This window comes from Gemmatimonadota bacterium (genome assembly GCA_026705765.1).
In the GTDB taxonomy this organism is placed as follows: Bacteria; Latescibacterota; UBA2968; order UBA2968; family UBA2968; genus VXRD01.
Map to the genome: position 1 here is coordinate 1 of JAPPAB010000033.1, position 41456 is coordinate 41456.

Annotated in this window: 36 protein-coding genes and 1 riboswitch; of the genes, 5 read left to right on the forward strand and 31 right to left on the reverse strand. The window is 50.1% G+C overall.

Features of this window, described 5'->3' with window-relative positions; translation table 11 throughout:
• The 3 genes from OXH16_04215 to OXH16_04225 form a co-directional block, all read right to left on the reverse strand.
• A partial coding sequence (locus OXH16_04215; GenBank protein ID MCY3680576.1) for a type VI secretion system ATPase TssH occupies positions 1 to 510 on the reverse strand: 510 nt, incomplete at its 3' end.
• A gap of 115 nt (positions 511 to 625) precedes the next feature.
• A complete protein-coding gene (locus OXH16_04220) occupies positions 626 to 1063 on the reverse strand; it encodes an Hsp20/alpha crystallin family protein (protein ID MCY3680577.1) in 438 nt (145 codons plus the stop codon).
• Between the two features lie 497 nt (positions 1064 to 1560).
• Entirely contained in the window at positions 1561 to 1818 is a 258-nt protein-coding gene (locus tag OXH16_04225) for a hypothetical protein (GenBank protein MCY3680578.1), read from the reverse strand.
• A 105-nt stretch (positions 1819 to 1923) separates the two neighbouring features.
• On the opposite strand from OXH16_04225, the gene OXH16_04230 reads away from it, so the two are divergent.
• Positions 1924 to 4458, forward strand: a complete 2535-nt coding sequence (locus OXH16_04230; GenBank protein MCY3680579.1) for a DUF4955 domain-containing protein — start codon at positions 1924 to 1926, stop codon at positions 4456 to 4458.
• Here the strand turns inward: OXH16_04230 and glaH are convergent.
• Both glaH and OXH16_04240 read right to left on the reverse strand, forming a co-directional pair.
• Positions 4455 to 5351: a glutarate dioxygenase GlaH gene (gene glaH, locus OXH16_04235; GenBank protein ID MCY3680580.1), complete on the reverse strand. Its 897-nt coding sequence runs from the start codon at positions 5349 to 5351 to the stop codon at positions 4455 to 4457. The genes OXH16_04230 and glaH overlap by 4 nt on opposite strands.
• A 10-nt stretch (positions 5352 to 5361) precedes the next feature.
• Complete coding sequence (locus tag OXH16_04240; GenBank protein MCY3680581.1) at positions 5362 to 6768, reverse strand: sulfatase; 1407 nt, start codon at positions 6766 to 6768, stop codon at positions 5362 to 5364.
• 142 nt (positions 6769 to 6910) lie between these two features.
• Positions 6911 to 7088: riboswitch (Lysine riboswitch) on the forward strand.
• A gap of 87 nt (positions 7089 to 7175) precedes the next feature.
• On the opposite strand from OXH16_04240, the gene asd reads away from it, so the two are divergent.
• Positions 7176 to 8252, forward strand: coding sequence for an aspartate-semialdehyde dehydrogenase (gene asd, locus OXH16_04245; GenBank protein ID MCY3680582.1), 1077 nt, complete (start codon positions 7176 to 7178; stop codon positions 8250 to 8252).
• A 2-nt stretch (positions 8253 to 8254) separates the two neighbouring features.
• Here asd and OXH16_04250 read toward each other — a convergent pair whose 3' ends face one another.
• Positions 8255 to 9223: an NAD(P)-binding domain-containing protein gene (locus tag OXH16_04250; GenBank protein ID MCY3680583.1), complete on the reverse strand. Its 969-nt coding sequence runs from the start codon at positions 9221 to 9223 to the stop codon at positions 8255 to 8257.
• A 99-nt stretch (positions 9224 to 9322) separates the two neighbouring features.
• On the opposite strand from OXH16_04250, the gene OXH16_04255 reads away from it, so the two are divergent.
• Positions 9323 to 10795, forward strand: a complete 1473-nt coding sequence (locus OXH16_04255; GenBank protein ID MCY3680584.1) for an NADH:flavin oxidoreductase — start codon at positions 9323 to 9325, stop codon at positions 10793 to 10795.
• Positions 10796 to 10810: 15 nt separating this feature from the next.
• On the opposite strand, the gene mreC is transcribed toward OXH16_04255, so the two are convergent.
• Together mreC and OXH16_04265 are read right to left on the reverse strand one after the other, a co-directional pair.
• Positions 10811 to 11605 carry a rod shape-determining protein MreC gene (gene mreC / locus OXH16_04260; protein ID MCY3680585.1) on the reverse strand — a complete coding sequence of 265 codons (795 nt, stop codon included), beginning with the start codon at positions 11603 to 11605 and terminating at the stop codon, positions 10811 to 10813.
• 2 nt (positions 11606 to 11607) lie between these two features.
• Positions 11608 to 12627 carry a rod shape-determining protein gene (locus tag OXH16_04265; protein ID MCY3680586.1) on the reverse strand — a complete coding sequence of 340 codons (1020 nt, stop codon included), beginning with the start codon at positions 12625 to 12627 and terminating at the stop codon, positions 11608 to 11610.
• A 289-nt stretch (positions 12628 to 12916) separates the two neighbouring features.
• On the opposite strand from OXH16_04265, the gene galU reads away from it, so the two are divergent.
• Positions 12917 to 13804, forward strand: coding sequence for a UTP--glucose-1-phosphate uridylyltransferase GalU (gene galU / locus OXH16_04270; protein MCY3680587.1), 888 nt, complete (start codon positions 12917 to 12919; stop codon positions 13802 to 13804).
• Here the strand turns inward: galU and OXH16_04275 are convergent.
• The 13 genes from OXH16_04275 to OXH16_04335 form a co-directional block, all read right to left on the reverse strand.
• Positions 13799 to 14278: a DUF402 domain-containing protein gene (locus OXH16_04275; protein MCY3680588.1), complete on the reverse strand. Its 480-nt coding sequence runs from the start codon at positions 14276 to 14278 to the stop codon at positions 13799 to 13801. The two genes, galU and OXH16_04275, sit on opposite strands and share 6 nt — an antisense overlap.
• 10 nt (positions 14279 to 14288) lie before the next feature.
• Positions 14289 to 14444 carry a hypothetical protein gene (locus tag OXH16_04280; GenBank protein ID MCY3680589.1) on the reverse strand — a complete coding sequence of 52 codons (156 nt, stop codon included), beginning with the start codon at positions 14442 to 14444 and terminating at the stop codon, positions 14289 to 14291.
• Positions 14445 to 14458: 14 nt separating this feature from the next.
• The gene (locus OXH16_04285) at positions 14459 to 15505 is read right to left on the reverse strand and encodes a Gfo/Idh/MocA family oxidoreductase (GenBank protein MCY3680590.1); all 1047 of its coding nucleotides are present in this window, start codon (positions 15503 to 15505) and stop codon (positions 14459 to 14461) included.
• A gap of 68 nt (positions 15506 to 15573) precedes the next feature.
• Positions 15574 to 16380 carry a T9SS type A sorting domain-containing protein gene (locus tag OXH16_04290; protein ID MCY3680591.1) on the reverse strand — a complete coding sequence of 269 codons (807 nt, stop codon included), beginning with the start codon at positions 16378 to 16380 and terminating at the stop codon, positions 15574 to 15576.
• 84 nt (positions 16381 to 16464) lie between these two features.
• Positions 16465 to 17961: a uroporphyrinogen-III C-methyltransferase gene (gene cobA / locus OXH16_04295; GenBank protein ID MCY3680592.1), complete on the reverse strand. Its 1497-nt coding sequence runs from the start codon at positions 17959 to 17961 to the stop codon at positions 16465 to 16467.
• A gap of 9 nt (positions 17962 to 17970) precedes the next feature.
• Positions 17971 to 20055: an alginate lyase family protein gene (locus OXH16_04300; protein ID MCY3680593.1), complete on the reverse strand. Its 2085-nt coding sequence runs from the start codon at positions 20053 to 20055 to the stop codon at positions 17971 to 17973.
• Positions 20052 to 20984 carry a hydroxymethylbilane synthase gene (hemC, locus tag OXH16_04305; protein ID MCY3680594.1) on the reverse strand — a complete coding sequence of 311 codons (933 nt, stop codon included), beginning with the start codon at positions 20982 to 20984 and terminating at the stop codon, positions 20052 to 20054. The genes OXH16_04300 and hemC overlap by 4 nt, the downstream gene beginning before the upstream one ends.
• A complete protein-coding gene (gene hemA / locus OXH16_04310; protein MCY3680595.1) occupies positions 20981 to 22273 on the reverse strand; it encodes a glutamyl-tRNA reductase in 1293 nt (430 codons plus the stop codon). The genes hemC and hemA overlap by 4 nt, the downstream gene beginning before the upstream one ends.
• Entirely contained in the window at positions 22258 to 22887 is a 630-nt protein-coding gene (locus OXH16_04315) for a bifunctional precorrin-2 dehydrogenase/sirohydrochlorin ferrochelatase (protein ID MCY3680596.1), read from the reverse strand. The genes hemA and OXH16_04315 overlap by 16 nt, the downstream gene beginning before the upstream one ends.
• 3 nt (positions 22888 to 22890) lie before the next feature.
• Positions 22891 to 23715 carry a cytochrome c biogenesis protein CcsA gene (gene ccsA, locus OXH16_04320; protein ID MCY3680597.1) on the reverse strand — a complete coding sequence of 275 codons (825 nt, stop codon included), beginning with the start codon at positions 23713 to 23715 and terminating at the stop codon, positions 22891 to 22893.
• 75 nt (positions 23716 to 23790) lie between these two features.
• Positions 23791 to 24969 carry an anhydro-N-acetylmuramic acid kinase gene (locus OXH16_04325; GenBank protein MCY3680598.1) on the reverse strand — a complete coding sequence of 393 codons (1179 nt, stop codon included), beginning with the start codon at positions 24967 to 24969 and terminating at the stop codon, positions 23791 to 23793.
• Position 24970: 1 nt separating this feature from the next.
• Positions 24971 to 26053: a glycosyltransferase family 2 protein gene (locus OXH16_04330; GenBank protein MCY3680599.1), complete on the reverse strand. Its 1083-nt coding sequence runs from the start codon at positions 26051 to 26053 to the stop codon at positions 24971 to 24973.
• On the reverse strand, positions 26053 to 27129 hold the full coding sequence (locus OXH16_04335) for an Ldh family oxidoreductase (protein MCY3680600.1): 1077 nt from the start codon (positions 27127 to 27129) through the stop codon (positions 26053 to 26055). The genes OXH16_04330 and OXH16_04335 overlap by 1 nt, the downstream gene beginning before the upstream one ends.
• 153 nt (positions 27130 to 27282) lie before the next feature.
• Here OXH16_04335 and OXH16_04340 point away from each other — a divergent pair, with 153 nt between their 5' ends.
• Positions 27283 to 28662: a dihydrolipoyl dehydrogenase gene (locus tag OXH16_04340; GenBank protein ID MCY3680601.1), complete on the forward strand. Its 1380-nt coding sequence runs from the start codon at positions 27283 to 27285 to the stop codon at positions 28660 to 28662.
• Here OXH16_04340 and OXH16_04345 read toward each other — a convergent pair.
• The 10 genes from OXH16_04345 to OXH16_04390 all read right to left on the reverse strand — a co-directional run.
• The gene (locus OXH16_04345; protein ID MCY3680602.1) at positions 28647 to 29987 is read right to left on the reverse strand and encodes an MFS transporter; all 1341 of its coding nucleotides are present in this window, start codon (positions 29985 to 29987) and stop codon (positions 28647 to 28649) included. The two genes, OXH16_04340 and OXH16_04345, sit on opposite strands and share 16 nt — an antisense overlap.
• Positions 29988 to 29998: 11 nt before the next feature.
• Complete coding sequence (locus tag OXH16_04350; protein ID MCY3680603.1) at positions 29999 to 31150, reverse strand: mandelate racemase/muconate lactonizing enzyme family protein; 1152 nt, start codon at positions 31148 to 31150, stop codon at positions 29999 to 30001.
• Between the two features lies 1 nt (position 31151).
• Positions 31152 to 32270, reverse strand: a complete 1119-nt coding sequence (locus OXH16_04355; GenBank protein MCY3680604.1) for a Gfo/Idh/MocA family oxidoreductase — start codon at positions 32268 to 32270, stop codon at positions 31152 to 31154.
• 30 nt (positions 32271 to 32300) lie between these two features.
• The gene (locus OXH16_04360) at positions 32301 to 34703 is read right to left on the reverse strand and encodes a fused MFS/spermidine synthase (GenBank protein MCY3680605.1); all 2403 of its coding nucleotides are present in this window, start codon (positions 34701 to 34703) and stop codon (positions 32301 to 32303) included.
• 8 nt (positions 34704 to 34711) lie between these two features.
• On the reverse strand, positions 34712 to 35866 hold the full coding sequence (locus OXH16_04365; protein MCY3680606.1) for a Gfo/Idh/MocA family oxidoreductase: 1155 nt from the start codon (positions 35864 to 35866) through the stop codon (positions 34712 to 34714).
• Positions 35863 to 36903, reverse strand: a complete 1041-nt coding sequence (locus tag OXH16_04370) for an aminopeptidase (GenBank protein ID MCY3680607.1) — start codon at positions 36901 to 36903, stop codon at positions 35863 to 35865. Before OXH16_04370 ends, OXH16_04365 begins: the two co-directional genes overlap by 4 nt.
• 9 nt (positions 36904 to 36912) lie before the next feature.
• On the reverse strand, positions 36913 to 37467 hold the full coding sequence (locus tag OXH16_04375; protein MCY3680608.1) for an SIS domain-containing protein: 555 nt from the start codon (positions 37465 to 37467) through the stop codon (positions 36913 to 36915).
• An 11-nt stretch (positions 37468 to 37478) separates the two neighbouring features.
• A complete protein-coding gene (locus tag OXH16_04380; protein ID MCY3680609.1) occupies positions 37479 to 38336 on the reverse strand; it encodes a sugar phosphate isomerase/epimerase in 858 nt (285 codons plus the stop codon).
• Between the two features lie 47 nt (positions 38337 to 38383).
• Positions 38384 to 39589, reverse strand: coding sequence for a DUF4338 domain-containing protein (locus OXH16_04385; GenBank protein MCY3680610.1), 1206 nt, complete (start codon positions 39587 to 39589; stop codon positions 38384 to 38386).
• Between the two features lie 5 nt (positions 39590 to 39594).
• On the reverse strand, positions 39595 to 41456 hold a 1862-nt coding region (locus OXH16_04390), incomplete at its 5' end, for a DUF87 domain-containing protein (protein MCY3680611.1).

Genomic DNA, 41456 nt, shown 5'->3' on the forward strand with positions numbered 1-41456 from the left:
ACCGTATTTTTCAAGCGCCTCATAAGCCACCTCCGGGTTGGCACTCGTCACACTTTGATTGCCGCGAACTTGCGTCAAAACAGACAAAAAATTATCCCGCGTCACATTAAACTGCTTCAAAATGCGTCCCCCCGGGGTTTTATCGCCTTCACTTATCAGTGCCAACAGCAGATGCTCCACTGAGACATATTCATCCTTCAGCCTTTCAGCTTCGCCCTGAGCAGATAGAAACAGTTTCTGAAAACGCTGTGTCACATAAATTTTGTCCTGTTCAACACCTGGTCCCGAAACTTTTGGCTGTTGCGTCAGTTCCTTTTCAATTTCCGATTTCAAGACATCGCTATCTACTTGCATACGCGTAAGCATACGGGGAAATAGGCCGCCATCCTGCGCGAGCAAAGCAACGAGCAGGTGTTCGCCATCCACCTCCTGATGTCCATATCGCAGTGCTATAGCTTGTGCTTGTTGCACAGCCTCCTGCGATTTCTGTGTCAATTTGTTCATATCCATTTTGTCGGTCCTTTATCAGTTATCAGTTTCCCCACCCTGTCTAAAGACAAAAGGCGAGAAACGAGAAGTCTATCTACTCTCGCGCCTCGCCTCTTAACTCCATACATCTCACTTCTTACGACACAGCGACTTCAATCTGCCGCGGTTTTACTGCTTCGGACTTGGGCAACGTCAAAGTCAAAATCCCATCCTTGTAATTCGCAGCAATTTTGTCGGCTTGTACTTCTGTACCGAGCTTGAAGGCGCGCTTAAATTTCCCGTAGGAACGTTCACGGCGGAAGAACTGCTTATCCTTCTGCTCGTCTTCGTGCTTCCGCTCGCCTTCAATTGTGAGCACATTGTCTTCGAGCGTCACCTTGATATCATCCTTGTTCAGCCCGGGCAATTCGGCGTGAACGGTAAATTCATGATCCGATTCCACTACATCCACGCGGGGATGCCAGCCCGTGCCGTGCCAGGTGTCCAGGTCGCCCCAGAACTTGCTCACCAGGTTGTCGATTTCGCGATTCAGCGCGAAAGACTCTCGGGGTTGCTGCCAGCGAATAAGTGCCATCACAATACCTCCTGTTTTGGTTGGTGATTGTTGCTTGCTTGTCTCGCCCTATTTCAGTTGCAATCCCCGTGCCATAATTTTCTATTTTTTAAAAAATTTGAATAACATATTGTAAATAAATGTTTTAAAATTTATTATTTCAATTTTTCTCAGCGTCCTGCGCGTCTCTAAACCTGATAATATGGCACAGACAGAGCACCATTTTTGGCATACCATGTCAAACTGCCAGTGCTCAATTGTCAGTCCAAAGTATTATTTAAACAAAGAAAAAGCCCCTGAACCGAGCGGCACAAGGGCAAAGGTGACGAAAAAGGCGCGACCGATCATTTACCGAACAGAGTGACCACCAGCCCGACAACCGTACAGGCCGCAATAATCAATATAACCAGCAATTGCCGAAGAGATGAAAAGCCACTATCCATCTTATTCGACAAGTCCCTAATCGTTTGTGTCAATTCGCTGCGTGTGTTATCTACTTCGCTCAAGAGACATTCCCGTCATTGACCAAACACATTGACAATCAGACCGACAACCGCGCATGCAGCAATGATCACAGCGACAAAACAAGACCATTGCCACTTTTGGGCATTGCCAAAATCTTGTCGCAATCTGTCAATAGCGTGTCTCAAATCTGAAATCGCTTGTGTCAACTCGCTACGTGTGTTATCTACTTCTGTTTCAACACGTTGTTGCCGGTGAGAAAATTGGTCAAACTGACCCTTTAATTCCGCTTGTGTCTCTTCAACGGTTGCCATTGTAGTATCCTTATCTCACGAGATGAAATCACCGATTTTAATATTATAGCGAGTTGTGGTCATCTTGTCCAGCCCTTGTTTTTTTGCACTTCACAGGAGAACGCCATGCGATCAATCATCGCCTTCACAATTATATTTCTGTGGACCTGTGATTGTTTTGCCAATGACCCGGTACAAACGCTGACCTATTGTGACAATCTTTCTGGATGGTCCAGTGGTTTACAATTATCTAAAGACGCGCCAGAGGGGCGCTTTGCCATCGCTGCTTCTCTGCCTGCAGGACGGACGGGATTTTTTACCTACAATTTTTTTAGCACAGGGCAGGACATCTCCCAGAAACACAGCTTGAGCTTCTGGTGGAAAGTAGAGGGCAATGGACTGAGGGATCTCAAAATCAAAGTTCGCAACTATCCTCTGGTCGGCGGCATGGAAGCCGTATATACAATCTGGGAAGGACAAACACCGCCTCAGGGGTGGCAACTTGCCGTTATAGAACTGGCAAAACCCCAATACGATAACTGGGGCAGAGAACCCGATTACAATCAGCGATACATCATATTCAGAACCGAAACCAGTCAAAATTCAAATGTGCGCCTGCTCATCGATCATATTGCAACCGTCGATCAGACCTTTTCATGGCAAGTTGACGCGCCAGTATATGAAAAAGGCTCCATTGACCATCTCGATTTTGATGGCAACGGAGCCGTTGGTTTTACTGATTTTCTACTCTTCGCCCAAAAATTCGGTGCAACCCAGACCGATGCGGGATATGATTCCCTCTACGACCTCGATTCTGACGGACAAATCGGTTTTGGGGATTTTCTCACTTTTACCGCTGGATTTGGATCTGACGGTACGCAGTGGTACATACCCCTCACATTTGAAAACCACACCACACAACCCCTGAGCATCACGGTGGGAACCGAAACGCAGACCTTGTTAACCCAGACCATTCAGGCGGGAATAACCAGGATTCGCGTGACAATTCCTCGGGATATTCTCGCCTCACGCGACCCCACCAGTACACATCCCATCCCAATTTGGGCGCAAGTTGCTGATTTTATTCAGACGCGGAGCAACTGGATATCTTATGTCCCCCAGATTGGTCCCGCACGCACCTGGACACAGTTTGTAGCGGCCAAAGAGAATGGTACAGAACCCATTTTGCCCGACTTTTCCTACGCGGGCTATCACTACTTTGACAAACCCATTCCCGATATCCAGGGCGACGTATTCGACGTCACAGCTTATGGCGCTATCCCCAACGATGGCTTCTCCGATCAGGCAGCCATCGTACGCACAATTGCCGCAGCCGAGCAAAACAACGGCGGCATCGTCTTCTTTCCACCCGGCGAATTTCTCGTCAATACCAACACCGACAACAACCAGTCCATCTACATCCGCAACAGCAATATCGTCCTCAGAGGAAGCGGTAGCCGGAGCGGAGGCACAATCATCCGCCAGGTGAACTACATGCCACCACTCAATCCCGAACAACTGTGGACATCGCCCTATATGTTCATTTTCCAACCTCACAACACCAGCGATAGATCCCTGACCTCCATTACGGAAAGTGCCGCCCGAGAAACCTATTATATCACAGTAGCAGACGCTTCCAGACTCTTTCCCGGTCAATGGATTACGCTCTATATGAACAGCACCGCAGCCATCTCGGAATTTCTTGCGCCCTACTCGGCAGAATCCATCTGGACGACCATGCTGACCAATGGTATCCAGGTGCGCGAAAAGCACAGTATAGCCGAAATACAGGGCAATCGCATTCGCCTCAATGAACCCCTGCACGCCGATGTCAACCACACGCATAACTGGACCGTGCGCGAATATCAGCACCTCGAGGAAATCGGCGTTGAAGACATCAGCTTTCACGGCACCTGGCTGGATGATTTTGTCCACCACAAAGACGCCATTCACGATGGCGGCTGGAGCCTGCTCCGGCTCACCCGATGCGTCAATTCCTGGATACGGCGCACATCCTTCATCAATTGCAATCGCGCCCTTCGCGTAAATTTGAGTTCTGCCGTATCTGTGTACCACGTCACACAGGCGGGAAATCTGGGCCATTCATCTATTGCCAGCGATGGCGGTTACGGCGTATGGGTCGGGTTGTCAGAAGACCTCGCAGGCCACTGGCATGGACCGGGCACGAACAGTCGCTCTGCCGGAACTGTGTACTGGCGTTATGACATGCGTCCAGATCAACGCATTGACGCCCATGGCGCCCAACCTTATGCCAGCCTGCTCGACCGCGTCAATGGCGGCATCCTGTATGGCAGCGGCGCGTCCCTCGCCAATTACCCCAATCACCTCAAGCACTATGTCCTCTGGAATTTCAAACATCGAGGCATTCTGAGATACTACGATTTTTGGCGACCGGGCAACGCTCGTGACCGATTTGTGCAGCCCATCATCGTCGGATTGCACGGCGATCCCGCCACGTTTAATGAAAACACCCTCCAGGTCATCGAATCCAATGGCAGCCCAGTTGAGCCAGAATCGCTCTTCGAAGCCCAGCTCGAATCGCGCCTCCAAACCCTTCCCCCATGGCTCAACGATCTTCGCACAGAATGGGAAACGTTTCGAAATACGCCACTTCCAAATTTCCCTGCACCGAATTTTTAAGCATTTTCTTTCCTGAAATATCCCCTCTGCCGCATCAGCAAACGATAGAGATTTGGATGCTTCTCAAACGCCTCGCGTCCGTGTAGCCAGAAATGGTTGTTGAGCACCACGATATGATCGGGCGGTAAGGGTACCGAAACCACCCCCTGCGACGCTTCCATAGAATCGGAAAGATCGCGCAGATATCGACCCTGCTCAATGGTCTCGGGATAAACAAACTGATCGATAAAACACACACACGCTTTGCCGTCTTGCTCGTAGAAAGTCGTTTTTTCAACCCTAACGGGATAATTCTTACTCGGCGGCGACTGATAGATTAGGGGCAAAGAAGCCAGTGGATGGCTGGCAAATTGCTCTAATGCCTCCCAATCATCCAGATGCAACAGCCGCGACTCTCCGCCCACCGCATCGTGCTCCGCCATCTTCATCATCAAAATCCAGTCCGTGCGCTCGCGAACATACGTACCATCGGTATGGAGCGTGAACAGACGATATGCCTGACGCAAATACGAATCGCTACTATCCGTATCCTTCACCTCAAAACAGGCGTAGTAATTCCCTGTCATATCATCGAAGTTGGGAATTCCGATCACATGTGAAACAGCCGTCCCAAAAGCAACGCGCTGATCCATCGTCTCAAACCCACCTTCAGCCGCAACGGTAAACCCTCCCGTTGCGCGGTCTCTAACGATCGCATTGATCTGCTCGAAAAAATCGCCACCAACGATATTTTGAAGACAATCGGCGGCGATCAATCTCAAATACGGCACATAAGTCAATCGCTGTTCCGAAAGATCTGTCACTTCGCGCACAAATCTCGCTGTGGCATCGGCATCAATTGTGATGTGGTGCAGCCGGTGATGGTCGGGATGTTGTTCAACTGTATAGTTCAAATCCAACCCCTTATGTACCCAGATTATACTTATTCATAAACGTCCGCATTGCCCGTGCCGGATGTCTTTGTTTGTACGCGCTAAACACATCGGGAAAATCTCCAATCACAGCATGCGCCCGTTCCAATGACTGCGCGACGACCTCGCGGGGCGGATCGCTCAGGGGATTTTTCTCATCGGCATCCACAATCAAATCGTAAACCGTCGCCTGTGGCGACCTCGTTCCCACATCCATGTGTACGCTGTAGCGATCATCCCGCACATTAAAGTTCGTTGCCCATCCCGTTGTGATATAATCCCGAGCTGGTTCACACGCCCCCGTTGCACTTGCCCATGCATCTGCCCCGTCCATCTCTTCATAGTCAACGCCCAGCATATTGAGAATCGTCGGCGTAATATCCTGATTCTGTGCCCAGATATCCGTTTGCTGTCCGCGCGGTCCATCTGGATGGCGGACAACCCAATTGATCTGCGTATTAAATGGAAACAGTGCGTTACCGCCCTTGCCAAATCGTCCCCTATCCATCAATTGTGTACCGTGATCGGATATGAACATCACCACCGTATCATCCCTCAGATTCAATCGGTCAATCGTTTCCAGCAAATGTCCAATCCAGCGATCTACAAATGTGACATAGCCCATATACAATGCTTTTGTGCGCTCAATTTCCGCATCGGTCGCATCGCCAATGGACAGGACACTGTGATGGATATAATCCTTCACCGAAGGATCTGAAAAATAAGCATCGGCATACTGCCTTGGCGGATCCCATAACTCGTGTGGACTAAAACTATCAATCCACAGGAAAAATGGCTTGTTACCCCTATTGTCCTCCACCCATTGCGATGCCTCGCGGAACACTTGAGCAGCGAGATAGTTCTCTTCGCCCTCCTGCCGATCCAGCATATTGAGCAAATACTGGACCATCACCGCATGTTTCCTGGGATCTGCATCCCCATCCCGTACATGCGCTGCCAGATCGATACGCGACAGCGGCCCTGTGCGATATCCATCTTGTTCTTGCCCACGGATAAACCGCCACGACAAAAACCCCCGCGTGAAATTCTGCGTCGGCTTAAACATGTGATAGGTATCCGCGACCAGGCCCGTAACAAAACCCGCATCGTGCAGGCGTTCCGCGAGCGTATCCTGATCTGGTGGAATAGGATGCCAGCCAGATCCTGCTGGTTGAAGCCCTTCATTTGGTGTATCGAACCGCCAGGGAAAAGAAGGAATACCCGTAAACACACACCGCCGAAATGGAATTGTCGGCAGCCCTTCTGCAAAACAGCGATCAAAAGTCAAGCCATCAGAAGCCAACTGATCCAAATGAGGGGTTCTCACATGGCTCAACTTTTTGCCCGCTCCAACAATATCTGCTCGAAACGTATCGCAGCAAATCACGACCATATTCATAAAATTCTCCTTTTGTGATTCCTGTATTGATCTGACCTATCCTATCCCATTATGATAATCTGCGAGTGCCAGCCTGTCAATATCAGCGGCATATTTCATTTTCAGGTTGACAAAAAATAAAGAATATGTGAAGTTTCTCCCCACCAAGAGTAGAGGCGCGTCCCGTCATCAGTAATCTGGCACCAGAAAGCGGATCTACAGGCCAGATGAAAGGGTCGGGATGCCGAAGCCAATGTTCCACCGCAGGGCATTTGGCTGGGGCAGCAGATAACATCTGCTGAACTGTCATGGGAAATAATCTCGTGGGGCGCTCTCTTGTAGGCTGTTCCTGCTATAATGCAGTCGGCATGCTTCTACTCTGGCAACCGACTGTTTTTTTATTTTTAGATCCGCAGAAAGGAAAATCGATGTCCAAACTCAAAGTCGGAGTTCTCGGCGCAACCGGCATGGTCGGACAGCGCTTTGTCACATTGCTCGCCGATCATCCCTGGTATGAAGTCACCGCCGTTGCCGCCAGTCCGCGCTCTGCAGGGAAAATCTATCGAGAAGCTGTGAAAGGCCGATGGACGCAATGCGATATTGCCATTCCCGCGACAGTATCCGACCTCGTCGTGCAAGATGTGCGCGAAATTGACGCAATCGCATCACAGGTCGATTTCATCTGCTGCGCGCTCGACATGGAAAAAGAAGAGATTTACAAACTCGAAGAAGCTTATGCAAAAGCCGAAACGCCGGTGATATCCAATAATTCGGCGCACCGCTGGACCCCCGACGTGCCCATTCTTATGCCAGAAATCAATCCAGAGCACGCCGAAATCATTCCGGAACAGCGCAAACGCCTGGGTGCCCAACGCGGTTTTATTGCCGTAAAGCCCAATTGCTCCATTCAGCCTTATGTGCCGGCTTTTCACGCATTGTCAGAATTTGGGCCTTCCAGCGCCTCTATATGCACTTATCAGGCCATTTCCGGTGCGGGTAAAACCTTTGAAACATGGCCAGAAATGATAGACAATATCATCCCCTATATCGGCGGGGAAGAAGACAAAAGCGAAAACGAGCCCCACAAAATCTGGGGCAAAATCGTCAAAGATGAAATTGTGCCCAGCCGCAGCCCGATCATTTCAGCCCAATGCGTTCGGGTTCCCGTCACAGATGGACACATGGCAGCCGTATCTGTATCCTTTGACAAAAAACCCACGGCAGAGGACATCCTCTCCCGCTGGCAAGACTTCGAAGGAGACCGCAGAGCTATAGGACTGCCCTCCTCGCCCAAAACATTTCTCGCGTACATCGAAGGCGATGACCGCCCGCAGACGCGCTTAGACCGCGATGCGGAAAATGGCATGGGCATTACACTCGGTCGCCTCCGCGAAGACAATCTCTTCGATTACAAATTTATCGCCCTCAGTCACAATACGGTACGCGGTGCAGCAGGCGGCGCTGTCCTGATGGCCGAGCTCTTGACCCAAGAGGGGTATATATAGAACTACGTCACCGCATTTTGTGTCTGTCCCTCCAAAAATGCGATCACATTTTCCACTGCGCCGCTATTGAGCAGATCGACACCTTCTGGCGTCATATCTGCACAATGCGGCGTAAGCACCACCTGTTCACACGCGAAGAGGGGATAATCTGGTGGTGTCGGTTCTTCCTCATACACATCGATACCTGCGCCGCCGATATGCCCACTGTTTAGCGCATCGGTCAGTGCATCCGTATCAACTACCGCACCGCGCGCGCCATTTAGCAATAGCGCACCTGCTTTCATCTTTTCCAACTCGGCTTCGCCGATCATCCCCCTGGTATCATCTGTCAACGCCACATGCAAACTGACTACGTCAGAAATCTCGAGCAGTGTATCTAACGCCACAAAACGCACGCCGAGTTTTTCCGCCCGTTCAGATGACGGATGAAATGTCCACGCAATCACCTCCATCCCAATCGCCTGAGCGAGTCGCGCCATCTCAGCACCGATATTGCCCGCGCCAATAATCCCCAGGGTCTTGCCTTGAAGCATTACATTATCCCGCCGGGGCCAGCCGCCTTTTTTCATCTCTGTGGTTAAATATGCAGCGCGTTTTGCAACGGCGAACATCAGCCCAAACATATGCTCTGCCACAACCGGTGCTGTTCTTCCAGGCTGATTGCATATCACAATCCCACGTTTTTTTGCAGCCTCCAAATCAAACATATCTGTGCCAATAGAACACGTCGTAACCATTTTCAACTTTGGCAATTGACTGAACTCTTGCTCGCCCCACGTCACAGCACCGCGTGTGTTCATAATCACATCGGCGTCCCTTACGCGTTCGACCTTTTCCTTTACTGACTCGGGTCGCGTATCGTAAAGCGTCACATCGCCATAGCTTGCCAATCGTTCGAGATGAGGTGATCCAGCAATCTGTACCGGCTCATCGCCTGGCACCACAATCTGCACATAATTCTCTACTGCCATAGTTACTCCTTTCAGAAACATTGCTTCCCAAAACATCCTTTGGTATATTCATAGCTTTCTAAGGCATATAATGCAAACCATTTCGCCCAAGGAGTGCCAATGCCTCTGGCAAAATACCAGCGCATCGGACATCACAAAACCGTCGAATCATTCAAAGCACATGTCAACGACCTCGGAATCGACCTGCCTTGCGATGACGAAATTCTCAAAGCACCAGAATCTCCGCTTGCCCAAATAAGCGATTGTCAGGGCTTTCGCATTGGCAATCGCTTTTGCATCCACCCCATGGAGGGCTGGGATGGCGGAATTGATGGCAATCCCTCGGAATATACCCTCCGGAGATGGCACAACTTTGGCCTTAGTGGTGCAAAATTAATATGGGGCGGCGAAGCCGTTGCAGTGCGCCATGAAGGACGCGCAAACCCCAATCAACTCTTTGCAGCCGAACATACCAAAGTTGGCCTGGGCAAACTCCGCGAAGAACTCCTATCGGCACACCGAGAACACATCGGCAGCACCGATGACTTGCTCATCGGCCTTCAACTGACCCACTCGGGGCGTTTTTGCAGACCCAATGATAAAATCAAACTCGAACCCCGCATTGTGTATCGCCATCCGATTCTCGACCGCAAATTTGGCATTGACTCGGACGATCCCGTGCTATCCGATAGCGAAATCAAAAGCCTGATTGACGACTATTGCAGTGCCTCACGTATGGCGTATGACCTCGGATATCAGTTTGTCGATGTCAAACACTGCCACGGTTATATCGGTCACGAATTTTTGAGTGCTTTTACCCGACCGGGACCTTATGGCGGCTCATTTGAAAACCGAACCCGATTCCTTCGCGAAATCGTCGCGGGCATTCGCAGCGCTTGTCCTGGCCTCAAAATAGGTGTGCGCCTCAGCGCATTCGACTTTGTGCCTTTTTATCCCGACCCCGAACAATCCGAAGGCAAAAAACTCGGACCCGGTATTCCCGAGGATTTTTCCGAATGCCTACCCTATAAATACGGCTTTGGCATTGATGCAAACAATCCCATCGCCGCAAATATTGCCGAAACCTGTCGTTTCCTCGAATTGCTGCGCGAACTCGATATTGTGCTTGTCAATCTCTCAGCAGGCAGTCCTTACTACAACCCCCACATTCAGCGGCCTGCTTATTTCCCTCCCTCTGATGGCTATCAACCCCCCGAAGACCCCCTCGTGGGCGTTGCCCGTCAAGTTGGCATTACCGCGCAAATCAAAAAACAATTTTCCGATTTGCTCATCGTCGGTACCGCCTATTCCTACCTCCAGGAATTTCTACCCCACGTTGCTCAGGCACTTGTGCGCGATGACAAGGTAGATTTTATCGGTCTGGGGCGTATGGTACTGTCTTATCCCGATTTGCCCGTAGATGTACTTCAAAAAGGCGAAGCGTCCAGACGCAAACTCTGTCGCACCTTTAGCGACTGCACTACAGCCCCCCGAAATGGCATGATATCGGGCTGCTTTCCACTGGATACCTACTACAAAAAATCCCCCGAAGGCACTGCCCTCAGGGAACTTAAAAAATCGATTCAATTATGAACTTTAATCATTAATCTACAAAGAGGTCTTTAACACAAAGACCTCTTCCAAATTGTGGAAATTTACGCCCGGTGTCAGAATAACCTCTCTAAACAAACCCTGTGCTTCATCCCCTACTTTGACGACCTGCCCCACGTAAAGTCCTTTTGGAAAGAGTTTGCCCAAACCGGATGATACGATCAAATCCCCAACTTTAACATCCCCTCGCATCGACACATTTTTTAAATAGAATGTGCCATCTTCAAAAGACACAATGCCATTTACGCGGCTGTGTCGCTGCACCACAGCACTGACCCGACAGTTGTGATCTATAAGCAATTGCACGATAGCAGTATAACCGTGTACTTCTACGATACGCCCTACCAGTCCATCCGCAGTCACAACAGGCATACGAACCTGTACGCCTTCATCTGTACCGGCATCAATCAATATCGTATTTGCACTTCGCGCGGGATTGCGTGCAATCACCCGTGCAGCGACATAAGATTTTTCAGCCGCCTGCTCCGACTTGAAATCCAATAAGGCATGGAGGCGTGTATTTTCAAGCTGGGCTTCTCTGAGTTTGAGCAATTCGAGAGAAAGACGCAAATTCTGATCGCGCAAAGCATCATTTTCGTGTCGCAGCGATGAAATTCCCATTGGCCAGGCAAAGATACGGTGCCCAATAGACATGAACCCAAAAACAACACGGTGTGTAAATCGCGCCTGTATTGAGGAATCGAACAACATCAATATCAACGACGTCAAAATCGCAACGCCCAGCACAACGCCCTTACGGCGAACACGCAAAAAAGCACGAATTCGTTGCATCGCTATTCCAAAACGTTTCTGTATCCCTGGATATTTTCAAGTACTTTTCCCGTACCTCGCACCACACAGGTTAATGGATCATCGGCTACCATAACGGGTAAGCCTGTCTCATTGACCAATCGCCGATCCAGCCCGCGCAACAGTGCCCCTCCCCCTGTCAAAATGATGCCATTATCGAGAATATCGGCGGCCAATTCGGGCGGTGTCTGCTCGAGAGTTCGGCGTACAGCATTAACAATCTCATTTACCGAACCGGCCAGCGCCTCTCTGATTTCTTTCGAATGGACAGTAATAACCCGGGGAATCGCCTGTACCATCTCCAGGCCTCGGCACGTATGTTGCAGTTCCTCATCGAGCCCCACAGCAGTGCCAATCGCGCACTTGATTTGTTCTGCACTGCGGTTTCCCACCAGCAGATTGTGTTTGCGTTTGAGAAATTGCACTATGACTTCTGTCAATTCATCGCCCGCTGTTTTAATCGATCTAGATGTCACAATACCAGATAGTGCAATCACAGCAATCTCTGTTGTTCCGCCGCCAATATCAACGACCATAGACCCCACCGCATCCGCTATGGGCAACCCAACGCCAATCGCAGCCGCCATGGGTTCTTTGATCAAATAAACTTCACGGGCACCCGCGCGATCAGCAGCTTCGCTTACAGCACGCATTTCGACAGGCGTAACACCAGAAGGCACACAAATCACAACGCGCGGTCTGACCAGCAGTTTGTTTGTTTTTACTTTGGAAATAAAAAAGCGCAACATTTCCTCAGTCACATCAAAATCGGCGATAACACCATCGCGAAGCGGGCGCACCACCTCTATATCTGGTTTTTCGCGCCCAAGCATTTCTTTCGCCTGAGCACCAATGGCCAGCGGCTTGCGCGTATGACGTTCAAGGGCTACAATTGAAGGTTCATTGATCACAATGCCCTGCCCTTTGACATAAATCAGTGTATTGGCAGTTCCCAGATCAATACCAATATCATTAGAAAACAAGTTCGAAAACCAAAAGGCCATAGCTGAAGTATCTCCCACCGGAACCGATAAAACGAACAACAATCCGGCAAAATTGGTTAAAAAAATTAAAAAAACGTTGAATGGCAGTGAGAAAACAACTTCTGAATTGGGGAAGAATTAACAGAAGTGGCAAAAGGAGGAGAGAAGATGCAGAATAATAACGCTTTAAAAAAATAAAGTCAAGTAACGAGAGAAGATATATTGTGGGAAAATATTCTTGACATTTCTTTCTGGCAATCTGAAATTTGTCATCCAGATCGTTTGACAAATCCCGGCATTGGAGGTCCTGTTGAAAATTCGGAAAGCCGTAATACCCGCAGCGGGGCACGGCAGTCGCATGCTGCCCGCCACCAAGGCCCTGCCCAAAGAGATGATGCCCATTGTTGACAAGCCGGCGATTCAATACATCATTGAGGAACTCGTCAACTCGGGTATTGAAGACATCCTGATCATCACGGGCCGGGGAAAACGCGCAATTGAAGATCATTTTGATCGCAATATCGAAATCGCCCATGCATTGCATGAACGCGCAGATGGGAAAATGCTCGAAACCCTCGATCGAATCGAACAACTGGCCGACATCCATTACGTGCGACAAAAAGACCAGTTAGGCACAGGACACGCCGTTCTCAAAGCCCGCAAACATATTGGCAACGAACCCTTTGCCGTTCTCTACGGCGACGACCTCGTCGTTTCAGAGCGCCCTTGCATTGGGCAAATGATAGATCACTATAACAAGTACAACAGCTCAATCCTCGCAGTCAAAGAAGTGCCACAAGAACGCATCAGCAGTTATGGCGTTATTAAAGGCACGCGCATAAACGATGTCTATCTCGTTGAGGGACTCATTGAAAAACCCGATCCGGCAAAAGCACCATCAAATCTCGCAACCCTTGGGCGCTATATCTTTGGACCCGAAATCTTTGACTTCCTCGAACAGATCGAACCAGCCGAAAATGGAGAATATCAACTCACCGACGCCATCGAATTGATGAGCCAATCCCGGGCGGTGTACGCATGTGCCATCGAAGGAGAGTGGCATACGGTGGGTGATCTTCTGTCATATCTCAAGACCTCTGTTGCCTTTTCCCTCACCCATCCAGCCATTGCCAAAGATTTTCGCAAATACCTCAGAGAACTCATCCCACTACTCGAAGAAGAAAAGAAATCATTATAGGTCGCTCAAAAGCGCGTCCATCTCGCGTACCAGTGCGGGCCAGTGTGCCACAATCCGTTTCTCTTCTGCCGCTATAGCCTTCAGGTCAGCTTCACACAGTTTGCCTTCCCTGTAACACACATCCACGTCCTCTCGGTCTAAGATCTCGACAACGCCATCTGAACTTATCCATATATCCAAAAGCAGATCCAGATAACTGACCCTGCGTTCTTCCACCCGTACATCTCGACAAATATGAAATAAATGCCCCTTCAGATCACCTGAAGGAGCACACATTCGCCATAGAACATGGGCGACGTCCGTTTGGTAAAAAGCCAACGTTTGAGAACCAGCAGGCAAGAGAGTGCCAGCGACTTTCCAGGCCTGGTTTGACACATAGGACAAGACGACCCAATCTGAGCCACGCCCGACCAAATCGCACATGTATGTTTCATCGGGTTTGTCGAGATGGCGTTTTAATTCGCAAAACAACACGATGGCGGTCCTAAACAATGAAATAGCAGATCAGAATCGTCATACTCGTGATCAGCCAGCAGATCCACTGCAATGACCAGCCGCGCTTTTCGCCCAGGCCAGAAGAAACACATTGCCCGAGATAACAACCCGTAAAAATGACAAATAATACAATGCCCCACACCATAAAAATATCCTTCTCTATATCAGCTTGACAACCTCTTCTCGTTCTGCCGAGAGCCTGATTGCATCAATCACGCGAATAGCCTTCAGGCACTCCTCCGGTTTGACCAGCAATTCTTCACCATGTACAAGTGCCGCGCCCACATTGTCGTAATACGTGCGATAGCTGCCAAACAGGGGCGACACGGGGTGTTCTACAGTTTGTCCGCGATCATTGATAACGCGCAACTGATAACGCGCAGGGTCTTCTGGAACGAGTACGCCAAAAACCCCCGACTTCATCGCCGCTTCTTGAGGATCTATGCCATATTTTCTAAAACTACCAAGCGAGCCGCGCACATGATAGCGCGGCTTGGCATACATCCACGCGGTTCCCAATTCGATAAAATAGCGCACCCCGTTTGCAAATCGCAGATGAATCAGAGATAGAGCCTCAACATCGGCCTTGTCTTTGGGATAGCGATATTGCAAATCGGCAAAAACGGTTTCTACTGTTGAACCGTAAAGCCTGAGAGCCTGATCCACCAGATGCGCTCCCCAATCGAGAACGCGGCCGCCGCCGTATTTTTTCCACGCACGCCACCCAACATGCGGGCCACCATAAGTTGTGATATTGGACTCAATAGTATAAATATCACCCAATATCCCTTCTGCAAGTATGTGTTGCAACGTCAAAAAATCGCCATCCCAGCGCCGATTCTGATACACACTTAAAAGCACCTGATTGCGCTCGGACGCTTCAATCATAGCCAGTGCTTCAGACTCATTCAAACACATAATTTTATCTGTTACGAGATGCTTGCCCGCGTCCATTGCCCGAATAGCCATCGGCGCATGCGTATCGTGCGGTGTCGCCAGCACAACCAGATCAATATTATCATCGGTCAATAGCGCGTCAAAAGAGTCATACGTCACGATCTGTGGAAAATCGGCCTCTGCGTCCTGGCGTTTTTCTAATGAACGCGAACAAACCGCGTAGAGTTCGAGATCGGGTGCCATCTGAATCAATTGTGCGTGAAAGACTTTTCCACCCAAACCATAGCCCACCAGTCCAACGCGAATCATGACATTCCCTCCACAAAAAGAAAAGCCGCCTCAAAAGAAGCGGCCTCGAAAAGAATTCGAATGCGCCATTACTTCAGCAACATCATGCGCTGAACTTGAGAAAAATCGCCCACACTCATGCGATAAATATAAATACCACTGGCGACTTGCTTGCCAAATTCATCTGTGCCATCCCAAACGACCGAGTGAAAACCCGCATCCAGTGTTTCTTGAACTAAGGTGCGAACTTCTTGTCCGAGCAGATTGTAGATCACCAGTTGGACATCACCGGCTTCCGGCAACCGATATTCAATAGTCGTGGAGGGGTTAAAAGGATTTGGTACATTTTGTTCGAGGGCATAATCCTGGGGCATGGGCTCAAGGGCACCAATTTCAATATTGGTAATCGCATCAATACCGCCAGCTAAATCGACCATTACCCCGTCGAGAATCTGAAAATCAGAGGCAAGTGGTGTGTGTGTGGTATTGAACGTAAACTCGACCAGAGTGCCATCGCCACTGACAGCTTGACCATCGACCTTCATCGCGCCAACAGCCACTTGCCCTGGCGTCTTGTTAGACGCGAGAAACAGCGCGGGTTGCCCGCTGTTCGCATCGAGCAAATTTTGATCAACCTGGCGCGCTTCGACAAATTCATACTTGGATTGATCGTACTGCAGCACAAAGCCATACCCCTTCAATTTCTGCGCGTAATTGATAGAGACCTGCAGCTTCAAAACGCCATCCTCAGCAACAATATTTTGCGTGCGTTGCAGCACCAGGCCTGCCAGACTATTCTCGCCGCCTGTAAATTCTATCCCCTGTGTCAGGGGTCCAGCAATGGCAGAGCCGACCAGTCCTAGCCCTAAACATGTCGCAATAATCAAACGTTTCATGACGCTTCCTCCTGTTGTATGAAAGTGTTTGCACTTCATCTATATAAATCTACTACTTACCAGCATGTATGTCAACCGCATTTTTTATTTAAAATATGTTACAATTGCTTTTACAAGACCAGAAATAGATACCGATGTTTCATCGAGTTCGACAACCACATCAAATCCCTGTGAAGCTGCTGTTTGGGCTGTGATGGGACCGATACACGCCGCTGGCAAGTATTCCCAGTTTTGCTGTGTCTTTTTCAATAGACTCACCAGATTTACAACCGTAGAAGAGCTCGTAAAAGCGATCAGATCAATCGCCTCTTTTTCTAACAATTGCAAAAATTTTTCGGGTAAGCATTTGGGCATAACCGTTTTGTAAACAACAACTTCACGAACTTCCCCGCCGCGTTCCAAGAGCTTATTAGCGAGCACATCCCGAGATTCTTCAGGACGAGGCAGCAAAAAACGCTGTCCCGAAAGATCTGCACCAAAAGCCGCGAGCAAGCCTTCTGACGTGCGATTCACCGCTTCGAGATCTACATTGAGACGCCACTCGCGCACCCGTGCCGATGTCGCCGCGCCAATAGTCGCAATTTTTACCTCACCCAATGCGCGTATATCGCGGCCTTGCTTAAACAGACGCTCAAAAAAGCGATCGGTTCCGTTTGTACTCGTCAGAACAAGCCAATCATAAGAATGAATATCTGCAATGGCATCATCGACATCACACCAATTATCGGGTTCCGAAAATGCAATCGTCGGCACTTCCAGCACTTGCGCCCCCAACGCCCGCAGCATCTGTACCAATTCACTCGCCTGCGTGCGCGCCCGCGTCATAGCAATCGTTTTGCCGAACAAGGGCTTAGCCTCAAACCAATCCAGATCCATCGCCGCGACCTTCCCAACGACAATGACCGCGGGATTGGTCATTTCGACCACGTCCATCTCCCCCAACGTCGTCCTCACAGTCCGTTGCAATGGCAAAGATCCCCACTGTATGGCTGCAACGGGTGTTTCAGGCGGGCGTCCCCCCGCGATGAGGCGTCGGGCAATTTCACTGCGTTTTTGCGTGCCCATCAAAATCAGGAGCGTGCCACCGACTTTTGCCAATCCCTCCCAATCAATTTCTCCTTCTCCTTCAAGCGAAGCCGTTGTTCCCGTTACAATCGTCACATGTGGGGATATACCGCGATGCGTCACGGGAATACCTGCATAAGCGGGTGCTGCTATTGCACTGGTAATACCCGGCACAATCTCAAACGGAATCTCATTGTCTCTCAGAACTTCAGCTTCCTCGCCACCGCGCCCAAAAACAATGGGATCGCCTCCCTTTAATCGGACCACCATCAACCCTTTTTGGGCAAAATCGACCATCATCTGGTTAATCTCATCTTGCTGCACGCGCTGAAAACCCGGGCGCTTTTCCACATTGATACACTCGCATTCCCGCCGCACTTCCTTCAAAAATTCGGGATTCGCCAACCCATCATACAAAATCACATCGGCTTCCCGAACAAGGCGCAGGCCCTTCACAGTTATCAGTTCCGGATCGCCCGGCCCGGCACCTATGAGATATACATATCCAGTTTGCATGAATAGCTCTCAGCTCAGAACAATGCGCTCTGTTTCCCCCCACGCCGTAACGGTAGCCTCAATTCTACCGTCAACGACCTCGCCTTGAACCGCTCCGTCTTGACATTCCCCTGAGATCATCAACACCAGAAACCGCGCCTGCGCCCCGGCATCAATCTCCTGCACGAACCGGACGTGGCAGACCTGCGCTTTTTGTGCCGACATATCCGGTTGATAGGTCAATGGAACCATGCTCGGTCCCCAACCGATCTCCACATCGCAAATCGCGTCCGACCACGCGGGTGCCAGCTTGATACCTGGATCACCAACGCTTACTATCGTCCGATTTTCTACCTCACGCAACTCGTCTGGACAACGCAGCGTCCAGCGAAGCGTGTGCGCAACCTCACTTTCCGCGGCATCCAGCAGATCGTAAATCAGAAAATAGTTTCTCTTTTTTAACAGAACCGTACGTTCGTGCCGTACCCCCTTCGAACGCAGATATCCTTCGTGGGAGATGCGTACATACGTCTCCGCTTCTTCCTCTCGCCAATCGAGCAACCGCCCCCATATTCTTCGTTTTTCACCCGGGCGCCAGAGATCCTGATCATCTTCGTCAATCCAGACCGTATTTTGCCCCCGCGTGCTGTAATACCAGGTGCGATAATCCGGGTCGCTATATGCAAATGGAGACCCCGGAGACAGGGCCGCCGGACGACCCTTCACCCAGGCTGAAAACGAAGCCTGCGCCCCGTAAGCATGCCCGCCTTCAGGATGCCCGAAATCCAGGACTAGGACGTTCGCCTCGCGGTCCCATCCGTCGCGAAGCACGGCGATGCCCGAATCGGGAAACAGTCGCGAAACCGGTGCAGGTGATCCTTGCAACTCACCTGCCGGATTCGGAATGCACAGATCGTTCAATATTGTGTTACCCCACCCCACTCCCCCCTTCTGTACCGGCACAAATTGGGGATGATACCCGCGGTCGATATGCCACTGAAGCACCGGATCTTTGAAGAAAGTATTTCCAGAAGCCAAAAATGCGGGCCAATCCTGTGCATACACCGCCGAATTAATAGCTGGCGTAAAACCATCCGGTGTCAGAATCTCAGCCAGAAACCTGTGCATCGCCAAAAACCGCGTACGAAAAGGCTCGGTATCGTAGAAGTTGGGTAGCCCACGACGGGCCAGAATCATCTGTAGGGTTGCAAATGACCGGATGACCGTCTTGTGATATTGCGTGCATATTTCCTTCTGAAACCCATCGGGATAGACCTGGTTCAAAAGCAACACTTCCTGAATCTGTCGCCCCGTCTCCAGCCAATCCTCAGCAGCCTCCCATTCCGGGAGCAACGCTCCGACGCCGCCCATTCCTCCGCTACCCGAAGCAATGAAATTTAGCTGTTGCTGCCACGCCACTGCGGTCTGTGAAGCCACTTGTCCATGTAGATGCTGCGCCAGACGCCAGATCAGGATAGATGCTGCCCGGCAATCTGCCACCGTCCAATCCGGATGGGCGCGTAGCGCATATAGCGCTTCTCCCAAAGCCTTCAGCTTCAACCCGACGGACAACGTATTCCAAACCGCATAAATTCCACCCGGCCTCACTCCGCGCTTCAACACCAGTGCCTCGTCGCGAATATCATCGATCTGGTCGAGATAGCTCTGCACGCAATCCGCAACCACCCGCACATATTTCCCCTCGCCGGTCAACATCGCCGCCCGTATCGGCCATCTGACGAAAAACATATAATGCAACCCACCCCAGTTCATCGTCCGACCTGGATTCGCGCTCCAATCCAGCCCGACCCCCGGCACATAAGGCACCGTGGATTCTCCATACACCATTTTTCCATCAATCAGCCGATCCGACTCCTCAATCCAGACCCGTGACAATCCCGGCCAGTGCGTTCGCATGGCGTCACCGAATCGTTCCGAATCGAAATGCCACGTCGGTTGGGCTCTACCTGCCAAATAGGTATGCCAGGCGCGCCAGGCAACTGCCTCGCTCTTTGGATCCGACACATCATCCGGTAACACCAGCCGCGAAACACCGCGTTTCACCTGTCTCCAAAATGCCCCTGCCTCGTAAACAGGCGGTTCAAATTCGCTCACCGCACGCTCCCATCGTGATCCAGGATATTCCTCGCCCCCTGCCCGAGCAACCCCTTCGCAACGCGCTCGCCCAACTGCTCGGCAGATGATGCCTGTCCTTCTGCCCTCTCTGACATCACCTGACGCCCATCGGGGGTGGCAACAACGCCCTTTAGCCACAGAACGTCAATAGAAGCCTTGTCAAAGGCCGCGTATCCTCCAATTGGAACGCTACAGTCTCCCCCCAATGCCGCCAGCATCGCGCGCTCTGCCGTAACAGCTTGTTGCGTTTCAGCGCAATTCAAAACGCCGACGAGATCTGTAATCCGCTCATCCCCTTCTCGTATTTCTATCCCCAGCGCGGCCTGCCCGGGCGCGGGCAAACAGATATTCGGGTCGATAAAATCCGCAATGCGATCTCCCAATCCCAATCGCATCAAACCCGCTGCGGCTAAAATAATACCATCCAAATTTTCCGTTTCGAGCTTTTTGACGCGCGTATCCACATTTCCTCGAATCGCCACAAAATTCAAATCCGGCCGCACGTGTTTCAACTGTGCTTGTCGCCGCAAACTGCTCGTGGCAACCGTCGCCCCTTCCGGCAAATCCCAAAACACCCGATTATTCTTGCTGACCAACACATCTCGCACATCTTCGCGAGCACTTATCGCACCCAAAACCAATCCCTCTGGCAACCTGGTCGGCAAATCTTTCAAACTGTGAACCGCCAGATCAATACTGCCCGACAGTAGCGCTTGCTCAATCTCCTTTGTCCACACCTCTTTGCCACCAATCTGAGACAGAGACATTTCTGAGAGTCGGTCTCCCTCCGTTTTGATCACCTCAATCTCGACGCTGAGATCGGGGTATGCGATCGCCAGCTTTCTCTTTGCCCAATTGGCCTGCCACAAGGCCAGCGCACTTCCCCGACTGCCAATAACCACCTTCATGACCCGTGCACCTTTTCACTTTCTATGTCTTCAACCACCAGATCAAACAAATAGGAAAGCGCCGCCACATAAGCCCCGCCATCTTCTTCCTCGCCAGCCTCTCTAAGGCGCGTCACCGGTTTGTGCAGCACCTTATTCATAAACCGGCGCATCAAATTGGTAACTTGAGCGCGTTGCTCATCTGAAAATTCACTGAGCCTGGCCTGCGCGAGTTCCGAATCCATAAAAGATTGAAAATGCCCACGCAGCGCCACTATTGCGGGAACAACCGATAGGGAATTTATCCACGCAGAAAAATTCTCCACCTCTTCTTCTATAATTGCACTGACTTTATCCGCCTCAATTTTCCGCTTCTCCAAATTCGCGCCAACAACAGACTCCAGGTCGTCCAGATCGTATAAAAATACATTGTAAAGATCACCAACTGCCGGATCGATATCGCGCGGCATGGCAATATCGATCAAAAACATCGAGCGATTATTGCGCTTTTGCATCGCCGCTGCCACATGGTGGCATTCCAGAACATAAGTTTCCGCACTCGTGGAACTGATAACAACATCTGCCCCGTGCAAATTTCCTATCCCATCGTCCCAGGAAATGGCGCGACCACCCACGCGCACTGCCAAATTTTGCGCCCTTGCTAACGTGCGACTCGTCACCAGCAAAGACTTCACGCCATTGTCAGCGAGGTGCCGCGCCGTCAATTCACTCATCTCGCCAGCGCCGAGCACCAGAGCTGTATGCCCTTCGAGATTACCGAAAATTTTCTTTGCGAGTTCCACCGCTGCAAAACTGACGGAAACTGCACCCGTTGCAATCTCCGTTTCAGTGCGCGCCCGCTTTGAAACCTCAGTCGCAGCGCGAAATAATCGATTCAGCACGGCTTTGCTCGTTCCCATAGATAGTGCAGCAGCCCCGGCCTCTTTCACCTGACCGGCAATTTGTGGCTCGCCCATGACCATAGAATCCAACCCACAGGCGACCCTGAAAAGATGACGCACGGCTTCTGCATCGCGATAGACAACCGTGTGCTGTCCCAGGGCGTCGGCATCCAATCCGCTTTGCTTGCTCCACCCGGAGATCACAGCCGTGCGAGCAGCGTGAATATCCGTCGTAATGCAATAGACTTCCGACCGATTACACGTCGATAAAACCGCGCATTCGACGATCTCAGATACACTGGAAAAGTATTGGAGAACCGCATCCAGAGCCTGGGGCAAGACCGCTACTCCATCTCGAATTTCAACAGGTGCCGTGCGGTAACTCAGCCCAATTACAACGAGAGACATACGTCAATCCGCTCCTCAATTTCAGCCCACTTGCCACTGCGTGCAAGGGCAAGTGTATCATCTGTCACCAACTGTTGCCAGAACGCTTCCCGACGCTCTGGCGCATTGGGAAATCGCGCATAAACTCTGCGCCTTAATTCCGCCATCAAATCCAGTAATCCCGCGTGTCCGTCATCCAAAAATGCCTCAATTTCTCGGCGCAACAACGCAGTGTAAGCAGGACTTTTGCCGCCGGAGGAAATCGCCACCTGTAAGTCACCGCGCCGCACAACTGCAGGCACAATAAAATCGCTATCTGTATGTCGATCTGCACCGCAAAACAAAATCCCCCGACATTTCGCTGCCGCCTGCACCGCCCGATTGACATCTACCTGATCAGTCGCGGCAATCACGAGCGCGCTACCGTCCAAATCACCAGGCTCAAATGACCGCTGATAGAGATGGATCACACCTCCATCGGCCAATTTCAAAATGCCCTCAGTCGCTGTTATACCCACAACGCGAATTCGCGCCTTCGCCTCACAAAGCCCACGCACTCTGCGTTCGGCAACGCGACCCGCCCCAACCACAACACACAATTCATCTTCCAATTTCAAAAACACGGGATAGCACATGATTCAAGGTCCTAAATTGTGGGGACCAGAAAACAGAACGCCCATAACGGGAAATGCCAGAATCACGAGGACAAAACCCAGGATAGACAGAAAAGCCGCTCGTTTGCCCTGCCAACCGCCCCACCACCGTGCGGCGAGATTGCCCGCATAAATAACCCAGGCAATCAGAACGGGCAAAAACACCGGCTCGCGCCATACAGAAAACTGCGAAAGATGTTGAAATGCCCACACCGAACTGGCAATAGTTCCGCCCGTCAAAAAGACAAACCCAAAAGTGGCAGCGCGGTTAGTGATCTGATTCAATACCTCAAGTGAAGGCAGGCGGGAATAAAAAAAACCAAAATGCTTGGCCTGAATTTCGCTCAAAAGCATCAGATACATCACACCTCCAACACAGGAAATCGCAAAAGCCGTGTACGCAAGGCCATAAGCCAGCACATGTAGTTCAAACCATCCGCCGCTATATCCCGTGACCTGAATATCCTCAGTACCCAACAATTTTGTAAGCGTCAAAATGTGCAAAACCACGACAATAGGCACAATCAGCACACCCAAAGACCGATCTCGCGTACTCACTTCCAGGTAAATATAGACAACCACAACTAACCACGCACACAGCGATGGCAAGACCTGACTGGTCAAAGGTACCTCGCCAGCAGAAATTGTGATAACGACCAAAAGCACAGTGTGCACACACCATGCGCCCCATATCCCCCAGGTGCTCAGAACACGCCAGTACGTTTTGGGTTGGTGAAAGTCCAATGCATAACCCAGCGCACTGGCGATGTACGCCCCTCCTGTCACAATGAGTAAGATGTCAAAAATCATAGCTTTTTCCTCGGTCATCCAAACCGACATCATAAAAAGAAATATACGCAACGGTGTACCACTGCGCCAGTATCATCAATGCAATGATGTTCCCAACAACTTGAGATTAAATGGTTGAACCACCCTCTCACCTGGCGTAATAGAGCCTAATACCACCTGTTTATCTGCACCAGTTACACTCGGCACATTGCCAGATTGTCCATTCATAGTCTGACAGGCCAGAATCGCAAATGCAATAGCTTCTTTAGCCTCGGATGCCATTCCTATATCATCCAATCGCTTGAATTCTATATTTCCCAGTGCCCGATCTAAAAGATCCATCATAACCGGATTTTTGATCCCTCCCCCACTTGCTATCACCTCGTGGATTTCACATCTGGGCAAAACAAATCGTTTTAGCCCATGCACAATGCTTTCCACCGTGAACTGTACTGCCGTACGCACGAGATCCTCCCGTTTTCCCTCCCAATCGAGAATTTTCTGAACTATATCGGCTCCAAAATCCTCTCGCCCCGTTGATTTGGGCGGCTCCAGATCCAAAAAAGGATGCGCCATAAGCACATCCAAAAGATCTTCACACACCTCGCCTTTGCCCGCAAGGGCGCCATCCCTATCGAAACTCTGTTTACCGCGCGTTATCGCCTGCACAACCCCATCAATGGCCATATTGCCAGGGCCTGTATCAAATGCAAAAATATCTGACACGCCACAGTTTGCAGGCAATATATTGACATTGGCAATACCGCCGATATTGAGCATCGCACGTCCCGCGTACTCAGACCGAAACAACAGATAATCCACCAGCGGGACAAGCGGTGCTCCCTGTCCTCCCACAGCCATATCCCGCGATCGAAAATCCGATACCGTCGTGATTCCCGTGCGCTCTGCAATCACCGAAGGACTGCCAATTTGCAGCGTTGATCTCACCCTCTTGCCAGCAACCACTGCGAGTGTGGGCAAATGGTGAATCGTCTGCCCGTGCGATCCAATCACATCGACTTGTCCCGCGCTGACATTAGCTTCCTTGCACACGCGCAGAGCCGCCTCTGCAAACCATTCCCCAAGCGCGGCATCCAGGCGGCAGATTGCATCGACCCGTCCATTTTCGCAAAGTGACAAAATCTCCCTTCTGACATCCTGGGGAAAAGGAACCTCGACATACCCGAGCAGACACAGATCAGATTCGCCGATCTCCACAAGCGCGGCATCCACTCCATCGGCAGAAGTTCCAGACATGAGACCGATTGCTTTCACCTCACGCTCCTATTTCGCGAACGGTTTTGACACCGCGAATAAAATAGTGATAAACGACTGATCCCTTGAAAAGACGCCGTTCAATCTCATCATCTCCCACGCTTCTGAACCGCTGGGCTTCGCGCCGTCGCCGCAAGATATTGAACGGATGCAGCAACACCCATAAAAGGCCAGCTATTGCCGCAACGGGATGTTTCCAATGACCCTTTAGCAACAACCCCAAATTTGCCAGTTCCATAGCGATGCGAATCGGGAATTTATACAACAGCCGCGAAAGGGAAAAATTTTTTAACAACATCACGAGTTGATTGCGGTGATTCAAATACGCTTTTCTATAACTCTCTGCACCCAGCGTAAATCCACCGTAGTGATATACGAGAGAATCGGGCACATAGACGATGCGATACCCCGCAAGGTGAAACCGCCAGGACAAATCGATCTCTTCCATATGCATTACAAAACCCTCATCGATCAATCCCGTTTTATCGAGACAATCCATACGCAAAAACATAGCCCCCCCAATAGCCCAAAAAATATCGCGGGGGTGATTGTATTGCCCCATATCTTCTTCGACGAATTCAAATATCCTGCCCTGACAAAACGTAAATCCCCACTTATCCATCAGCCCGCCAGCAGCCCCGCCATAATCAAACATTTTCCGATTCTGCAATGACCGCACCCTGGACTGACACGCCCCAATTACGGAATCGGATTTCAGGGCATCAATCAGCGGCGGCAACCACCCTTCGCCCACCTCCACATCCGAATTCAACAACATCGCATACGTCCCCTTTGCAACCTCCAAACCCCGGTTGCACCCGGCACCCATCCCCTTGCTCGGCTTCCCATTTCCCCCACCCGTTTTCACAATGCGAATATCCGGAAACTTTTCCAATGCCCTGTCCAGGCTGCCATCGGGATAAGGCTGATCGTCTGCTACAATAACTTCAAAAGGAATATCCAATGTCCGCGCATAGACAAATGCCAGGCATTCGGAAAGAATATCCCCCAAATAATGGGGGATGATAATTGAGACTAATGGTTTATTATTCTCTACCATCTGAAAATCTCGGACTTCCCCCATCAAAACACCACCTCTACACCCAATTCTTCAGCCGCTTTTTCCAAACCTTCCACATGGGTTTTATGCATCGGAATCCCCGTCTTTTCCCACGCTGCCTTTTTAAGCCACTCAATCTCACCTGGCACGTAAATGCGATCCACACCTTCCTTTGGACGAGAAGTCCGAATCGCCTGAATCATTCGATCAACTTCCAGTTTAAAATCAGACACATCGCAAAATGTCTCAATCTTGATCGCCTGAAAAAAGTGACTGGCCCGTCGCTGTCCCTGATATTCATCTTCCCGATTTACCGTTGCCAGGCAAAAAGGCAGAATACCGCTCAAAACATCCATCACCACATTTAGCCCCGATCCTTTTGCACCACCAGGAGCTACCAGCGCGTGCGCGCGACCGGGATCATCAGTCACCTGTCCATCCTCATCTAACACCCACTCGCCATCTAATTTTCGTCCGTACAAACGCATAGTGCCCACCCGACCCCAGGCGGACCGCCCCGTCGCCATATCCAGAACAATGGGATATTCCCGATTCGCCGGAATCGCATAAGCCAGCGCGTGATTGCCCAACAACCTGTCTATCCCGCCATAAGGCGCCACGCCCCGACTACTACTCGACACGCAAAAACCGATCATATCCCAGTCCAATGCCATCGTCGCATAACAGGCCGCTGCGCCGTAGTGACGGCTGTTTATAACTGTTGTCGCAGCAATCCCCAGTTTATCTGCTTTTGCAATTGCCAGTTGCATCGCCCGATAAGATGCCAGATGTCCCAAACACCCATCGCCATCTACCGTTGCCGACGCGGGTCCTTCGCGGACAACGCGAATTTCGGGTTTTGGATTTGTGTGACCCGTTTGAATGCGCTTTAAGTAACCCGGCACAGCACGCGTACCGTGTGAATGAACGCCGCGCACATCTGTCTCAACTTGCAAATCGGCCATCAACCGCGCATCTGCCCTCGGCACGCCAACCGCTTCATAAAGCCGTTGCGTCGTCTCTCTCAAATCGCGAACCTGAATCAACCGCTCCTGTTCGCCCGCCTCTGTCGGCGCAATACCATTCACGAGATCATGCATAAAAACCTCCAAATTCCTTGCTCAAATCATAGAGACATTTTAAGTTGTCAGCACATCCAAACACTCTCCGAGGTAAGACAGAAAAGGTGAAATAGGGGAGAGATTGGGTCGTCTTAATTTTACGTCTCACCTTTTATCTGTAAGGAAAACACCATGGATTACGATGTCATCGTCATAGGCGGCGGAAGTGCGGGATACGCCGCTGCGCGCACGGCACAAGAACTCGGTGCAAAAGTTGCCATCATCGACAAAGGGCCTCTCGGTGGTCTGTGCATCTTGCGCGGCTGTATGCCCACCAAAACCATTCTGCGCTCATCCGACGTCATGTCCTTAATGCGCCGCGCCAGAGAATTTGGCCTGCGCGCTTCTAATTTGCACGCAAATCTCGACGAAATCAACGACCGTAAACGCGCACTCGTCAATGAATTTGCAGACTATCGCATCGAACAGCTGCGCAATCCGCGATTTACGCTCATCAACGGCGCGGCGCAGTTTGTCAATCGCAACACCATCACAGTGGAAAAACAAAATATAACCGCGCGAAGTTTCATCATAAGCACGGGATCAACCGTTGCCGATATCGCCATTCCCGGCCTGGAAGAAGTCGGTTATATCACCAGTGATGAAGCACTTGAACTGCGGGAACTGCCAGAATCGATGATCGTCCTGGGCGGCGGACCTGTCGCAACGGAATTTGCGCAATTCTTCTGTCGTCTGGGAACGCACACCACACTTATACAGCGCAGCCATCACATTTTTAGCACCACAGACGAAGACCTCGCCCGTCCGGTGGAAGCCCGCTTCAGAGAAGAAGGCATGAAAGTCTTTACCGATACCCAATTGCAAAAATTTACAACCAAAAACAACGCCAAAGTCGCCCATTTTCACCACAGTGGCAAACTCCGTCGCGTTTCAGCAGACATAATTCTCCATGCCCTGGGACGTGTGCCCGCCATCCAATCACTCGCACTTGAAAGTGCCGGCGTAATCGTCGAGCGCGGACGTATTCTCGTGGATCATCACATGCGTACCAACGCGCCCAATATTTATGCAGCGGGCGATTGCACGGGACTATACGAAATCGTACACATCGCCGTTCAGCAAGGGGAGATAGCCGGTCACAACGCGGTTGAAGGAACCCAACAGCAACGCATTGACTACAGGCTCAAAGCCGAAGTGGTCTTCACCGATCCGCAATTTGCGTCTGTAGGCCTCACCGAAAAAGAATGCCGCGAGCAAAACATCCCTTATCGCGTTGCGTCCTACCCCTTTGACGACCACGGCAAATCCATGGTTCTGGGAGAACTTCATGGATTTGTCAAAATTCTCTGCCATCCCGAAACAGGCGAAATCATCGGCGGACATATCGTTGGTCCAGAAGCTGGCGAACTTTTTCACGAACTCATCGCCATCATGCACTTTCGCGGCACAGTACACGATCTCATGAGCATCCCGCATTACCACCCCACACTTGCAGAAATCCTCACCTATCCGGCAGAAGACCTCGTTGAAGAAATTCATTCCTCACTGTGAATAACCGGTTTTAACTGATAGGCGAGTATTGCGGCAAATGGGATAAATAGCAGGGAAATGCGAAACAAATTCTGATAGGAAATCCACGCGACCAGCAACCCGGCCAGCATGGGCAACAAGCCTTGCGGAAACATAAACATATTCATAAAGCTGGTGTAGGTCGGCCGTCGGTCAGCAGGCGCAATATCGAGGACATACGTCATGCGCCCCGAATACATGCCGCTTTGTGCCGCGCCGGAAAAAATGAACGTAAATGCATACACAACAACCCTCAAATTCACCTCTGTGCCCCAGAACCAGAAGGTCCGATCAGGCACATACACGATACATATCGGAATCAGAATAGATAGCGCGAGCAAGCAGGTACCGTACAAAAACAACGCCTGATTCCCCTTGTAACGCCCAACCCATGCCCACGCCACATTTGAAAAAACCGAGCTAAACTGCATAGCGATCACATAAAACCCAATATAAACCGCCCCTATGCCCAGACCGGAAATTGCATAAGGCACGTAAAACGGCCCGCCCATCATGCTAAAACCCCACAAAAATTGCACCATACACAAACGCCTGAAATTCACATCATCTTTCATCAGGCTCAGGCCACTGATCAAATAATTTTTCAGAGAAAGCTGTGCGCGCGTGCGCTTTTCAATGGGTTCGCGGATTATGCCAAATGTCAGCACAGCCAGCGCGGTGCCAAAACCAGAGAGCATAAATAATACCGCGTAATTATTCGGAAAAGAGAGACCGCTTTGCGCACTCAAAATATAGGAAATGAGAAATCCCGCAACCATGGACATCACACCGCCTGAAAATCGGCGCAGAGCAAAAACTTTTGCCCGATGCGACGCGGGAATCGCCTTGCCCATCAAATCCATCCACGGCACATTCATCACGCCCATCAGCGACGTTCCCAAAGCGTAAAATATCATAAATAAAAACAAAAAAAATGCGGGATTTTGCCCGCCAAAAAAAATGGTCATCACACCCACCAGAATCCACATCGCACTTCGAGCCATACCCGCCCAGATCAGCAAAGGCATCTTTCGGGGTTTGGGTTCGATAATTCGAGAAATAAAGACCTGAGGCCAGGCCCATCCCATTCTCATAAGCGCGCCAGCCATCCCGACCAGAATACTGGACGTGGTCAGCGTTTGCACAAATGCTGGCATCACCAGATCGGCGCTGATAAACGTGTAGGCCATCATCACCATACCACCATTGATCACCAGCAACCAGCTATTTCGGCGCGTCTCCCTTTGCGAGCGCCTCGCCGCCACCACATCGCGTAGCGGCGGTCCCCCATGCTGTGCCATTTCCATGATTGGTAGTCCTATAAGCAATCTGCACCGTCAATAATAGACTGAATATCCACAATCCCACATCCTGGTCCTTTGGGAATGCTCATCTTTCCATCTCGAATCTCGAGTGCGGGATCAAACCACTCGCGGTATTTTTCAATTCCCCTTTTGTATTCCTGATATCGACCTATATCCGGTGTACATGCGGCAAAGTGAAGCATATAAATAAACCCAAATCCACCAGAAATATGTACGGTCGTCGGCATCCTGGCCAGAGCGGCCATTCGCGCAACACGCGTCGAGCGAATAAGCCCTCCGTAATAATGCAGATCGGGCTGCACAATATCCACACCGCGATTGGCAATCATCCATCGAAACCTTCGGTCGCTGAATTCCTGCTCGCCTCCAGAAACGGGAATATCCAGTGTATCGGCAACGATCTTTGTATCCTCAAGGTGATCAAACGGACATGGTTCTTCAAAATAAACAGCTCCAATATCTTCGAGCATGCGTCCCACTTCAATCGCCTGCGGCGGATCGTAAGAACTATTGGAATCCGCGTGAATATCAATTGCATCACCGAGTACCTTGCGAGATAACGCGATCAAATTTGGTGTTCGCCCGGGCATGGCATCTGCGTTTTTGCTCATGCGCCCACCAATTCTAAACTTCACGGCTGGCGCACCCGTCTCGTCTATCAGATTCTGTAAATAAACCACCTCTTCTTCCGGTGTGCTATCCCTGCGTCCGCTCGCAACATAAAAGGGAACCCACTCGCGCACAACGCCGCCCAGAAGCTCGGGAATCGACTTTTGTGCAACCCGACCGAGCAAGTCCAACAGCGCCATCTCGACCCACGCCACACAACACCAGAAAGCCAACCCCTGCAATTTGTAATTGCTGCTGTGGCGGTACACGCCCCACAGATGGTCTTCGAGATCGCGGGCGTCTTTGCCAATAAAATAGGGAATTACCAATTTGTTGAGAATAGGATACACATGTTGCGCCCGCCCATTCGTAAATGCCAGACCCTCCGCACCATCTCTCGAACGCACATGCACATAATACTCTCGCTCATCTTTGAGCAACCGAATGGATTCGATCACAACCGATTCATCCAGCCCATCTAAGACCAGAACGGGTTTTTCAGCCGCCTCATCCAATGCCGCAATACTCGGTACCATTTTAAGTCCCCTGCCGCGAATTTTGAATTTTCTCTTGCAATTTTTCAAAATACAGATCTCGATCAACGGGAATATCGACCCAATCGTTCAGCCATGAAGACAAAAGCATCGCATTCGACAATTCAACCCCGTGAATGCCCTCAGCCCCGGGCGCGAGCAATGGGCTCCCATTCAATATGGCATCACACCAGTTGTTAATGATGCCGCGGTGCGCCCCGCCATCTTCGCCGAGAGGAATATCGAGTTTTTCCGCCCTGGGTTTTCCAAAACCGCCCGTATATCCCCGAGAAAATTCGCTCAGAGAAACATTTGAACGCCACCACACAATTTTATTGTTTTCCATAATCACCTTGCCGCGATCCGTCGCTATCTCCAGGCGATTACTCCCGGGAAACTCTCCGGTTGTGGTAATAAACACGCCCGTCGCACCGCTGTCGTATTCCACATATGCAGTGACATCGTCATCCACTTCAATATCGTGATATTTGCCATAGCTGATAAAAGCGCGTACGCGCGAAGGCATCCCGCAGATCCACTGCCACAGATCCAAATTATGAGGGCACTGATTCATCAACACACCGCCCCCCTCGCCCGACCAGGTCGCGCGCCATTCGCCCTTATCGTAATAACTTTGAGCGCGAAACCAGTTCGTGACGATATAATTCGTGCGCTGAATATCTCCCAACTCGCCAGAAGCCACCAATTCTCGCAATTTTTGATGGTGTGGGCGGGTTCGCTGATTGAACATCAAAGCAAACACTTTGCCACTTTTTTCAGCAGCCTCATTCATCTCATAAACTTGTCTGGTATATACGCCTGCTGGTTTCTCTATCAGAACGTGTAAATCGTTTTCAAATCCCTTTATCGCAAATGTCGGATGATCGTAATGCGGCGTCGCCACAATAATCGCATCAACAGCTCCCGAAGTGATCAACTCATCGCCATTGTCAAATGTCCGCACGTTTTCCCCAAGGTTTTCACGCGCCCACTGAATCCTATCCGGATCGACATCGCAGACCGCAGTCAACTCTCCATGCGGAATATCCCCCTCCGCAAAATACTTCGCGTGGCCTCCCCCTCTACCTCCAATGCCAATAATACCAACTCTCACCTTTTTCATACTATCAACGCCTCCTCTCTTTACCTGTCATCATCGCCCCTCGTGCTGCCGATTAAGTTGCGCCTTCAATGCGATTTCTGCCGCTTCTGTTGCAACAAAAAAATTTGCGGGATAACGCGCGTATTCCAAAAGTGACGTATAAATCGCATCTGCCTCATAGTTATTTAAACCCAATCCCGCCAAATACTGGAGCCGCATATTGCGATCCAGATTGATCTGCGCATCTGCGAGCCATTCGCCCAGATCACGCGCCCGCCCGGCATACGTCGAAAGCAACGCGATAGCTGATCCCAAAGACACATCATTCAGCGAATACCACACCTCCGTGTAATCCTCGCGGTCCAAACGCGCCTGCAAAGCATCGACATCGACGGATAGAGGTCCCTCTTGTCCCAACAGCACAACATCATACCCTTCGCCATCATCTTGATTGCCCCAAATTGTCCCGTGAGGAAACACCTCAAAAAAAGTCGCTATCTCGCTCTTAACCGCATCTAACCGCGACTCGTAAAGTGGAACCCATTGCGTCACAACACCTCCGGGATTCAAACGCTCTTTGCACAATTCAAAATACTCTTTCGAATACAGCGCGCCAGCACCCTTAACCCAGGGGTGAATCGGGTCTGAAGTAATAATATCGAATTTCTCATCTGTTGCCAGAAGATAATGTCGCGCATCGTCGATAATGATCTCCACGCGGGGATCTTTTAGCACATCGTAGTTCTCTGGGCCAAAATACACCTCAGCCGCAGGTGGAATCAGCGGCTCGATCTCGCAGATCACAATGCGTTCAACACCTGGATATAAAACATAAATTCCGGCCGTCACCCCCGCACCACACCCAACCACGAGCACAGAACGCGGCTCTCTGTGCATTAATGCCGAAAGATGCCCCAACAGGCGCTGCAAACGCATATCTTGCGGCTCGCTGGAAGCAACGATTTTTCCACTAACGTGAAAATTCCGCACGCCGTTATCCAACTCAGACACCGCAACCGATGCATTCATCCCCTCATCCGCGTAAATATATGTCGCATCCTCCCCCCAATCGAGAATCGCACGACCATAAGCGATCAGTGCTGGCGGCGGCCCCGGCATACTCCACACCAGCAAAACAACCCCCACCGCAACGCCTACCCACCGATCTGATCTGACCGTTCTATCCCCATCTCTCACCTGCCATAGCTCGCGTCCAAATATCAAAACAGCCCCAAATGCAGAAAGGATGAGCAACACCTGTTGCGCCATCTGCGTCCCCAAAAGCCCGATCAAAACCACACTAAAACCGAGCGCCCCTACAATCGCACCTGCCGTATTGGCCGCATACACACTACCGGCCAGCGCGCCGGGATCGCGCCCCTGTAAACGCGCAGCAGCAAGCGCCAGCGGAAAACTCATGCCCCACAGCATAGTCGCGGGGAAAATAGCCACAAAACAACGCAGCAAATCCAATTGAAATTGCACCGCATAAGTCCCACCCGATGTCCAGTAAGGAAGCAAATGAGAAAGCGCATAAGCCGCCCAAGCAATTGCGCCAACAAGAAGAAGTTGGCACCACCCAAGTGCGATTTTGGGATTTATTTTTGTGCGTGCAAAATATGCCCCCAGACTACTCCCTGCACCCAGTCCGATTAGAAAAACTCCCAGAATAATTGAAAAAGCGTAAACAGTCGCTCCCATCATCAGCGATAGCAACCGCGTCCAAATTACCTGAGCACCCAGCGCACACGCGCCGGAAATTGCAATCGTCACATAAACTCGCCAGGCCTCTATCATCCACAAACTGCGCGTGATTGTCTTTCTCATTGACGCATCGTACTCAGCCCATTGTGCCAACCCATACCCGACAAGTGCCACGGCCAAATTGAGCGCGACCGCCACATAAGTCGCCGTAACCACATCATACAGGCGCAGCAGATAAAACCCCGCAAACAAACATCCGCAAACAGCACCGGCAATATTGCCTCCATAAAAAAAACCGAGCCACGAAATACCGCGAGGCGTTGACTCTGTCCACCGCGCTATCGCAGGCAATGTCGCCCCCATCAACACCGTGGGAAAAAAAAGACAGATTGCACAGACAATCCCCCGCAGGAAGTGTCCCCACAATCCATAAGTTGCCACACCGATATAAACCTCGCCGATCAGAGGCAGTACGAAGAGCAAAATCAGGCCCATGGCACCAATACCCAACTCCAAAAGCGCATAGACCTTTAACGGGTGGTAGCGCGTTGAAATAATGCGCGAGAGCATCACACTGCCAACGCACATCCCGCCCATAAACGTCCCCAGCAATATGCCGAGAGAAATTGCCGAAGATCCGATGATCAGTTGCAGCATCTGAAACCAGACAATTTCATAAATGAGCGCGGCGCACCCACTTCCCACAAAGAGGATAACCAGAAAAGGCAAAAATTTTTGATTTGCGTTCATAGTATCGCTCATTGCCTTTCGTCTGCAAGCTGACGCATCGCCGCAGAATGGCTCACACCTTCAGCCCGCAGTCGCCTGTAAGCCGCTTCATCCATCCCTTCGGGATTGAGAAATGCGCGAATATCGTATCGTCCGGACACTTCAACGGGTAGCTTCCCCTCTTCGATCATCAATTGCAGCGGATAGCCCATTTCCTCAAGTGGCAGATGTACTACCCGATGTTGCCGCGCAGATTCAAACAGCGCCATCATAATCTCGACGGTCGCACGCGCCTTGCGCCCCGAAGCGCGGTGTTCCTCCCCCCCTTCTAACCACGCGATCAACTCGCGCACAGAAGCGGCGTTGGTCTCGCCGCCAATTGCGCGATGCCCCTCATCATCTACAATTTCCACATCCTGCCATCCATCGGTCGTTGCATTGAACAGGCGAACCGAGCTTTCGGTCACCTCCATCAAGCCCTCTGAACCGCGAATCTGAAAAGCCCCCGCATTTTCTCCCGGGCGGTTCAAATCCGCCTGGATCAAAGCCTGAGCCCCATTGGCAAACGCGACCAGCCCCATACACGCATCTTCAATCGGCGTATCGCGCTCAAAGCGATCAGTCTGCCGCTCGACAGCACCCATCACCCATTCGCCCTCTGGATCGTCCAATACAAACCGAATGCCGTCGATAGTATGCGTCGCCCAGTTAATCAACCCCTGCGCGACCTGTCCATGCACCATTATAGCATCGCCAATGACCTTCTCGCGCATCAAATCCCGCGCTTTTTCCCAACCGGGTGTAAAACGCCGCTGATGGCTGACCACCAGCCTTGTCCCATTTTTTTCACACGCATCCAGCATGCGATCTGCCTCGCCAAGGCCAATCGCCATAGGCTTTTCGCAAATAACACCCGGCACACCGCCATTCGCCGCGCCGATCGTACAATCCGGATGGAGAAGATGCCAGGTGCAAACGCTGACGATATCGAGGTCTTCTTTAGCTACCATATCCTCCAACGAAGCATAGGCATTGGGAATGCCAAACTCCTCGCAAAATTGCTCTCGTGCAACCGGATGGGGATCGGCGACAGCCACCATCTCTGCATTGGCCACGCGCAAATACCCATCGGCGTGACTGCGCGCAATTGAACCGCATCCAATAATACCGACTCTGTAAGTCATAGCGAATCCTTATCCTGATTTTTACGCAACCATTCCTCCAGCCACAATCCCGGATCCTCTGTGCTCGCACACTGGCGCAAAACCCCAACCGTAGCTTTCAAATTACTATCACACATCAGATACACGCGCGCAAAAACATCCGTGCGCTCCCGGTAAACCCGGTAAAGCGCCATCCGCGCATTGTTGAGTTCCCACGAAGGAAAGCGGGCATATAGCTCAGTCTTAAGGGGGAGCGTGTGAAATTCTGTGCGTGCGAAATCGAAAATCTGCTGGCGGAGCGTTATTTTCTGGGGAGAATCGGACTGGTAAAGTGAATCGAGACGGGAGGCAATATCGCGCATAAATTTGCGAAAAACAACACCATCTGCACGCTCGTCAAGCACCCGACGCACTACTTCGGAATCTGTGCCGTATTTGCGCTGCAACCACATCAATGCCCCGGTTTCACCGACAAAACTCGCCAGACTCTCATTAAAGGTAACATCCCCCTCAATCCACACCGTTGCATGCGTCAACTCGTGAATGATGAGATCGACCAGATTGCCTTCGGAATAGCGCAACATAGAGCTCAATACCGGATCGGAAAACCACCCCAGCGTGCTATATGCGCCCACTGGTCGCAAATATGTATCATACCCCTCAGCCACATATCGATCGCGCGCTTCTTCGGCTTTTGCACGATCAAAATATCCCCGGTAGGGAACAGTGCCCACAACAGGGTAAGACCACTCGAGCGGTTCGAGGCGATCTTTGGGGCAAACAACGAGATTCCACGACACCGGCCCGCGCCCGATATCGACATACGTAGTGTAATTTTCCGAGGTATTTAGACCAATTTCGCGTTGGGCAAACGCGCGAATAGTCTGCACGAGTTCCAATTTTGCGCGCTGATCGGGCGAAAGCTTTCCCGCCTCCAGCACTTTTTCAATGGATTCTGCTCGCCACAGAAGCGCGACCTGCCCTTTGAGCAACTGATAGAGATACCCGATCTCGGATCCGAACGCGAGAATGAGCAGAAACCCAAATAGTCGAACCATGCATAATGCTCACTGTTCCATGAAATAATAACAAATCATGTGTTGCAAAATAAGATGCATATCTTCGATGCGCCCCATATGGTCAGAGGGAATCACCACACAATGTTGAACGAGTTCCCTGAGCTTACCCCCTTCAAATCCCGTAAACCCAATAGTAACACAGCCCACATCGTTGGCATACCGCACCGCCCGCAACACATTTTCTGAATTTCCACTCCCACTTATTGCCAGCAAAACATCGTCGGGCTCTGCAAAATTTTTCAATTGCTCGACATACACATCTTCGTAACACAAATCATTGCTCAACGCCGTCATCCATTCCACATTATCCGTCAGCGGAATCGTCTTAAAACGCGTTTCGCGCCCAATTGAAGCCCCCTTGCCCATATCGTTCACAAAATGCGACGCCGTACTCGCGCTACCTCCATTCCCGATGGCATAAATTCTCTTGCGCGTATCTCTCGCTTTGCCAAATTCAGCTATAATACGGGCTATCGCCCCAGCATCCAGCGACTTGAGCAAAGCCAAATTTTGCGCGATATAATTCTCGACAAAAGCCTCCATCGCAATCCTCCTCAGGATAACTGAGCGGCTTGCCAACTCTCATCCAGCGCGTCGTGTGTTGTTTGCACGGCATCTTGTGCCGCCATTTCCCGCACCGACTGGCTAAAAGGCTCGGACGACACCGGGCCGTCATAGCCAATTTTTTGCAGCGCGCTCAAAAAGCCAACCAGGTCAATTACGCCAGTCTCACCCGGCAATGCTCGCTTATTGTCAATCTGATCGCTCACATCAACGCCATCGGGCGCGTCATTGACGTGAACATGCACCACATCGTCGGCAGTCAACCCCATCAGGTCTGATAGAGTCCCCAAACCCGTGTACCAGTGCCAGCAATCGAGAAGCAGACCCACATTGCCCGTGCCAATCGCATGGCCAAGCGCGAGCATGCCATCCATCGAGTGAATAAACCCATAAGATTTATCAACCCGCAGAGTGCGCGGCCCAATAAATTCCAGCCCCAGGCTACATCCATGCTCACCCAAAATTTCGGCAATCGGCTTAAAGCGATCAATATGCCACCTCAAATTGTCGCCAAATTTGCGGTCTTCAGAAGCAGAAGGTATCCATTGAGCAACCCGCATAGCACCCACGGCAGCACCGGCGGCGGCAAACTCTGCCAATTTAGATAAGCCGGCTTTATACTCGGCTTCATCCCCTCGCCAATTCACGGACAAACCCCACGCGCCGATCCTCAAACCAGCATCGGCAAACAGCCCCTTCACATGTTCTGCACCGTGCGCATTAACCAGAGACGTAATCTCCTGAATATTGGGATCAACCCCCTGAAACCCAGCGCGTTTTGCATAGCCGATCAACTCATCAACGCTACCTCTTACGCCAATAGCACCCGCATTGAGACTTTTAAACATTGACTGCTCCTTTCATTCATAACCCCGTAATGTCTGGGCTAATGCTCTTAAGTTATGTCAAAATACTTTGGGTCAAAATCTAAGACCCTCTTCTTGATTAAGGGGTTCTTTTTTCGGTTGTTCAACCATCGTACTCTCCAGTACTCAGAGATTTTAGTCTTTGGCCGGTGATAATATTGGGGCCTTTTTGTTCTACCATTAAGGACCTCAATACTATTTTTAGCCAATGAAACAAAGTATATCTTTCTTTTAAAAGAATGTTTAAGCAAAAAGTCAGAATTGAATCCGAGTAAATCACCAACTACTCTAATAAGACGCATCCTCCAAGACGGACCGTCACCGAACTTATAGCCTACACTAATTCCTTTTTCATCAAGATACTTTCTCATCAGGTTAATTGTATTTTCTGTCAGATGCAGCGTACCATATCCGCGTGTTTCTCCAATAGGCTGATACAGCAATTGGTTGTCATATTTTAGGCGGTTATATTGAGAACTTCTCCCGTATAGACTGGTTGTAAATAAGCAGACTAAATTACTTGATTTTCTTTTAGAAATAAGAGTAACTCGATCTTTGTATTTATCTCTGTAAATCTTACGTACTTCGTCAGAGGCAAGAATATAAGAAACCAATTTGCCACCCAAGAGATGGTTGTATGGTGGAAGAGCACCAATCACATAGGCATCCATCGCATAAATGAGATTATCTGTTCGGGTTTTTTTATCCCAGCCTATATAATCATCTCGCTCTGGAATATGAATTATAGGGCTCCCTAAGGCCGCTATACCAATTACAGGTCTGTTAGGAAGTGCTGCATCTCGTATAATTAGCTTGATCCGCCTGCCAACATATTCACTGTATGGTGATGACCAATAATATCGAAAGAATCGAAAAAGATTGTGTTGGCTTCTTTTTTTACATACTTCAATAACAGGTCGAATTTTAGACTGTAACACTGAAGCACCATCTGCTAAGTTATCGCGAGCATAATCGATATGTGCATCGATCCAAGTTCTATTATTGCGAATGATTTCGGATCGCTTCACGCCCATGCTCTGCCGTATTATATTTTTATCATAATACTCAGGCGGAGTAACTTCTACTTTGCCGTCACTGAATTCAACCTTCCAATCAAGTCTTAGCAGGTCATGCATTATTGACAGCTTAACTCTTTCTTCAATTGGCTTATTGTCAAAGTTAAAATCAAGTGTTTCTGTCTGACTCAGGTCAGTGTGTATCTGTAGAGTCTCCATTGTGTCTATCCCAGTTTGTCTTTCCAGACTGGAGTTGGGACACCATAGTAGTCCCGAGTTGTTTGTTCGTGCCTTCCTTGCCTTATCTCAACAGGATGTCCGAATAGCTTTTCAAGTACTGGTTTATATAGCTGATCCTCTGATCGCGTCTCGTCTCTAAATCGTTCTTCTTTTTTTATATTTTGAAAAAAATAAAAAAGTTGACCGCGGTAAATACCTGTCCATTTTTCATCTCTCTTTAAACTTAAACGTTGCTGTCCAGTCATTATTGCAAAGAGGGCTTGAGCTAAAGCTTTATCACGCGCGTCTGACTTTTCCTTAATTTTAGTAGCGGCGCTTTCCTCGAAGGGTTCAAAGTTGGCATTCACATTTTTGCCATACTTCTCTTCAAAGTTCCTGATTCTTACGGGCAATACAAAGGGTTGCTTCGGAGCACTCCACATGTAGCAATTGCCCGGGATAGGTTCACCAATGATATGAGCAAGAACATCATGCGAAAAATGGGAATTGTATCGCCCCAAGGTGGAAGCATCACCTTCCGATAATAGATGGAAGCTAAACCAATTATCGGACTGACTCATTATTTCTGGAGCCATTGAGCCAGGTTGCTGGGTTATCAGAATCGCTCCCAGATCATATTTTCTTCCCTCTTTCACCCATTCAACAAACGGACTTGTTTCTGCAAGGGACCTGCCGAGTACGCTTTGTGCTTCTTCAATTATTACATTAACAGGAATTGGTGAGCTACCCCCTGTAAAATTTTCTTGATTGTAATTGAATATCTTACGCATCAATAAACCAGCGATATTGTATCCGGCAGTTGAACTGAGCAAGCTAATATCAATTATCACTATACGGCCCTCTTGTAATGCTGACAAAGTTCCCTCAATTAGCTGACTGTTGGGATCATGGAGGTGGGTCACCACATTATGCATATTGCTTCGTGCCGCTCCAATTTCAGCAGTTGCATTTCTAATATCAGATTCCGTGTTGTACCCTAATAGCTTACCTATTTCTTTTTCTTCAGTTCCCAAACCATCTTTGTGTATCAAATCAACCATGTCTCTCCAATTGGCACCTAAGCTTTTTAACTTCAAAATATTTTGCTGTTCTTGTCGGTCAGCAGAAATTGCTATTCCAATCACATCTCTCGCTGGCAAATCCCGTATATCCAATTTTACCGCGCCAGCTTTAAAACATTCATAATATGAATTTTCCTGAGAACGACTTGTAAATACGACTATCTGTTCGCGAATATCAGGTACATCACAAAGTCCAGGTCGCTCCTTATGGTCCGGCCAAAAGTACTCACCATCAGCATCAAATATCAATGTTCCTACTTTGTCTCCTTTATCGGTCACTGCATTTAATCCATCATTTTTGTAAAGTTCTGAAATCAAGTATTTTATCAAATTTGATTTCCCATAACCTGCTCTTGCAAATACGACCGATCTTTTTGACACCAAGTTATTGATATTGAAATTTACCTTGAGACGGGGTGCTATCTGGCGAAACATATCGTCCGGTTCGCTTATTCCTCCAGAATAAATGAATTCTCCTAAAACATAATCCCCTAAATCAGTATCACCATCGCTTAGTGAACAAAGCTCTTCGAGAACCTCATCACTAGGTAGAGAAACTTGTGCACCCAGATGAGGTAGGCGCCTTTGAGAAGGGACAAATATAATTTTTTCTTTATCTTTGTCATCTCTTGCTATCTTAACTGCCCCAAGCAATTTTATTTCTACGCGGTACTTTAGCTTATCCTTTTTAAGATCTTCAGGAACATCCTGATCCCTTCTCTGCATTGTATTCATGTGGTCCTCACCTTCGCTGGTTGCCAGAAGCCCAGACGGCACAAATTTGG

Excerpts from the sequence above, each read along its gene's own strand:
- OXH16_04220 (MCY3680577.1), bottom strand. The coding sequence starts at position 1,063 with ATGGCACTTATTCGCTGGCAGCAACCCCGAGAGTCTTTCGCGCTGAAT.
- OXH16_04225 (MCY3680578.1), bottom strand. The coding sequence starts at position 1,818 with ATGGCAACCGTTGAAGAGACACAAGCGGAATTAAAGGGTCAGTTTGAC.
- OXH16_04230 (MCY3680579.1), top strand. The coding sequence starts at position 1,924 with ATGCGATCAATCATCGCCTTCACAATTATATTTCTGTGGACCTGTGAT.
- OXH16_04240 (MCY3680581.1), bottom strand. The coding sequence starts at position 6,768 with ATGAATATGGTCGTGATTTGCTGCGATACGTTTCGAGCAGATATTGTT.
- asd (MCY3680582.1), top strand. The coding sequence starts at position 7,176 with ATGTCCAAACTCAAAGTCGGAGTTCTCGGCGCAACCGGCATGGTCGGA.
- OXH16_04250 (MCY3680583.1), bottom strand. The coding sequence starts at position 9,223 with ATGGCAGTAGAGAATTATGTGCAGATTGTGGTGCCAGGCGATGAGCCG.
- OXH16_04255 (MCY3680584.1), top strand. The coding sequence starts at position 9,323 with ATGCCTCTGGCAAAATACCAGCGCATCGGACATCACAAAACCGTCGAA.
- mreC (MCY3680585.1), bottom strand. The coding sequence starts at position 11,605 with ATGCAACGAATTCGTGCTTTTTTGCGTGTTCGCCGTAAGGGCGTTGTG.
- OXH16_04265 (MCY3680586.1), bottom strand. The coding sequence starts at position 12,627 with ATGGCCTTTTGGTTTTCGAACTTGTTTTCTAATGATATTGGTATTGAT.
- OXH16_04280 (MCY3680589.1), bottom strand. The coding sequence starts at position 14,444 with ATGGTGTGGGGCATTGTATTATTTGTCATTTTTACGGGTTGTTATCTC.
- OXH16_04285 (MCY3680590.1), bottom strand. The coding sequence starts at position 15,505 with ATGATTCGCGTTGGACTGGTGGGCTATGGTTTGGGTGGAAAAGTCTTT.
- OXH16_04290 (MCY3680591.1), bottom strand. The coding sequence starts at position 16,380 with ATGAAACGTTTGATTATTGCGACATGTTTAGGGCTAGGACTGGTCGGC.
- cobA (MCY3680592.1), bottom strand. The coding sequence starts at position 17,961 with ATGCAAACTGGATATGTATATCTCATAGGTGCCGGGCCGGGCGATCCG.
- hemC (MCY3680594.1), bottom strand. The coding sequence starts at position 20,984 with ATGAAGGTGGTTATTGGCAGTCGGGGAAGTGCGCTGGCCTTGTGGCAG.
- hemA (MCY3680595.1), bottom strand. The coding sequence starts at position 22,273 with ATGTCTCTCGTTGTAATTGGGCTGAGTTACCGCACGGCACCTGTTGAA.
- OXH16_04315 (MCY3680596.1), bottom strand. The coding sequence starts at position 22,887 with ATGTGCTATCCCGTGTTTTTGAAATTGGAAGATGAATTGTGTGTTGTG.
- ccsA (MCY3680597.1), bottom strand. The coding sequence starts at position 23,715 with ATGATTTTTGACATCTTACTCATTGTGACAGGAGGGGCGTACATCGCC.
- OXH16_04330 (MCY3680599.1), bottom strand. The coding sequence starts at position 26,053 with ATGGGGGAAGTCCGAGATTTTCAGATGGTAGAGAATAATAAACCATTA.
- OXH16_04335 (MCY3680600.1), bottom strand. The coding sequence starts at position 27,129 with ATGCATGATCTCGTGAATGGTATTGCGCCGACAGAGGCGGGCGAACAG.
- OXH16_04340 (MCY3680601.1), top strand. The coding sequence starts at position 27,283 with ATGGATTACGATGTCATCGTCATAGGCGGCGGAAGTGCGGGATACGCC.
- OXH16_04345 (MCY3680602.1), bottom strand. The coding sequence starts at position 29,987 with ATGGAAATGGCACAGCATGGGGGACCGCCGCTACGCGATGTGGTGGCG.
- OXH16_04350 (MCY3680603.1), bottom strand. The coding sequence starts at position 31,150 with ATGGTACCGAGTATTGCGGCATTGGATGAGGCGGCTGAAAAACCCGTT.
- OXH16_04355 (MCY3680604.1), bottom strand. The coding sequence starts at position 32,270 with ATGAAAAAGGTGAGAGTTGGTATTATTGGCATTGGAGGTAGAGGGGGA.
- OXH16_04360 (MCY3680605.1), bottom strand. The coding sequence starts at position 34,703 with ATGAACGCAAATCAAAAATTTTTGCCTTTTCTGGTTATCCTCTTTGTG.
- OXH16_04365 (MCY3680606.1), bottom strand. The coding sequence starts at position 35,866 with ATGACTTACAGAGTCGGTATTATTGGATGCGGTTCAATTGCGCGCAGT.
- OXH16_04370 (MCY3680607.1), bottom strand. The coding sequence starts at position 36,903 with ATGGTTCGACTATTTGGGTTTCTGCTCATTCTCGCGTTCGGATCCGAG.
- OXH16_04375 (MCY3680608.1), bottom strand. The coding sequence starts at position 37,467 with ATGGAGGCTTTTGTCGAGAATTATATCGCGCAAAATTTGGCTTTGCTC.
- OXH16_04380 (MCY3680609.1), bottom strand. The coding sequence starts at position 38,336 with ATGTTTAAAAGTCTCAATGCGGGTGCTATTGGCGTAAGAGGTAGCGTT.
- OXH16_04385 (MCY3680610.1), bottom strand. The coding sequence starts at position 39,589 with ATGGAGACTCTACAGATACACACTGACCTGAGTCAGACAGAAACACTT.